Raw genomic sequence first — 57,671 nt, 5'->3', positions numbered from 1 at the left:
GGTGGCCGGTGGCAACAACCGCATGGCCGAATTTCCGACCATTCAGCTGCGTGTTGCCGAAGCGGCGGCAAGCGTGGATGCGGCCTGCGAAATCCTGCTGCGCGATGTGGCGCGCGCACAGGTGCTGGCGCAGGCCCGGATCGAAGGCCGGGCGGAATTCAGCGTAGATGACCGCCTTTTGAGCCGTCGTGGCCAGGCCTTTGCGGTGTCGCTGGCGCTGCGCGCCGTGCAGGCGCTGAACGATTCCACTGGCGGCGTCGGGCTCGATCTTGCCAATCCTGTGCAGCGGGCCTGGCGCGATGCCAATGCAGTTGGCCGCCACATCAGCATGAACTGGGATGCCGTGGGCACCATGATCGGCCAGAGCATGCTCGGGCTGGAACCCAAGGGCCAGTATTGACCGCGCATCAAGCGGCACGTGAACAGCAATTTCGGAGGAAACAACATGCAAGGCAAGGTCGCTCTCGAGGAGCATTTCGCAATCCCGGAAACACTTCAGGATTCGGCCGGTTTCGTACCCGGCGACTACTGGAAGGAGCTGCAGCACCGCTTGCTCGACATTCAGGATACGCGCCTGAAGCTGATGGATGCGCATGGCATCGAAACCATGATCCTGTCGCTGAATGCGCCGGCGGTGCAGGCTATTCCGGACAAGAACAAGGCGATCGAGATTGCGCGGCGCGCCAATGATGTGCTTGCCGAAGAATGCGCCAAGCGGCCGGATCGTTTCCTTGGCTTCGCCGCCCTGCCTTTGCAGGACCCGGATGCGGCGACGGAGGAACTTCAGCGCTGCGTCAACGATCTCGGTTTCGTCGGTGCGCTCGTCAACGGTTTCAGCCAGGAGGGCGACGGCCAGACGCCGCTTTATTACGACCTGCCGCAATATCGCCCCTTCTGGGGAGCGGTCGAAAAGCTCGACGTGCCGTTTTACCTGCATCCGCGCAATCCGCTGCCGCAGGATTCGCGCATCTATGACGGCCATCCCTGGCTGCTTGGTCCGACGTGGGCCTTTGCGCAGGAAACGGCTGTTCATGCGCTGCGTCTCATGGCGTCGGGCCTGTTTGACGAACATCCGCGCCTCAACATCATTCTTGGCCATATGGGTGAAGGGCTGCCCTACATGATGTGGCGCATCGACCACCGCAATGCCTGGGTGAAGCTGCCACCGCGTTATCCGGCCAAGCGCCGTCTCGTGGATTATTTCAACGAGAATTTCCACATCACGACGTCGGGCAATTTCCGCACCCAGACGCTGATCGACGCCATTCTGGAAATCGGTGCCGACCGCATCCTGTTTTCCACCGACTGGCCGTTCGAGAATATCGACCATGCCTCCGACTGGTTCAACGCGACGAGTATTGCGGAAGCCGATCGGGTGAAGATCGGCCGCACCAATGCCCGCCGCCTGTTCAAGCTCGACGGGGCCTGAGCCATGCAGCCCTTCGTCTACATGGCAGCTCCTGCCCGCATCGTCTTCGGAGCGGGCAGCTCGACAGGGGTGGCGGAGGAAATCCGCCGCCTTGGCCTGTCGCGGGCGCTGGTGCTTTCCACGCCACAGCAGAAGGGCGATGCGGAAGCGCTGGCCGACCGGCTTGGCCGTCTTGCTGTTGGTACCTTCTCCGAGGCTGCCATGCACACGCCGGTTGAGGTGACGAAGAGGGCGGTCGAAGACTACCGCGCCGCCAATGCGGATTGTGTTGTGGCGCTCGGCGGCGGCTCGACCACCGGTCTCGGCAAGGCGATTGCGCTGCGCACCGATGCGGCGCAGATCGTCATTCCCACCACCTATGCCGGTTCCGAGGTGACGCCCATTCTTGGCCAGACGGAAAACGGGGTGAAGACCACCATGCGCGGGCCGGAAATTCTGCCTGAGGTCGTGATCTACGATGCGGAGCTGACACTCGGTTTGCCTGTGGTCATCAGCATGACAAGCGGACTGAACGCCATGGCCCATGCGGCTGAGGCGCTCTATGCTCGGGATCGCAATCCCATCGCCAGCCTGATGGCGGTGGAGGGATTGCGGGCAATGGTCGAGGCGCTTGCCCGTGTGAAGGCCGAGCCGCAGGATATTACGGCGCGCGAGACGGCACTTTATGGCGCTTGGCTGTGCGGCACGGTGCTAGGCGCCGTCGGCATGTCGTTGCATCACAAGCTTTGCCACACGCTGGGCGGCAGTCTCGATCTGCCACATGCCGAAACCCATGCGGTGCTTTTGCCGCACACCGTTGCCTATGTGGAGCAGGCGGTGCCTGATCTGCTCGCGCCGCTTGCCGCACTGGTTGGCGGCCGGGCTGGGGCTGGGCTTTTCGACTTTGCCGCCCGGCTCGGTGCGCCAGTGAGCCTTGCAGCGCTTGGTGTGCAGCAGGGTGATCTCGATCCAATGGCCGAGCTTGCGACGGCCAATCCCTATTGGTGCCCGCGGCCAATCGAAAAAACCGCGATCCGCGACCTGTTGCAGCGCGCCTTTGATGGCGCGCGGCCGGAGTGATGGGAGGAAGACATGACGGATACGAAGATGACCAGCGATGATGGCTATTTCATCGAGGAGCGTTCGGCGGAGACGGTGATTGCCCGCATGCGCGACTGTGACGATCCGCGCCTGAAGGAGATCATGGCGGTCGTTACCCGCAAGCTGCATGAGGCGGTGAAGGAAATCGAACCGACCGAGGAGGAGTGGATGAAAGCTATCCATTTTCTCACCGAGGTCGGCCAGATCTGCAATGAATGGCGGCAGGAGTGGATCCTGTTTTCCGATATTCTTGGCGTTTCTATGCTGGTTGACGCCATCAACCACCGCAAACCGAGCGGCGCGTCGGAATCCACCGTTCTCGGGCCTTTCCATGTGGCTGATGCGCCGGAAATGCCGATGGGCGCTAATATCTGCCTCGATGGCAAGGGCGAGGATATGGTGGTGACTGGCCGCATTCTCGATACCGAAGGCGCACCGGTTGCCGGCGCGCGCATCGATGTCTGGCAGGCCAATGATGAAGGTTTCTACGACGTGCAGCAGAAGGGCATTCAGCCGGACTTCAATCTGCGCGGTGTGTTCGTTACCGGCGAGGACGGGCGCTACTGGTTTCGGGCGACGAAGCCGAAATATTATCCGATCCCGGATGACGGCCCGGTCGGGCGATTGCTGCGGGCCATGGGGCGTCATCCCTACCGGCCGGCGCATCTGCATTATATCGTTTCGGCAGAAGGCTTTACCACGCTTGTCACGCATATTTTCGATCCGGATGATCCCTATATCCGTTCGGATGCGGTGTTCGGTGTGAAGGAGAGCCTGCTGGCCGACTTCCAGCGGGTGGAGGATGCGGAAAAGGCCCGGCAACTGGATTTCATCGGCGAGTGGTTCTGGTCGGTGAACCATGATTTCGTGCTTGCCCGATGAGCACGGGCAACCGGACAGGTCTCTATGTTCGCTTTGCCGAAAGCGACCCCGCCGCCCTGGAGCAGCGGACGGCGCAGATGGAGGCGCACAAGGCCTATTTGCGCAGTGAGGAGACCGCGCCCGTGGGGTTCAGAATTCTGGCATCCGGCCCCATGCAGGCGGAAAGCGGCGGGTCATCTGCCGCACTCGTCATTGCCGAAGCCCATTGCATTGAAGATATGATTGCCTTTAGCGCTGCCGATCCGTTTGTCGTTCACGGCGTCTATAGGAGCGTTCGTATTCTGCACTGGACGCCAACACTATCGAGGTTTTCCGGGCTGAAGCCTGACTGACATTTCTGTCGGGTCCTGGGGCCTGACAATCATAAACATTGCATTTGCAATTTTTGCAAATGCAATGTTTAATCGGAGACGGGTGATATCGGCGATATGTGTCTTGACAGGAGCGGGACACATATCAGGGTGGACCAGGCCGGGCACTCGCGGAGCTATCGCCGGGAACGGGAGACGCAATCCATTCCGGATAGCGCGTTCAGGCGTGAAAGGGAGGAAGATGTCCACGAATTATATGAGCGCCGCCTCGGTGCGGACGAAAAACCCGGCTGGCGTCATCGCGACATGTGGTCTGATGATCATGTTCGACGGATACGATCTGGTCGTTTACGGCGCGGTTGCGCCGGCGCTGCTGAAAGAGGGCGCTTGGGCGCTCAACCCTGCCATGGTCGGTCGCGCTGCGGCGCTGACGCTGGTGGGCATGCTGCTCGGCGCGCTGTTTGCCGGCACCATGGCGGACCGTATCGGCCGCCGCAAGGTCGTGCTCATCAGCCTTGCCGGGTTTTCATCGATGATGATTGCTTCGGCCATGACGCCGAACTTTCTGGCTTTTGAAATCACGCGCTTCCTTGCCGGTCTCGGCCTGGGGGCGCTTTTGCCGACAGTGACCGCGCTGGTGCTCGAATTCTCGCCGCCGCACCGCAGGGCGCAGGCCAATTCCCTGTCTTTCCTCGGCTATCTCATCGGCGGCATCATTTCCGGTCTGATGGGTATTCTCCTGCTGGAGAGCTATGGCTGGCGACCTTTGATGCTGATCGGTGGTCTGCCACTTATTCTTCTGCCGATATTCATGCGGTTCCTGCCGGAATCGCCGGAATGGCTGGCAAGCAAAGGCCGACAGGCGGAGGCAGACGGCATTTGCGACAGCTACGGTCTGCAACGCATCGTGCCGCATGCGAAAATTCAAAAGGGTGGCGTCGGTGCGCTGTTTTCGGAAGGCCGGTTGCTTTCGACGTTGAATGCCTGGGGCATTCACTTCTGCTCGCTGCTTCTGACTTTCGGCATGGTCAACTGGCTGCCGACCATCATGAACAAGATGGGTTATGATATCAGCTCGGCGCTCAGTTTCTCGATCATGCTCAATGTCGGGGCCGCGATCGGCATCCTCATTGGCGGGCGGTTTGCCGATAAGGGCAACGTCAAGGTGGTCGTCGCGGTGCTATTTGCCATCGGTGCCACCTCTATCTGGGCTTTGACGGTGAACAAGGGGCCGCTGCTCTATGTCTTCGTCGCGCTTGCCGGTGCCGGAACGATCGGAACCCAGATCCTTGCCAATGTTCTGGTCGGCCGGCTTTATCCTGTTCATATTCGCGGCACGGGTCTCGGCTTTTCGCTGGCGGTGGGGAGGCTGGGCGGCATTGCCGGGCCAATGATCGGCGGCCTCGTTTTGCAACGCGGTCTCGCGCCGGAATGGAATTTCTACATTTTCGGCTCGGTCGCGTTGACCGGCTTGTTGCTGACCGTGTTGACCCTGCTTTACCGCACATCGGGTGATGAGCGGGTTTGATGGTAGAAACGGCGAGCCGCGGGACTGAAATCCGCGGCTCGCGCACTATGCCTTACGGGAAACCGGTGCGATGCTTTCCATTTGCTGCAATGTCCGCTCATTCGTGCGCTTGGCGCGGGCCAGCGCATCGTCGCGATCTTCGGGCAGCGTATAGGTCATATAGGACAACGAGGTTTCGAGGTCGTTGTTGTTGTGCCCCAGAATGGCGGCGAAATAGCTGTTCTTGGTGACGTGGGGCGGTGCGAAATTGTGATACGCCACCTCGGCATAGAGGTGCCGTAGGCCATAGGGCTTGGGAAGCTCTTCCTTCGGCCAGAAATCCTCGAACAGGTTAAAAACCGTGTCCCGGAGCAGCAGACGGGTTTCTGACGAAAAATCGTCGATCGACATGCCGTGCCACAGTTTTCCCTGGCCGCTTGCGCGCAGGCGTTCATAGGCGGAGAGAATGGTGGCGGAGCGGGCAAGAACCGGGATTTCGTAGGTGATGCCGAATTTCGTTCCTTCGCCCTGTTTGGTCTTGGCCTGGCCGTTGAACAGGATGCTCCATTTGGAAACGCCCTTGCCATAGGGGGCGGGGGAAAACTCGGCCTGGGTAAAGACCTCGTAAGGACGCCGTCCCGTCATGCCGATCAGGCCTATGCCGATCATCAGCGGATCGGCTGACTGCAGGCAATCGGCGCAGATCTTCAGAACCTGCCGGTAGTTTTCGAATGTGATCAGCGCGCCATGCTTGTTGGCGATCTTTTCCATCTTGACCTTGCGGGCGTCGTCATACATCGCGGCATCGCCGGTCGCGATCTTCAGCATCGGGTGATCATCACCGAAGGCTTCGCGGATCGCATTGCGGTATTTGGTGATGTAGGAGATGATCGTCGTCTGCGCCCTGTCCTTCATGATGCTGAGTTCAGCATTCCAGAGTGCCTGCATTTCCTCTTTTTTGGCCACGCCGTTCATTGCTGCAATGAAGTCCGCGATGCGCAGAAGAACCGTGGGCTTGCGGCCGGCAGTGTTGAATTCCGCCCGCTCGATTTTTTCGACGATGGATGTCGCCACGCCGGTTTTCGGATAGTCGGCCCGCTCGATATAGGTATTCAGCCGTTCACGCAGTTTTTTCATGTTGCAGATGGCAAGCGGTGTGCTCTTTGGGCCGAACTCGGCCTTCAGCGCATACCGATATTTCATGATATAGAGTTCGAGCGTCTTTTCAGTGCGGCCATTGTCGAAGTGGTAGCGGACTTCAGCATCCCACAGATCGCGGATTTTCTTGTTCCGCACAGCGTCGCTGCTTTTCATCGCTTCTCTGACGCCGGCGACGAACTGGTCGATGCGTTCCACGAGGACGGGTGTTTTTGTCTTGCGCTTTAAGGCGGGCATGCGGCGGCTCCCTGAACCGGTCCGAAAATATAAAATCCATGGTTGGCAATCAACAGAAGCATGGTTGAGGAAACGCCATGAACATTCGCCGCCGGCCGGGTTCTTTTGAATAATAATTTAATCGATTCCGCAAGCGTGGGTGGCGATCGAAGACGGGTTTCGAACTGCCGCCGGTCATTCAACCGGGGCTGAAGGCTGCGGGAGATGATGTTTCCGGGGAGGGAGCCTGCAAATTCATGTTCGGAGCTTCGGAAATTCTCCCGAAGCCCCTCAGGTCAAAATACTCTATTTGGGCAGCCGCGTCTTCAGCGATGTCACAATCCGCTTTGCGAGTGCCTCATAGTCTTCGTCGAAATGGTGGCCGCCTTCAATGGCGATGGTTTCCACACCCTTCGCCTTCAGGCCGGGGCAGGGGTCTTCATCCTCCTCCTCCGTGCCATATACGCACTGTACCAGCTTCGGATCGATCTTGGCGATGTCATCCACCGTCTTGCCACCCTTGCCTTCGCCAGCCACGCCAAGCCAGCCCTGAACGGAGATTTCGAAATCCACTTCCGTCGACAGGCCCAGCAGCGAGAGCTGCACGACGTGGGATTTCGCGCGTTCCGGCAGAAGATTGTAGGTTGCAGGAATGATGTCGGCACCGAAGGAATAGCCGATCAGCACGACGTTGCGAACCTTCCATTGCTTGCGATAGGTGTCGATGATGCGGCCAAGGTCGCTTGCCACTTCCTGTGGCTGCTTTTCTTTCCAGAAATACCGCAGGGCGTCGACGCCGATCACGGGAATGCCCTGTTTTTGCAGCGCACCGCCCACTTCCTCGTCGAGATCGCGCCAGCCGCCGTCGCCGGAATAGATCACCGCCATGGTGTCCATGACAGGGCTTGTTTCGAGAACCTTGATCGGCAGGCCGAGCGGGCTGTCGGTGTCGCCGGCGGCGTCGATCTGGTCGGACAGGGTCTGTGTCAGGATTTCGTCCGCCTTGTCATCCACGTCAGTCACGTCGATATCGGGATGCAGCTTGACGAGTGCGTTGACGTGGTCGCGGCCCTTCTGGTCCGCAGCGGGCGTAAACAGCACGCTGACGGGCGCCGGCAGCGGACCGTCGGTCAGGCCATAGACCGTTTCGCCATCCACCTTGTCCTTGGTGGCGGGCGTGCAGAGTATCTTCTCGAGCGGCAGGCCCGCTTTGGGGTCGACGGCGATGGCGTCGCGGACGGTGGAGACCGGGCTTTGCGCGATCATCGCCAGCGCCAGCGTTCCGCCCTTGCCGATGCCGGTGAGAATGGGCTGGCGATAGCTGCTGGTGCCGGCGGTGCGCTGGATCTGCTGCGACAGCGACTCGACGTCAGAGATCATGTAAATGCACTCGTCGTCATCGGCTTCGAGCGCCTTCAGATATTCCTTGAAGTCGATGCCAACCACGGCGGCACCCTTTGCAACCAGCGCCTTGGCGCGCTCTTCGTCGGCATTGGTCCAGCCGTCCGCGTCGGAAATCAGGAAGACGCTGGCGAGAATATCGCCGTCCGGTACCATGATGTGCTCGGCCGGGATCATGCCGGTCTCATAGGCTGGCTTGTCCTGCGCAAAAACGGAGGTAGAGGCGAACAGGGCGGAAGCGGCGATGACCGCCTTCATCATGGTGGATTTTCTCATTTTCCGATCACTCCTCTGACGCCGCCGCTGATCAGAACCGTTGCGTCCATCAGCGCCAGCGCGGCGTCTGCGCCGTTCTGAACGGCAAGGTAACGCGGTTCCCATTTCGGGTGGAACTTCGTCTTGAATGCACGAAGGCCCTTGAAGTTGTAGAAACGTTCGCCGTGTTCGAACAGCGTGCTGCCAATGCGATCCCAGACGGGTGCCGCATCGCGCTTCGACATGCCGGACATGGGCGCCATGCCGAGATTGAAGCTCTCATAACCCGCCTCACGCAGATATTGCATGATACTGACGAAGAGGAAATCCATCGCGCCGCGCGGCGCATCCGCCGAAAAGCGCATGAGATCGACGGTGGCTTCCTTTTTCGTTTCCGTCACCATCAGATTGGCGAAGGCGGTGATCTTTCCATCTTTGCGAAGAATGGCAACGGGCTGGGACAGGATGTAGTCCGGTTCGAAAGCACCGAGCGAGAAGCGTTTTTCCCGCGTATTGTGATGCGCAAGCCAGCCATCGGAGACCTGTTTCAATTCATCGAGAATATCCGGCACCTGCGATTGTTCGACAACCTCGAAGGTCAGCCCGTCGCGTGCGCCGCGGCTCAGCGACTGGCGAAGGGTGGCGAGCTTGCCGCCCTTCAGTTCGAATGTGGTGAGGTCGACCAGTGCCAGTTCGCCGAGCTTGAAGGCGCGCAGGCCGGCATCGGCGCAATGGGAGAGCAGGAAAGGCGAAATCTGATAAAAGGCGGCGCGTGCGCCCGCCGAACGGGCGGCTTCCACAAATTGCCAGACGAGATCGGGAAAATCCTCCTCGTCGCCAACCGGATCGGCAAAAGCGATCCAGGAACGGCCCTGAATGCCGTACATGATGAAGGCGTTGCCGCTCTCGGAGAACATCACGTGTTTGTCGCCCATGCGCACAAGGTTTGCGTCGGCGGCGTCCTGTTTCATGACGATGCCGGTTGCGTTTACCACGTCTTCGGGCTCGATCGCATCCGGCCTGTAGGCCACCGGCCGCATGAGGCTGAAGATGGCGATGGTGGATGAGGCGAGCACGAGACCGAGAAGGGCGCGCAAACCGCGTGGCGCTTCTTCGGAGAATTCGAACTGCCACCACAGGGTCTGACTGTAATCCGTATCGCGATAGACAAAGAGCAGGATGGTTGCCGCGCCGGCGACGATGACGGCCATGGCGGCGAGCCAGCTTGGCCCCAGCGCCTGCTTCACCAATGAGGCATGGCGGTTGAAGCTGCGCATATTGGCGGCGAGTGCGATGATGAAGACGCCGAGGATAGCGGCTTCAAAGACGGCGATGGCCTTGAGGATGGAGAGAACCAGCGCCAGCGAGGCGGCGACCAGCGCAATCCACCAGGCTCCATCAAGCCGCTGGCCGAGGCCACGTGAGGCGACGACGAGCACAAGGCCGAGAATGCTGGTGAGAAAATGCGCGGCTTCGATGATCGGCAGCGGCACGAAATTGGAAAGGAAATCCAGATTGCTGTCGGGCGTCGGCGTCACGCTCGAGAAGATCAGCATGGTACCGAGGATCATCGCGAAGGTGGATAGCAGCGGCGGTGCGAGCCGCACGGCAAGCTGGCTGATATCGGAGACGACAGGCTTTGCGGCGAACTGCTTCATCTCCGAGACCAGCATCACCAGAATGGCGACCACCAGCGGCAGGACGTGATAGATCACGCGGTATAGAACAAGGCTGCCGAGCAGCTGGTCGACGCTGATGGCGTTGCCAAGCCCTGCGACCATCACGGTTTCAAAGACGCCAAGACCGGCCGGCACATGGCTGAGGACGCCAAGGCCGACGGCAGTGGCGTAGATGGCGAAAAATGTCGGCCAGCCGAGATGCGTGTCGGGCAGCAGCACGTAAAGCACGGAAGCGGAGGCGGCGATATCGAAAGCCGAGACGAGGAACTGACGCGACGATGTGCGGCTGTCGGGAAGGCGAAGACGCCATGCGCCGAGACGGATCGTGCGGCCGTTGCGCCCGATATAGGCGGCCACCACGAGAACGGCGATGACGGCGAGCGCCGCCCCTCTGAGGATCAGCGCATCAACGCCGATGATGGCGGCGATGCGTGGTGCGACGATGAAGGTGGAGATGGCGCTGACCGAAAGCAGGCCAAGCCCGAAGGACAGCGTGACAAAGGCGATGACGCGGGCGATTTCACCGGGCGACAGCCCAAGCCGCGAATAGGCGCGAAAGCGGATGGCGCCACCGCTCAAGGGGCCGAAACCGGCAGTATTGCCGATCGCATAAGCGGCAAAAGCTGTCGCCGCCATGGGCGGCAGCGGCAATTTGCGGCCGATATATTCGATCGCATTGGCGTCGTAGAGTATCAGCGCCAGAAAGCTGAGCGCAGTGAAGAAAATGGCAAGCAGAACCGCCGAAGCCGAGGTCTGCGTCAGCGCGTCGATGACGTCGTCATAACGCACTTCGGAGGTCAGGTGATAGATGGCGAAGGTCATCATCACGAAGACGAGCGTGATGGCGATCGCGGTCAGATAGGGGCGGTTTCGGGCAATGAAGCTTTCAACCGCGGATTCCGCGACATCTGTTTGTGTGATTTCGCTCTTGTCTGCCATTTGCTTTATCCAGCGCCCATTCCCAGCTTGGCGAACCACAGGAATGTGTCGCTAATTCGTTTCGGTTGAGGAAATGTGATTAGCAGAAAAGCATGAAGTGTCGATGTAGAGTTTGGCCCGCTCGTCGGTGGATTTTCGCCAATCCTAAAGGCAGAAATGCAACTATGAAATGCATGATTTGCCGGATTGTTCCGAAAAATATCAAATTAAGCGCTGCGGTTGCTTGGTGGTGGCGTTTGATGCCATTACACGCTCCTTTTGATTGAAGGAGATGCAGATGAACACGCCCACAAGAATAGCGCTTTCGCTCGTCGTCGCCCTCGTGGCGGGCGGCGGATACATGGCAGTGGACAAGATGCGCGGTGCCGAATGGGTCGTTTCGCCGCAGCAGATTGCGGAGGCCAAGGCAAAAGGGCAGATGGGTTATGAGTCCCGCCCGGGCACAGTGACCGTGTTGCCGATCCGTAGTGAAACGGCGGATGTATTGCCGATGAAATGGGCGATGATCGGTGTGGTTGCCGGGCTTCTGGCCTTCCGGGCGAGCGGCAAGAAAAAAGCGGCAAAGGCTTAAGGGCCTGCCGCTTCATATCTCCGGCGTTCCGCGCCGGAGATGGATTTTACGCTGAGCCTTATGCGCCCCAGGTTTTTTCCAGCACGCGGACCCAGTTGCGGTGGCAGATCTTGGCAAGCGCCTCGTTGTCGTAGCCGCCGTTGCGCAGGGCTTCGACCAGCAATTGCAGATCGCCCGCATCCTTCATGGCGGCGGGAATGGTGGTGCCGTCGAAATCCGAACCGAGGGCCACGTGATCGATGCCGATGCGGTTGACGATATAGTCGACATGGCGGACAAGTTCGCCAAGATCGGTATCCGGGTTCTTCACGCCGTCCTGGCGCAGGAACAAAACGCCGAAATTGATGCCGGCAAGACCACCCGTGTCGCGGATGGCATCCAGCTGGCGATCCGTCAGGTTGCGGCTGTGGTTACACAGCGCATAGGCGTTGGAATGCGAGGCGACGAGCGGTGCGTCTGAAATCCTGGCGATGTCCCAGAAACCCTGCTCGTTCATGTGCGACAGGTCGACCATGATCTTCAGTTCGTTGCAGGTCTTCACCAGCCGCTTGCCGGCATCGGTGAGGCCGGGGCCGATATCCGGCGTCGAGGGGAACCGGAAGGGAACGCCATAGGCGAAAATGTTCGGGCGGCTCCAGACTGGTCCGAGCGTGCGAAGGCCCGCTTCGTAGAGCACGTGCAGCGCATCCAGATCAGCGCCGATCGCTTCCGCGCCCTCGATATGGAAGACCGAGGCAAAAGCGCCCGATGCCATGGCGCTGCGGATATCGGCGGCGGTGCGGCAAACCTTCAGTGCGCCGGCGGATTGTTTCTCGGCGCGGAACAGCAGGCCGGCCATGGCGAGCGTCGCCTTCAGCGCGTCGGCTTCTGCCGGTGTCGAAAAATCGCCGTTGGTGTCCTTCTCCATGCTTGGCGACGGCACGTAGATGGCGCAGAGGCCGCCGGCCAGCCCACCCTTCCTGGCGCGTGGCAGGTCGATGTGGCCAACCGTGTCACCCTCGATGAGCAGGGTCTCGGGAGAGGCATTGCCCGACCGCCATAACCGCAGAAGCACATCGTTGTGGCCGTCGAAGACGGGTACGGTTTTTTCATCGGTCATGGTCATTCACCTTCGGATAGGGGGAGGGCGCGGATGCGCGCCTATTCAGACTTTTGAGAATTGGTAGAGGAAAGGTCAAGGCGGGAGCAAATGCAATCCGTGCATAGGCTCTGCCAAATTTGGAATTGGTCGGGCCTCGTTTGCTCGTGTTAATCGCGGGAAAACATAAAAAAAATGACTGGATTGGGGCAAACCCACCGTTTTCCGAAAAATAAGGTCCGAAAGGGGATTTTCGATGATTTCAAGACGCAACCTGTTGATTGCCGGCGCCGCCGTTCCGTTCCTGTCCTATGCGCGCATTCCGGCATTTGCCGCGACACCGAAGGACATTCTTGTCGTCGCGCAGCAGCTGGACAATATGACGAGCCTTGACCCGCATGAAGGTTTCGAAGCCGTCGGCGGTGAAATCATCTCCAACATGTATCAGAAGCTGGTGCGCGCCAACCGTGAGGATTCCACCAAGGTTGATCCGGTTATCGCGAAATCCTGGGAAGCCGATGCGGACAGCAAGGTCTTCACCTTCGTGATCGGTGACGAAGCGACATTCGCGAGCGGTGAGAAAGTGACCGCGGAAGATGTTGCGTTCTCGCTGCAGCGCGCCATCAAGATGAACAAGAGCCCGGCCTTCATCATCAGCCAGTTCGGCTTCACGCCTGAGAATGCCGAGACGACCATCGTTGCCGCCGACGACAAGACGGTGAAGCTGACGACGGCAAAGCCGACCGCCATCTCCTTCCTGCTTTATTGCCTCTCCGCCAATATCGGTGCGATCGTCGAAAAGAAGGCGGTTCTTGCCAATGCGTCGGGCGAAGACCTCGGCAATGGCTGGCTGCAGAAGAACAGCGCCGGTTCCGGCGATTTCATGCTGCAGGCCTGGAAGCCGAGCGAAAGCGTCGCACTCACCGTCAACCCGAACGGTCCTTACAAGGGCAATATCAAGCGTATCGTGCTGCGCCATGTCACCGATCCGTCTTCGCAGCTGCTGATGCTGCAGAAGGGCGATATCGACATTGCACGCGACCTGACGTCGGAGCAGCTGCGTACCGTCAAGGACGACGCCAATATCGAGCTGGAGCGCAAGTCCATCGCCTCGCTGGTGCTGATCTCGCTCAACCAGGGCAATGAGAACCTTGCCAAGCCGCAGGTCTGGCAGGCGATCAAGTGGGCGCTGGACTATAAGGGCATGCAGGAAAACCTGGTGTCGCTGACCCACAAGGTTCACCAGAGCTTCGAGCCGGAAGGTTTCCCGGGTGCGGTCAACGACACGCCCTACCAGCGCGATGTCGAAAAGGCCAAGGCTTTGATGGCCGAAGCCGGCCTTGCCGACGGTTTCGAGATCAGCATGGATCACTATTCCGCCCAGCCTTACCCGGATCTGGCGCAGGCCATTCAGGCCAACCTTGCCGATATCGGCATCAAGGTGCGTCTGCAATCGGCTGAAAACCGTCAGGTTCTGACCAAGATGCGCGCCCGCGAACACCAGATGGCGCTTTCCGCATGGGGCACGGATTATTTCGATCCGCATTCCAATGCCGATGTCTTCAACATCAACAAGGACAATGGCGACGACGCCAAGTCGAAGCCCTTCCTGTGGCGTTCGCGTTTCAAGAACGACGACTTCGCCGCCAAGGCGGAAGCCGCCCGTGACGAGAAGGACCCGGCAAAGCGCGTGGAGCTTTATGAAGCCCTGCAGCGCGAGCACATGGAAAACAGCCCCTTCGTGTTCATGTTCCAGACCACGAAGACGGCAGCCTTCCGCAAGGGTGTTTCCGGCTTCGAACTCGGCGTTCTCTCCGAGGGCAATTCCTACCACGATGCGAAGAAAGCGTGACATTGAACAAGCGCGTTAAAAGCATATCGTCGATACTGAGCAGCGTCCTCCTGACGCTGTTCGGTTTGATGGTCATCACCTTCATGATCGGGCGCGTCATGCCCGTCGATCCCGTCATCGCGGCGGTCGGCGATAACGCGCCCGAAGACGTCATCGTGCGGGTGCGGGCCGAAATGGGCCTCGACCAGCCGCTGGTCGTGCAGTTCTTCCACTATGTCACGCAGGTCCTGCATGGCGATTTCGGCAACTCGATCCTGACCCGCAATCCGGTCTGGATCGATATCAAGCGCGTTTTCCCCGCCACGTTCGAACTTGCCACCGCAGCGCTTATTCTGGCCGCGCTGATCGGCATTCCGCTCGGCGTCTGGGCCGCCGTGAAACAGGGCAAGCTGACGGATCAGGTGATCCGCGTCGTCTGCCTTGCCGGTCACTCCGTGCCTGTTTTCATGCTGGCGCTGATTTCGTTGCTGGTGTTCTATGCCACGCTCGGCGTCGCACCGGGACCGGGCCGTCAGGACATCATCTATGACGGCATGATCACGCAGGTCACTGGCCTGATGACGGTCGACACGCTGCTTGCCGGTGACTGGGACGCCTTTTACGACGCCATCGCCCATATGGTGCAGCCCGTCTGCATCCTCGCCTATTTCAGCATGGCCTATATCACCCGCATGACGCGCGCCTTCATGATCGATGCACTGAAGGGTGAATATGTCATCACCGCCCGCGCCAAGGGGCTTTCGGCCATGACCGTGATCTGGGGCCACGCCTTCCCGACGGTCGCCGTGCAGCTCGTCACGGTTCTGGCGCTCACCTATGCCGGCCTTCTCGAAGGTGCGGTGGTGACGGAAACCGTCTTCAGCTGGCCGGGCCTTGGTCAATACCTCACCGTCTCGCTCATGAACGCGGACATGAACCCGGTCGTCGGAGCAACCCTGTTGATCGGCTTCATCTATGTCGCCCTCAACCTGCTCGCAGACGTGCTTTACAGAGTTATGGATCCTCGCGTTCGATGATGTTAGCTAATTTCAGAAACTGGGCTCTGGATGAGACGCCGCATTCCCGCACACAGGCTGCCTGGGGAAACCGGTATCGCATCTGGCTCAACCTCAAGTCCAATCCGCTGGCGGTGATCGGTCTGACCATCATCGTCCTGTTCATCGCCCTGTCGCTTCTGGCGCCGCTGCTCGCGCCCTATGATCCGGCAACGCAGAATCTCGGCAACCGCCTGGCATTCCCCAGCGCCGGACACTGGTTCGGCACGGATGAGCTGGGTCGCGACATTCTCTCGCGTATTCTTTACGGCGGCCGCGTCACGCTCGGCATGGTCATTGCCGTCGTCGTTCTCGTGGCACCCATCGGCCTCGCCATCGGCTGCATCGCCGGTTATTTCGGCGGCATTGTCGATACGGTGCTGATGCGGGTGACGGATGTGTTCCTGGCCTTTCCGCGCCTCATCCTCGCGCTCGCCTTTGTCGCGGCACTGAAGCCCGGCGTTGAAAGTGCCATTCTCGCCATCGCGCTCACCGCATGGCCGCCCTATGCGCGCCTTGCCCGCGCCGAAACCATGACGGTGCGCGGCAGCGACTTCGTCGCGGCTTATAGGCTGACCGGCGCTTCCGCCTGGCGCATCATTGCGCGTCACATTGCGCCGCTCTGCGTGCCGAGCCTTATCGTGCGCATCACGCTCGACATGAGCTCGATCATCATCACCGCCGCCAGCCTCGGCTTCCTCGGCATGGGTGCGCAGCCGCCTTCGCCGGAATGGGGTGCGATGATTGCGACGGCCAAGCGCTTCATCTTCGAACAATGGTGGGTCGCCACCATTCCCGGCATCGCCATCTTCCTCGTTTCGCTCGCCTTCAACTTCCTTGGCGATGGTTTGCGCGACGTTCTCGACCCGAAGGGACATTGAGCCATGCTGGTCGAAATCGAAAATCTGAAGATCGCTTTCCAGACCCGCACCAGCCGTTTCGAGGCGGTGCGCGGTGTCTCCATGAAGCTCGGCACTGAAAAGCTCGGCATTGTCGGCGAATCCGGTTCGGGCAAGAGCCTGACGGCGCGGGCGCTGATGAAGCTTCTGCCCTCCAATGCGGATATCCGCGCTGACAAGCTCGCCTTCGACGGCATCGACGTACTGTCTGCCAGCGAGAGGCAGATGCGCCAGATCCGCGGCAAGCGGGCGGGTTTCATTCTGCAGGACCCGAAATATTCGCTGAACCCGGTGAAGACCATGGGTGCGCAGATCGCGGAAGCCTGGCGTGCCCATAAGGGCGGCAGCAAGCGGGCCGCCATGGAAGCGGCCATCGGCCTGCTTGATCAGGTGAAGATCCGCAATCCGCGTCAGGTCGCCTCGTCCTATGCGCATGAGGTTTCCGGCGGCATGGGCCAGCGTGTGATGATCGCCATGATGCTGGCGCCCGATCCGGAACTGCTGATCGCCGACGAACCGACCAGCGCTCTCGACGCCACGGTGCAGGCGGAAATCCTGCGGCTTATCGAGGAGCTTGTGTCGGAACGCGGCATGGGCCTCATCCTCATCAGCCACGACCTGCCGCTCGTTTCGCATTTCTGCGACCGCGTGGCCGTGATGTATTCCGGCCGGGTGATGGAGGAGCTGAAGGCGTCCGAACTCCTGAAAGCCGAACATCCCTATACAAAGGGACTTTTGAACTGCATTCCCTCGCTGACGCATCCGCGCGAGCGTCTTCCCGTTCTCAACCGTGATGCAGCGTGGTCCAGCCAATGATCGACGTCGATAATCTCCGTATCAAGTTCGGCGACCGCGAAGTGGTGAAGGGCGTGTCCTTTTCGGTGAAAAAGGGCGGCAGCTTTGGCATCGTCGGCGAAAGCGGCTCGGGCAAGTCCACCATCCTGCGTGCCATGGCCGGCCTCAACGAGAGCTGGGAAGGCCGCATCGCCTTTGCCGGCAAGGATGCACCGCTGAAGCGGACGCCGGAGTTCTTCCGGCAGGTGCAGATGGTGTTTCAGGATCCCTATGGCTCGCTGCATCCGCGCCAGACCATCGACCGTATTCTCAGCGAATTGCCGCTGGTGCACGGCATGGACAATATCGAAAAACGCATCCAGCAGGCCCTGTCCGATGTGGCGCTGCCGCAGGCGGTGCGGTTCCGTTTTCCGCACCAGCTCTCGGGCGGCCAGCGCCAGCGCGTGGCGATTGCCCGTGCGCTGATCGCCGATCCGCAGGTGCTGCTGCTCGATGAGCCGACTTCGGCGCTCGATGTCTCGGTGCAGGCGGAAATCCTGAACCTGTTGCAGGACCTGCGCGCGGCGCGCAACCTCACCTATATTCTCGTCAGCCACAATCTTGCGGTCATTGCGCATCTGTGCCCGCAGGTTGGCGTGATGCTGAATGGCGACATGGTGGAGCAGCTGAGTGCCGGCGATCTGCGAGATGGCCGGACCAAACATCCGCATACGGAAGAGTTACGTAGCCTGAGTATCCGGCTGGAAGAACCGGCCTGAGGGCTGGTCACACGGCCTATATTACACATGGATCGAGCGGGTGCCGCCCGCTTCTTCTCCCCGAGGGGGAGAAGTCCGCGGCAGCGGGATGAGGGGGCAAGCTTCCCGTAAATCTCTACCGTTGCCCCCTCATCCGACCCTTCGGGCCACCTTCTCCCCGGCGGGGAGAAGAAACAAGCGGCGATGCCGGTGACAAAACTGTTGTCCTCGCACGCTGCAATAGAGACACGAGATCGAACAATGTCGCAGCAATTCGACTGGAACGCCGCTTCAACCCTTTCGCAGAGCTTCGTCTCACAATGGGCGGACAATGAGCCGGGCGGGGCGGTCATCGGTTTTGATCTCGATGGCATCCGTTTCGCCCATGCTGGCGGTGTCGAGAGCCTCTCGACCTTCGCGCCCTTTACGCCGCAGAGCGTGGTGCGGTATGCCTCGGTCACCAAACATGCCTTCTGTGCCATGGTGCTTGCGCATTCCGATCTGATCGGCCTTGACGATCCACTCGGCAAACATCTGCCGGAGTTGCAGCCGCCGCTCCGCGACGTCACGGTGGGACAGGCGCTGGATATGAGCGGTGGCCTGCCGGATACGCGTGAATGCCTCTCGCTGCTTGGTCTTTCCGTCTATACCGAAACGAAGGCCGAACCGCTTCTCGACTATCTGTCGCGGCTCGCCCGGCTGAATTTTCCTGCCGGCAGCGAGGTGTCCTATTCCAATACGGGTTACCGGCTGGTGGAAGCGGCGCTGGAGCGTCGCGGTTTCCGTTTCGATGATTTCGTGCAGGAACAGATTGCCGATCCCTTTGGCGTGTTTCTGAAGGCGCCGGATGTCTGGAACGATCCAGTCGACGGGCTGGTGCCGGGTTACTGGAAAGCTGAAGACAACTGGCAGCTTTCGGCCGCCGGCCTGCATATCTCCGCTTCAGGTAGCCTTGCGGGCAGCGCCGAAGCACTTACCCGTTGGTTGCAGGGTCTGATGCGGGGCGAGGGAGGCTTCGCGGGTGTTCTTGACGCGCTTTCGGCTGAACGACCGCTCGCCGATGGGCGGATGAGCGAATATGGCCTCGGCCTGCGCTGGTCGCATCTCGGTGACAGGCGTTTCGTCGGTCACGGCGGTTCGCATCCGGGTTACAAGACTTACTTTCTGCTTGATCCGGAAAACGGCACTGGCTTCGTCGTGGTGTCGAACCGCGAGGATACCAATGGCTTCAAGATCGCGCTGGAAGGCATGGCGGCTTTGACCGGCCTGCCTTTGCCCAAACCCGCCGCCAGTCTGCCGGAAGGCCTCTATGTCACCGAAAGCGGGCCGTGGTGGCTGGAGATCAAGGGCAGCACATCCACCTTCATCGATGGTGACGACACGCTTTATGAAGATGCCGATGGCTGGGTCTCCTCCCGTTCCGCATCCTCTCCGATGCGTCTCAGGCTGGATGGTGCCGCCATTGTCGGCGAGGCCGGCCACGCCGCCCGCCGCTTTCTGCCGGTCGGCCAGCATGTCGTGCCGGACGATTTTTCGGGTTTGTGGCGCTCGGATGAGGGAGCGGAATTTTCGATCAGCAGTTCGTCACTGACGATGGGCATCGGCCCCACGCGCCGCAGCATGCCCTTGAAGGCGCTCGGCAATGGCCGTTTCCTTTTCACGCTCATCGATGGGCCTTGGACGAAGCGCGTCTGCCTCAACCGGCTGGGTGACGACCGGATCGAGCTGGTGTCCAGCCGGGCGCGGATGATCGAATATTCGCGAAGCTTTTAGCCGCTGTTAAATTGTGACCATGGCGGTCCTGCGACCTTTCTTGCCGTCCGTTTAGCACCTATAGTTCCTGTATGGTAAAAGGTGTTCTGAGGTTCTTTTTTGACTATGGCGCAGGTGGTTGCCTCTGGGCAGGCGACAGCGAAACATGCGCGAGATTGGATGTTGGACCCGTCGATGCGGCTTTCTTTGGCCTCGACGGTCAGATGCCTTCCAAGCCAAAGCTGGTTCTCTCCGAGACGGCGCAGCAACTGCGTGATCGTCTTGATTTTGAGCATTCCGGATATCTTAATCCCTTGTATCCACTCGATCCGAGCCTATGGACGCAGGGTGTTTGTGACCGCTTCAACACAGATGTAGATAAGCTCCTCGTACTTTTGCGTCAGGAGTTGGAAGCCGACTACAGCATCGTCGATGAGCAATACCGCTATGAGGAAGACCCAAGGCTTGACGAGTATCTAACTGAAAATCCCAGCCTTGCTCGTATCGATGAAGTGAAGGTGTCGACTGTGGGTTGGGTCCGAGGGGAGACCTAAAATATGCTAAGGTGTCATTTTTCTCCCAATCAGAACCCCGCTATCAAGAGGGTTTCAATCGGCTTCCATTGCTCCTAATAAAGACCCGTGTTCCCGGCAGGCCGGGACAACATCTTTGTGGGAGAACAGGCCCTTGGAAGTCAAATGGCTCGAGGATTTCCTGGCGCTGGCCGGAACGCTCAATTTCTCGAAGGCGGCGGATGAGCGACATGTGACGCAATCCGCCTTCAGCCGGCGCATCAAACAGCTGGAAGCCTGGGTGGGGGCGACGCTGGTCGACCGCGCTTCCTATCCGTCGCGGCTGACCGAGGCGGGAGTGAAGTTCGTGCCGGTGGCGCAGGAGACGCTGAAACAGCTTTATCATGCACGGCGCACCCTGCTGCAGGAAGAGGGAGCCGATGCCAGAACCGTTCGGCTGACGGCGCTGCATACCCTGTCCTTCACCTTCTTTCCCGACTGGCTGAAACGGGTGAACGAGACGGCCGGACCGCTGTTTTCGGTTCTGCGGCCGGATTCCGGCAGCATGGAAGAAAACCTCAATTCGCTGGTGGACGGGCAGAGTGATTTCCTTCTGACCTATGCCCATCCCGAAGTGCCGATGCTGCTCGATGCGCAGACCTTCGAGTTCCGCGTGCTGGGTGCGGAAAACATCATTCCGGTTTCCGCGCCGGCGAAAGATGGTTCACCGCTGCATGCGCTGGTGGAAAATGCGCGAAAACCCTTTGCCTATCTGGATTATGAAAAGGCCTCGTTCTTCGGGCCGCTGCTGCGCGATCTCCTGAGCGCGCGCCTGCCGCAATTCGAGCGGGTGCATGAGGGCAGCATGTCGGTGGGGCTGAAAGCCATGGCGATGGCCGGCTGGGGTGTCGCCTGGGTGCCGGAAAGCCTGATGCGGCACGAGCTGGATAGCGGCGCTCTGGTGCGCGCCGCTGATTCAAGTTTCGATATTGCCGTCGATATCAGGCTTTATCGTTCGAAGGAGAACCGCCGGCCCGTGGTTGAGCGCATCTGGGCGGTTCTCGAAAGTTAGAGCATTTCCGGGAAAAGTGGCCCCCGGTTTTCCATCCGGAAATGCGACAAACACAACGCTTTCGATCAGATGGCCGTGCGGCGGGCGTTTTCGAGGTAGAGCGCGCGCAGGCGGCTCACCATCGGGCCGGGCTTGCCGTTGCCCACCGGCTTGCTATCGATCTTCGTCACCGAAACCACGAAGTTGGAGGCGCTGGTCAGGCAGGCCTCGTCGGCATTCAGCGCCTCTTCCAGCGTGAAAGGGCGTTCTTCCAGCGTGAAGCCGGCTTCCTTGGCCAGTTGCAGGGCGGCAAGACGGGTGCAGCCGGGCAGGGTCTTGTTGCTGTTGCCGCGGGTGATGATCTTTTTGTCGGCGGTGACGATATAGGCGGTCGAGGACGCGCCTTCGGTAACGAAACCATCCTCGATCATCCACGCCTCGTCGCAGCCTTCGGCCTTGGCGATGCGTTTGGCCATGACCTGCGGCAGAAGGCAGACGGTCTTGATATCGCGACGTTCCCAGCGCTGGTCGGGAACGGATTTGACGGCGATGCCGGCTTCTTCGACCGGGGTGCCGATCAGCTTCTTGGCCTGGGTGAACATGACCAGCGTCGGCTTCAGATCGGCGGAGAACAGGAAATTGCGGTCTTCGGCACCACGCGTCAGCTGCAGGTAGATCATGCCTTCGACGAGGTTGTTGTCGGCAATCAGGCGGCGCTCTGCCTCGACGATCTCTTTCGTGGTGACCGGCAGCGGCACGTCGATTTCGCGGGCGCTGCGCTCCAGCCGGGCCATGTGCAGGTCGCTGTCGATCAGCTTGCCTTCCAGAACGGAGGTAACTTCGTAGATGCCGTCGCCAAACAGGAAACCGCGGTCGAAGATGGAGAGGCGGGCGTCCGCTTCGGGCAGGAATTCGCCGTTGACGTAAACGATGCGACCGGATGGGCTAGTCATGAAAACTCCGTCTGGAAAAGTCAGGCTGAAAGAAGGGTTTTAAGGGCGTCGATGGAAATGGCCTCGACCGTGGAGGCCTTGCCGGTGCCGGCATTGAAGCCCGTGGTCGTGGTTGCCGCGCAGAGCGAGTTCAGAATCGCTTCCTCCGTCGCCTCAATCGCTGCTTCGAAGAGCGGCGAAATCGCATCATTGGAAAGTTCCGGATAGTCTGCGACGGCCTTGCGGCGCGCGGGCGTGCGGCGCAGCCGCTCATCGGTGGAAAAGGCCAGCGCATAGTCACCGGAGCCATTGCTGAGCGCTGCACCCGTGCGCGCCAGCCCGCCGAAGCTTCTGGCCGCCAGACGCTTCAGGTTGCGGGAGGAGAGCGGCGCGTCGGTGGCGACAATGATGACGATCGAGCCGTCCTTGTCCTTATGGTCAGGGCTGGCATAAGGCTTGCCGCAGACCAGCAGATGGCCGCCGTAATTGGACTGGACAAGAATGCCGATCGTATAGGTCGTTCCGGCGATGGTGACGATGCGGGATGCGGTGCCGATGCCGCCTTTCATGCCGAAGGCCACCGTACCGGTTCCGGCACCAACGCCGCCCTCGGCCACGGAGCCTGTGGCCGCGTTTTTGAGCGCGGCCGAGATTTCCTCGACCATCGGGCGGCCGGCGCGGATGTCGTTCAGGCGGGAATCGTTGGTTTCGCCGACGACGGCGTTGATTGAGACGACTTTCTCATTGCCCGGCTGCGCCAGCGTATGGTGGTTGATTGCCTCGATGGCCCGACCGGTTGCCAGCGTGTTGGTGAGGATGATTGGTGTTTCGAGTTCGCCGAGTTCCTCGATCTGCGTCGAGCCGGCGAATTTGCCGAAGCCGTTATAGACGGCGAAGGCGGCGGGCACCTTGTCCTGAAAGAGATTGCCGCCATGCGGCAGGATCGCGGTTGCGCCGGTGCGGATCGTGTCGCCTTCGATGACGGTCGAATGGCCGATGGTCACGCCTTCGACATCGGTGATAGCGTTGAGCGGGCCGGTCTCGAAATGGCCGGGCCGGAAACCGATATCGCGCAGTCTCGGGCGGGTCGTCTGATGCATCGGGCGATCACTTTTGCGGAATGCAGGCTCAAGGTGGAACAGGCGCGGCTTCATGAAAAGCTTTGCTCTGACTTGACGTTAGACTACTTCGCCGGGAAACGGCATCGCAAAAATGGAATAGTTTTATGCGGGCAATGGATGCGCTCAGGAGGCGCGCAGCGCGGCTTCGCCTTCACGCTCCAGCCATTGCCGCATCGCGTCTTCCGTCTCTTCGCGCGTCGGTGCGCCGATGCGGCCGCCGAAGACGGTGCATTTCAGTGCGGCGGCAACGGAGGAGAGCCGGATGGCCGCGCGGCTTTGCATGCCTTCAGCCATCGCCAGCGCAAATGTGCCGTGGAAGATATCGCCCGCCGCCAGCGTATCCACTGCCTCAACCTGCATGGTCGTCTGGAAATGCACTGTGGGATCGCCGGCCTCCGTCCACCAGCAGCCTTGCGGACCGGCGGTGACGGCGATGAAGGTCTGCGGGTAGCGGGAATGCAGCACCGGCAGCATGTCCTTCACCGTTTCAAGTCCGGTCAGCCGGGCGGCGGCGGGTTCGGAAAAGACGATATGGGTTGCGGCGGGCGCAAGCTTCTCCAGCGTTTCCACCGGCGCCACATCGCCATCCAGAATGGCCGGTTTGCCAAGTGCGCGCGCCACAGTCAGCACATCAAGCGCCAGTTCCGGCCAGCGCACATCAACCAGAACGGCATCGAACGGGGCAATATCTTCCGGTGTGCAGGAGCGTTTTTTCTCGTGCAGGCGATGGTCGTAAAAAGGCACGATCAGCCGTTCTCCCCGGTCATCGATGATGATCGTCGACAGGGCCGAGCGCGCGCCGGAAGCGATGGTCATGCCCGCAACATCGATGCCGCTTTCGGCGAGATCGCGCAGGATGCGGGTGCCGGTTTCGTCATCGCCCACCGCACCCCAGAGGCTGGCGCGGCCGCCCATGCGATGCACGGCATAAGCAGCGCTCGACGCCATGCCTTCGGCGATCTGCAGCATCTCATAGGGCAGGACCTTGCCTTCGCCCTTCGGCATGTCATGCACACGAAACAGGGTGTCCAGCACGGTGGCGCCCACGCAGAGCACATGCTTGCCGCCCGCTTCCTTTACCATTCTCTTCGCTCCTGCCGTGTTCAGATGCGCTTGCCGCTGTCCTTGTCGAACAGATGCACCGTTGCCGGATCGATGGCAATGTGGATCGTATCGCCGAAGCGGACATTGAGGCGCTCGCGGAACAGGCAGGCGATCTCGTCGCCCTTGCAATTGAGCTTGGCGTAGATTTCCGAGCCGGTTCCTTCGACCAGTTCGACCCGGCCTTCAATGCCGGTCTCGGCGGCTCGGATGTGTTCCGGCCGCACCCCGTAGACGAGGTCGCGGCCGCCCAGTTTGCCGATCTCGGCATTGGCGGGCAGCGGCAGGCTGAGACCCTTTGCGGTGCGGAAGACGCCTTCCTCCACCCGGCCGCGAATGAAGTTCATGGCCGGCGAGCCGATAAAACCGGCAACGAAGAGATTGGCGGGATTGTCGTAAAGCTCGAGCGGCGCGCCGATCTGCTCGATGACGCCATCGTGCAGCACCACGATCTTGTCGGCCATGGTCATGGCTTCCACCTGGTCGTGGGTGACATAGATGGTGGTGGTGCCAATGCGCTGGTGCATGGCCTTGATCTCGCCGCGCATCTGCACGCGCAGCTTGGCATCGAGGTTGGAAAGCGGCTCGTCGAACAGGAAAACCTGCGGATCGCGCACCAGCGCGCGACCCATGGCGACACGCTGGCGCTGGCCGCCGGAAAGCTGGCGCGGATAACGGTCCAGCAGCTTTTCCAGTCCCAGAATGGCGGCGGCCCTGTCGACCTTGGCCCTGGTTTCCTCGGCGCTGACCTTCTTCAGCTTCAGCGCGAAGCCCATATTGTCCTTGACCGTCATATGCGGATAAAGCGCGTAGTTCTGGAAGACCATGGCGATGTCGCGGTCACGGGCGGGCAGGTGGCTCACCTCCCGCGCGCCGATGTGGATTTCGCCGTCGCTCAGTTCCTCTAGCCCAGCGATCATGCGTAGCAGGGTGGACTTGCCGCAGCCGGAAGGGCCGACGAGGACGACGAATTCTCCGTCCTTGATGTCGATATCGATACCGTGGATGACGTTGACCGAGCCGAAGCGCTTCTGGACATTTTGAATATTGACCGGTGCCATGTTTTTGGTTCCCGTTATAATTTGAATTCAGCCGCCCTTGACGGCGCCGGCGGTGAGACCCGCCACGATCTGTTTCTGTGCGAACATGGTGAGCAGCAGCACCGGCAGCGTGACGATGAGCGCGGCTGCGGCCAGCGGCCCCCAGCTGACCTGTTCGAAGGACAGCATGTTGTAGACCGCGACCGGCAGGGTGCGCGTTTCACGGCTGGCCAGCACGATGCCGAAGACGAAGTTGTTCCACGAGAAGATGACCGCGAGGATGAAGGAGACAACGATGCCGGGCTTGGCGATCGGCAGCGCCACCAGCCGGAACACCTGCCAGGAGGATGCGCCATCGATGCTTGCCGCCTCTTCCAGTTCCTTCGGCGTGGTCTCGAAATAACCGATCATGATCCAGACGACGATCGGCACCGTCACCACAAGATGGATGATGATCTGCGGCCAGAGCGTGCCCAAGAGGTTCAGCCATTGGAACAGCAGGAACAGCGGAATGAGGAATGAGAGGCCCGGCGTCATGCGGGCGATCATGATGACGACGGCGGATTTTTCCGCCTTCAGTCGGGCGATGCCGTAACCGGCGGGTACGCCGATGACGAGCGCCAGAATGGTCGCCGCACCGGTGACGAGCACCGAGTTCCAGAAATAGAGGAAGAAATTATTCTCCTCGAACACCTTCACATAGTTCGACCAGGCGAAACGTTCGGGAATGAGGATCGGCGGATAGGCGCCGTTGTCGATCTCATATTTCAGCGATAGCGAGATCATCCAGATGAAGAACAGGATGACCGGCGAGATCATCACCAGTGCCACGAAGAAAAGGCCGATGCGGTCGAGATTTTTGCGTTTCAGGATTTTTCCAGACATCAGCGATCCTCCATCTCGTTCCACTGCGAGCGCTGGCGCACCATCAAAAGCACGAAGGACAGCGCCACGATGATGATGAAAAAGACGACGGCCATGGCCGAGCCGTAACCGATGTCGTAATAGGAAAACGCCGTATTATAGAGATAGATGTTGATGGTTTCAGACGCCGTGCCGGGCCCGCCTTGAGTCATCGCATAGATGATGTCGAAGCTTTTGACGGCATCGATGGAGCGGATGATGACGGCGATCATCAGAAACGGCGCAATCATCGGCATGGTCAGGTAACGGAATTTCTGCCAGGCGTTGGCACCGTCGATTTCAGCACTTTCATAGGGTTCGCGCGGCACTGCAGCCAGCCCGCCGAGCACGATCAGCATGACCAGAGGCGTCCACTGCCAGGTTTCCACCAGCACCAGCGAGGGAATGACGGTCGACTGGTTGTAGATCCATTCCAGCGGCCCGATGCCGATGAGCGACAGCAGATAGTTCAGGACGCCGAGCTGCGGGTGGAACATCATGGTCCAGACCAGCGCGATGGCGACCGGGGTCGCCATCATCGGCATGACGAAAACGCCGCGCAGAAAACCGCGCAGCGGAAACTGCGCATCGAAAACCAGCGCCGCCAATGTTCCGAGAAACAGCGGGGCGACAACCGACAGCACGGTATAAATGAGCGTGTGCCAGAGCGATTCCCAGAACCTGATATCGCCGGCGAGCCGGATATAGTTCTCGAAACCGATAAAGCTCTGCTCCTGTCCGAGCGTCCAGCGGTGCACGCTCATCCACAGGGTAAAGACCCATGGAAAAACGATGACAGCCAGAATGACGATAAGTGCCGGTATGACGAAGGGCCAGTAGTTGGGAGCAAGCCTTGCCGGCCTGCTCCCTTCTCTACGACTGACGCCTGTCTTGGTGTTTTCGATGCTCACGGAGGCCATTATCCCTCGCTACGTGCCAGAACGGGTGCGAACTGTTCCGTCGCCTTTTTCAGTTCAGCTGCGGGGTCCGCGCCGCCGATCATGTTGGTGAGGCCGACGCCGTAGATGTCGCGGAACTCCGTCACCGGAATGATGACGGGAAGCGCAAGCTGCGAGACCTTGCCGGAACCGACAACGGCGTCCAGCCAGGCGGCCGGCATCTTCACGCCTTCGCGGACTTTCTGGTCTTCGAGGATGGACTGGCGGAATGGAACGCCCGCACCGGCCTGCAACAGACGCGCGCCCATTTCATGCGAGATCGCCCATTGGCAGAAGAGGTAAGCGGCTTCCTTCTTGCTGCTGGCTTCGACGACGCCGAGACCATCGCCAAACGTGCCGGCGGCCTGAACTGCCGGGCCTTTCGGCATGACGCCGTAACCGACCTTGCCGACGACGCGGGATTTTTCCGGGTTCTCGATCGGCGGTGCGAAACCGACGCCATCGAACCACATGCCGATCTTGCCCTGCAGGAAGGCCGATTGCGCTTCCGCCCAGTTGAAGCCGGAGACGCCGGGAGGGGCTGCCTTGGTCATCAGGCGTTGGTAAAGCGCTGCCGCTTCCACCGCTTCCTTGGATTCGGTGTCGATCTTTCCGTCCGCACCGATCGGCTTTGCGCCATAACCCAGCATCAGCGAGGTCCATACCGGGGTATTGGCGTTCTTCAGGCCACGGGCGACGAAACCATAGGTGTTGGTGGCGGGATCGGTGATCTTTTCCGCCGCCGTTACCAGTTCCTCGAAGGTTTCAGGGTATTTCAGGCCCTTGGCCTCGAAGAGTTCCTTGTTCCAGTAAACGATCCAGTAATCCACCGAGAAGGGCAGCGAGCGCAGCACGCCGTCGCTATCCTTGGCAAACAACATGCCGGCCTCGGCAAAGTCTTTTTCGACGAGCGACGGATCGGTGAGCGACGGGTCCTTCAGGAAGCCGCTGATATCGGCCAGCCACTTGCCCTTTTCAAATTGACGCTTCTGGACGTGGTAGCTCAGATGCACGACGTCGAAGCTCGGCTTGCCAGAGGAAAGCTCGATGACGACCTTCTGGCGCTGCTGCTGTTCCGGGGTTGCCTCGGCATTGACCTTGATGCCGGTCAGTTCTTCGAATTCGCTGAGATATTTGATCAGCGTTTCGCTGCGCGGGCTTTTGACAAGATTGACCTCAAGCGTGGTGCCGGCGTGTTTTTTCCAGTTCACCGCCGCCGATGCCGGGCGAATGCCGAGCATCGCGCTGCCGCCAATCGCGGCCGTGCCTGCCAGAAAGGCGCGACGCGTGGGGTTGAGCAATGAATGCGTCATGTCAGTTCTCCTCCAGATTAGCCGGAAATTCTCCTCACCCCGGCTTGTTGCTTATTTTCCTGCAATCCCGGCGCAGGACCGTTTTTTACCCTGCCGGAATTGCCTTACACCGCCAGCGCCCTGTCCCTTGCGTTGCGGATATGGGCGGTCAGCCGTTCCACGGCGTCTTCCACGGATCGTTTCTCGATGGCTTCGAGAATGGCTAGATGTTCCTTCATCACCGACTTCACATGGCCGGCGATGCGAAAGCGCTCCTGGTTGATGAGGCGCATCTTGATGGAATTGACGCGGTAGGCATTCGAGATGATCGAATTGCCGAGACTATCGATGAAGGCATCGTGCATGCCCCAGTCCACCTGCTGGGCATGCTGATCGAGCTCCGGCGATTCCCCGCTATTTTCAGCCGCTTCGGCAATATCGCGATGCTGTTTCAACAGTTTCGCGATGGCCTCGTCGGAAGCCGAGCGGGTAAACAGCGCCACGGCTTCCTTTTCGAGGAAGATGCGGAACTGGAATGCTTCACGGATAAGGTTGATGTCGATATGGGCGACCTGCAAGCCCCGCTGCGGCACGGTCTTGATCAGCCCTTCCGCCTCCAGCCGCGGAATTGCCTCCCGGATCGCCCCCAGCGGCAGACCCGTCAATTCCACGAGGCGGCGTTGCGAGATGAATTGCCCCGGGCGAACATCACGCGAGAGGAGGTGATGCGTAAAGCTTTCATACGCCCGTTCCCGCAATGTCTGTTCGCTGGTATCGTCCATGCTCAACCTTTCAAGGTCTGTTCAAGCGGCCTGTTTGCGAAACAGCGCGTCGAAAGCGCCTTCGATCTGCCGCCGATCCTCAGGTGAAATGGCGACGAGCGGCGCGCGCACATCCGCCCAGATATTTTCGCCTGTCGTGTGTGATACCAGCACCTTGACGGCAGGCGTAACCGGAAATTTCAGAAGTTCCACAACAAGATCGACGATGCGCTTGTCGTCCTTGCCGTCAACGGCCATGGCGCGGACTTCCTGCGTCAGGAAATTGGCGACACCGGAGATGGCGCCCTGACCGCCGAGGCGGACGCCTCTGGCGAGATCACGCTCATCGCCGATCAGGATGGCGAGATCGCCATGTTCTTTCAGCAGGCGCTCGGTATGGCTCCAGTTGCCTGAGGAATCCTTGACGCCGGTAACGATGCCCGGAAACGTCGCCTTCAGCCGTCCTACCAGTTCGACGGACAATGTCACCCTGGTCACGGAGGGGATGTTGTAGACGAGAATGTCGCGTGCATCCTTGCCGATCTTTGCGAAAACCGCCGAGAACCAGGCAAAAAGCCCGTCATCGCTGACATTCTTGAAATAGGACGGCGGAGCGAGAAGAATATTGCGGGCGCCCGCTTTCAGGGCCTCGGCTGACTGGTCCGCCGCATCCTCGATGGAGTCCACCAGAACGCCGGTGACGATGCGCGATGGCGCAATACCGGCCTCGACGAAGCGGGACAGGATGACCTGTCGTTCACGGCTGCCGACGGAGCATCCTTCACCGGTGGTGCCGAACAGCGTCACGCTATCGCAGCCGTTTGACAGGCAGCGGCGGGCATGCGCGATCATCGCATCGATATCGACGGTTCCATCCGTTTTGAACGGTGTCGTCAGGGCTGCCGAAAGGCCGAATTTCTGGGTCAATTAAGATGCTCCTCCAAGGTGATCGCGGATTGATGGCATACTGACATGTTAGTTGTAAAGCAGTAATTGCAGGGTGAGTGTTTGAGACCTGCAGGACGGGGCAGGAATTCGGTTTTCGACGCGGCGAGTGCCTTGTCTGTGCGGGGTCGGGGATGGGCGATTATGGATGATCGGCGCGGATGCCGTTTGCCGCCCGTTTTGCCCCCATGTTTTCTCTGCCGGTGGTCACGAAAAAATGCGAAAATAAAATTTGACTGTTGGAGTAAAGATTTTTATCAGGCAGTCTGAATATAGGGATAAAGGGACCTTCACCATGACCATTGCGGAGCAGACAGCGCCTGTGGCAGAGATCGAACAGAGCCGCGTCAAGCGCCTGAAAGCGGCGACGCGTGGCGCCCATGGCGACCTCGATACTTTCATCATGGCCGCAAAGCCATTCGAGAGCCGCGAAAACTTCGGCAAATTCGTCGAGACGCAATATCTTTTCCATCGCGACCTCGACGTTTTCTTTTCCAACGCCACGCTTGATGGCCTGCTTCCCGATCTCAAAGGCCGTCGCCGTCTCGCCATGATCGAGCAGGACCTTGCCGATCTCGGTCTTGCTATTCCGGAAGCCAAGGCTGCGCGTTTCACCGGCGAAACGCCCTTCGATCTGCCGGAGGCGATGGGCTGGCTTTATGTGGTCGAAGGTTCCAATCTCGGTGCGGCTTTCCTGCTGAAAGATGCAGCCAAGCTCGGTCTTGGCGAAGAATTCGGCGCGCGCCATCTGGCCGGCGCACCGGAAGGGCGCGGCCTGCATTGGCGCACGTTCACCGCAGCGCTGGATGAAATTGCGCTGACGGTTGAAGAGGAAGAGCGGGTTGTCGCAGGCGCCGAGGCTGCGTTCCGGGCCGTCCATGCCTATGCGCAGCAGCGGCTGGGTTGAGGTTTTGGCATAGCTGCGCGATTGTTGTCCTCATCGCGCAGAAGTGCCCCGTCGCGCGTGCGTGTTTGATTGAGTCTCAGCACCTTAGCGCCGTTACCCCGGACTTGATCCGGGGTCCAGCGCGATCAAGTCCTTGATCGCGAAAGACTCTATTCACGGCGCAGACGCGCCGTGGCTGGATGCCGGATCGCGTCCGGCATGACGGAGGAGCGCCTTCGAATTTCTTACATCGGTCTGTGAGTGTGGTGAGGGCCGCTCACCTTTGACGTATCGCTCTCAATATTTGCCAAATAAACAGGCAAATATTTTGACCAAATGATAAATTTTTTGTCTTTTGGTCAAAGCTCCGCCCGCCCCCAAAATTTTATCCATTTGATAAAATTATTTTATTTGGTCTGGCACGGAACCTGCTACTCTTTTGTCAAGTCAGGAGACACCTGACGTAAAAAGGGAACAGCAAAATGGAAGTTGGTGTTTTTATCCCGATAGGGAACAATGGGTGGCTTCTTTCTGAAAACGCGCCGCAATACAAGCCGAGCTTCGACTTGAACAAGGCGATCACGCTGAAGGCGGAGCAATATGGCTTCGACTTTGCGCTGTCGATGATCAAGCTGCGCGGCTTTGGCGGCAAGACAGAGTTCTGGGATTACAATCTGGAATCCTTCACGCTGATGGCAGGCCTTGCCGCCGTCACCTCCAAGATCAAGCTTTTCGGCACGGCCGCCACGCTGGTCATGCCGCCGGCCATTGTCGCGCGTATGGCAACGACGATCGATTCCATTTCCGGCGGCCGTTTCGGCATCAACCTGATTACCGGCTGGCAGCGTCCGGAATACAGCCAGATGGGGCTTTGGCCGGGCGACGATTATTTCGGTGATCGCTACGAATATCTCGGCGAATACACCACCGTTCTGAAAGAGTTGCTGACGGACGGGCAATCGGATTTCAACGGCAAGTTCTTCAAGATGGAGGATTGCCGCATGAAGCCGGTGCCGCAGGGTGATGTGAAGCTCATCTGCGCTGGATCCTCCAATTCCGGCATGGCGTTTTCTGCCAAGTTTGCCGATTACAGCTTCTGCTTCGGTGTTGGCGTCAATACACCGAAGGCCTTCGCGCCCACCAATGAACGGCTTTTGGCCGCAACGGAAAAGTCCGGCCGCGAGGTCAAGTCCGTTGTGCTGACGATGGTGCTTGCCGAGGAAAAATCCGAAGACGCCTGGGCGAAGTGGGAGCATTACAAGGCGGGTGCGGATGAGGATGCGATCAAGTGGCTCGGCCTGCAAAGTGCCGTCGACACCAAATCCGGCTCCGACACCAATGTGCGGCACATGTCCAATCCCGTCTCGGCGGTCAACATCAATATGGGAACGCTGATCGGCTCCTATGAGGAAGTGGCGGCGATGCTGGACGAGATGAGCGAAGTGCCGGGAACGGGCGGCGTGATGCTGACTTTCGACGACTTCCTCGAGGGCGTCGAAAAATTCGGCAAATATGTGCAGCCGCTGATGAAGAGCCGGGCGCATGTTCAGGCCGGACTGGAGGCTGCGGAATGAGTGAAGCCGTCGTGGCGGGTTACAAGGGGCCGGAAAGCCGTTCGGAAAGTGTCACTCTTCCCGCAAGGCCGGAGCCTATCACCCTGAAACCCAGCGAGACCGCCGTTGTCGTGGTCGACATGCAGAATGCCTATTCGACGGAGGGCGGTTATGTCGATCTGGCCGGGTTCGATATATCCGGGGCCAAGGGCACCATCGCCAATATCAAGAAGACGCTGGATGCGGCACGCGCGGCGGGCGTGCAGGTCATCTATTTCCAGAATGGCTGGGACAAGGACTATGTCGAGGCAGGCGGGCCGGGGTCGCCCAACTGGCATAAATCCAACGCGCTGAAGACCATGCGCAAACGCCCGGAATTGCAGGGTCAGCTCCTGGCCAAAGGCACATGGGATTATGCCATCGTCGACGAGTTGCAGCCGCAGCCCGGCGATATTCTGGTGCCGAAGACGCGTTACAGCGGTTTCTTCAACACCAATATGGACAGCGTTTTGCGCGCCCGCGGCATCCGTAATCTGGTGTTCGTCGGCATTGCCACCAATGTCTGCGTCGAAAGCTCGCTGCGCGATGCCTTCCATCTCGAATATTTCGGGGTGATGCTGGAGGATGCCACCCATCATCTGGGCCCGGACTTTATCCAGCAGGCGACGGTCTACAATGTCGAGAAGTTTTTCGGCTGGGTCGCCACCGTCAATGATTTCTGCGGTGTCATCTCGCAGGCCGCACCCGTCAGCGCTTGATATTCAACACAAGAGGAGAACGAAATGCCGAAAAAGATTGTCGTGCCTGCCGGTACCAGCAAACCCATCGCTCCCTTTTCGCCGGGAACCCTTGCCGATGGCGTGGTTTATGTTTCGGGCACGCTGCCCTTCGACAAGGACAATAATGTCGTGCATGTGGGCGATGCCAGCGCACAGACCCGCCATGTTCTGGAAACCATCAAGTCCGTCATCGAAACCGCCGGCGGCACGATGGAAGACGTGACGATGAACCACATCTTCATCACCGACTGGGCGAACTACCAGGCCGTCAACACGGTCTATGCCGAATATTTTCCCGGCGACAAGCCGGCGCGATATTGCATCCAGTGCGGTCTGGTAAAACCCGACGCGCTGGTGGAAATCGCCACCGTCGCCCATATCGGCAAATAGGACGAAACGGCAGATGATGCATTTCGAGGTTCATGGCCGGACTGATCCTGAGGCGGCAACCATATTGCTGTCTTCGGGGCTGGGTGGATCGGGCACTTACTGGACGCCGCAGATCGATGCCCTTTCCGATCATTTCCGCATCGTCACCTATGACCATCGCGGAACCGGCAGGACTGGCGGCGAGGTGCCGGCAGAGGGCGGCATATCGGCGATGGCGGATGACGTGCTGGAGATTGCCTCGGCGCTGAACCTCGAAACATTCCACTTCATGGGCCATGCGCTCGGCGGCCTGATCGGTCTCGATATCGCGCTGCGCAAGCCTGATCTGATCGACCGGCTTGTGCTCATCAATGCCTGGAGCAAGGCCGATCCGCATTCCGGACGCTGCTTTGACGTACGGATCGAGCTTCTGGAAAAATCCGGCGTCGCGGCATTTGTCAAAGCCCAGCCGCTGTTTCTTTATCCGGCGGCATGGATGTCGGAACATCAGGAGCGTCTGGCGCGGGATGATGCCCATGGCGTTTCGCATTTCCAGGGCAAGGCAAATGTGCTGCGGCGTATTGCGGCGCTCCGGGCTTTCGATGTCGATAGCCGGCTTGGCGAGATCGATAATCCGGTGCTGGTGGTGGCGACGAAGGACGATCTTCTGGTGCCCTATACACGTTCGCAGCGGCTTGCCGATGGCTTGCAGCAAAGCGAGCTTTGTCTTCTCGATTTCGGCGCGCATGCGGTCAATATCACCGAGCCCGAGTTTTTCAACACAAGGCTTCTGCAGTTTCTGCTGCCGAGCACCCAGACATTCTGACAGGATTTTAGAGTAACATGACGAAAGCACTTGATGACACCGCTCCTCTGGACAGCAAGGCACTGGCAACGCTTTTTACCGAGGCGCGCACCCATAATGGCTGGACGGACAAGCCGGTCAGTGACGAGACGCTGAAGGCGCTTTACGACCTGACGAAGATGGGGCCGACCTCGGCCAATTGCTCGCCCGGCCGTTTCGTGTTCGTGCGCAGCCCGGAAGCCAAGGAAAAGCTCCGGCCCGCGCTGTCTTCCGGCAATCTCGAAAAGACCATGGCGGCCCCGGTCACGGTCATCGCCGCAATCGACAGCGAATTTTACGAGAAGCTGCCGGTGCTGTTTCCCCACGCCGATGCCCGTTCGTGGTTCACCTCCAGCGCGGCCATGGCCGAGGAGACGGCCTTCCGCAATGGCACGCTGCAGGCGGGTTATCTCATTCTCGCGGCCCGGGCTTTGGGGCTGGATACCGGGGCCATGTCCGGTTTCGACAAGGGCAAGGTGGATGCGGCATTTTTTGCCGGCACGACGTGGAAATCCAATTTCCTGATCAATCTCGGCCATGGTGATCCGTCGAAGCTCTTCGGCCGCCTGCCGCGGCTTGGCTTTGAAGACGCCTGCGTGCTGGCTTGATGGCCTGTTAAGGAAGGATGGGTTAGATGCAGATGATGTCTCTTGAAAAGGAAGCGGAAATGGAGACGAAGACTGCAGAGCAACGCAGCCTCGATTATAGAAACGCCATGGCGCGGCTCGGTGCGGCGGTCAACATCGTCACGACCAATGGTGCAGCTGGTCGTGCGGGCTTTGCAGCAACCGCCGTCTGCAGCGTTTCCGACAATCCACCCACGCTTCTTGTCTGCCTCAACCGCAATGCTTCAGCCTATAAGGTGGTGAAGGCAAACGGTGTCATCTGCGTCAACACGCTCGCCGCACATCACGAGGTGCTGAGCACGCTTTTTGGTGGCAAGACGCCGGCCGATGAGCGTTTTGCTGCCGGCAGCTGGGGTGTGCTTGAAACCGGCGCGCCGGTTCTGGAAGACGCGCTCGTCTCTTTCGACTGCCGCATCCGCGAGGCCCATGACGGCGGCACGCATGATATTCTGATCTGCAATGTCGTTGATATGAAGATCAATGGGGGCGATGAGGCGCTGATGTATTTCAACCGGCGTTATCGGATGCTTTGAAGGTCACTGTTTGGCTGAGCACCAGTTCGAACCTGACCGTCGTCATCCTCGGGCTTGACCCGAGGATCCACAACCTGACGCGCGATGGATCCTCGGGTCAAGCCCGAGGATGACGTTGAGGTGGAATAGCGTCTCAGAAATTCGAAGGGCGTTTCCGGTTTCCCGGAAACGCCCTTTTCGTTACTTGATCAGCGGCAGAAGATCGTTGATCGACTTCTTCGCATCACCGTAGAACATCCGCGTATTGTCCTTGTAGAACAGCGGGTTCTCGATGCCGGAGTAGCCTGTGCCCTGGCCTCGCTTGGAGACGATGACGAGCTTCGACTTCCACACTTCCAGCACCGGCATGCCGGCGATTGGCGAGTTCGGGTCGTCCTGCGCCGCCGGGTTGACGATGTCGTTGGAGCCGATGACGATGACGACGTCGGTATTGGGGAAATCGTCGTTGATTTCGTCCATTTCCAGCACGATGTCGTAAGGCACCTTGGCTTCTGCCAAGAGCACGTTCATGTGGCCGGGAAGACGGCCAGCGACGGGGTGGATGGCGAAGCGCACGGTCTTGCCGTCGGCGCGCAGCTTGCGGGTCAGTTCCGAAACCGCGCTTTGTGCTTGCGCTACCGCCATGCCGTAACCGGGCACGATGATGATGCTGTCGGCATCGTTCAATGCTGCTGCGACACCTTCGGCGTCGATCGCAACCTGCTCGCCCTCGATTTCCATCGCCGGACCCGTCGTGCCGCCGAAGCCGCCGAGGATGACCGAGACGAAGGAGCGGTTCATGGCCTTGCACATGATGTAGGACAGGATCGCACCCGAAGAGCCGACCAGCGCGCCGGTGACGATCAGCAGATCGTTGCCGAGCGTGAAGCCGATGGCAGCCGCCGCCCAGCCGGAATAGCTGTTCAGCATCGAGACGACGACCGGCATGTCGGCGCCGCCGATGCCCATGATCAGGTGGTAACCGATGAAGAAGGCCAGCAGCGTCATCAGCACCAGCGACCATGCGCCCGCGCCGTTGCAATACATGATGAGCAGCACGAGCGACAGGATCGCGGCGCCGGCATTAAGGACATGTCCACCCGGCAGTTTCTTCGCCTTGCCGTCCACCTTGCCGGCAAGCTTGCCGAAGGCGACGACGGAGCCGGTGAAGGTGACCGCGCCGATGAAGACGCCGAGGAAGACCTCAACCTTCATGATCGCCAGTTCGACAGGCGTCTTGTGGGCGAGGATGGCGGAAAAGCCTGTCAGCAGCGAGCGTGCCGTCTCATCGAGCGAGGCGACATGCGCTTCTTCGATATGGGCGTTGAAGCCGATGAAGACCGCGGCGAGGCCAACGAAGGAGTGAAGGGCTGCCACAAGCTGCGGCATTTCGGTCATCTGTACGCGGTTTGCGACGTAATAACCGAGGACGGAGCCACCCGCGATCATCAACAGGACGATGAAGCCTATGCCGACATCAGGTCCGAAGACCGTGGCGGCGGCGGCAAGGCCCATGCCCGTTATGCCGTACCAGACGGCGCGTTTGGCGCTTTCCTGGCCGGAAAGGCCGCCAAGCGAAAGGATGAAAAGAACGGCTGCGGCAACATAGGCCGCGGAAACGATACCAATGGTCATTTATAAGATCCCCGCTTGGCTTACGACTTCTGGAACATGGCGAGCATGCGCCGTGTCACGAGGAAACCGCCGACGATGTTGATCGTCGCGATCAGGACGGAAAGCGAGGCAAGGATCACCACCAGCCAGTTGCCGGAGCCGATCTGCAGCAGCGCGCCCAGAATGACGATGCCGGAAATGGCATTCGTCACCGCCATCAGCGGTGTGTGCAGCGAGTGGCTGACATTCCAGATGACCTGGAAACCGATGAAGCAGGCGAGCACGAAGACGATGAAGTGGCTCATGAAGCTTGCCGGTGCAAACAGACCGACGAGAAGCAGCAGTGCCGTGCCGATAACGAGCAGCCCGACCTGGTTTTTCGTCTGTGCCTTGAACTCGGCCCGTTCCTTCGCGTGCTTTTCTTCGGGTGAAAGCTCTTTGGCTCTTTCCTTCGGTTTCTGTGCGGCAATCGCCTGGATTTTCGGCGGCGGCGGCGGGAATGTTATCTCGCCCTGATAGGTGACGGTGGCGCCACGGATGACATCGTCTTCCATGTTGTGAACCGGCTTGCCGTCTTTTCCGGGCGTCAGATCGGTCATCATGTGACGGATGTTGGTGGCGTAGAGCGTCGAGGCCTGCGCCGCCATGCGGCTCGGGAAATCCGTGTATCCAATGACGATGACGCCATTGTCCGACACCACGCGCTGGTCGGGAACCGTCAGATCGCAATTGCCGCCGCGCTCGGCCGCAAGGTCGATGATGACAGAACCGGGCTTCATCATCGCCACCATGTCGGCCAGCCACAGCTTCGGGGCATCGCGACCCGGAATGAGCGCCGTGGTGATGACGATATCGATCTGCGGTGCGAGCTCGCGGAACTTCTCCAGCTGCTTCTCGCGGAATTCCGGCGAGGAGGGTGCGGCATAACCGCCGGTGGCGGCGCCATCCTGCTGCTGATCGGCGAAATCGAGATAGACGAACTGCGCGCCCATGCTTTCGATCTGTTCGGCCACCTCAGGGCGAACGTCGAAGGCATAGGTGATGGCGCCGAGCGAGGTGGCCGTGCCGATCGCGGCAAGACCGGCGACACCCGCGCCGATCACCAGCACCTTGGCGGGCGGCACCTTGCCGGCGGCGGTGACCTGACCGGTGAAGAAGCGGCCGAAATTATTACCGGCCTCGATCACGGCGCGATAACCGGCGATATTGGCCATGGAGGACAGCGCGTCCATCTTCTGGGCGCGGGAAATACGCGGCACCATGTCCATGGCGATGACGTTTGCGCCCTTTTCCTTGGCCTGCTCCAGAAGGTCCTTGTTCTGGGCGGGATAGAAGAACGAGATCAGCGTCTTGTCCGAAGACAGGCGATCAATCTCCGACGTTTCCGGCGGACGAACCTTGGCGATGATGTCGGATCCGGCGTAAAGCGCATCCGCGCCATCGACGACGGTAACCCCGGCTGCGCGATAGGCGTCGTCGGAGAATCCCGCCGCCTTGCCCGCACCGGCCTCAACGATGCAATCATATCCGAGTTTCTGCAATGCCTGGGCGCTGTCGGGCGTCATACCGACGCGCGCCTCGCCTTCATATAATTCCCTGGGCGTCCCGATCTTCAAAATGGCTCTCCCTGTGCCTGATAATATAGGGGGGTCATAACCTATTCAGGGGGGCTTTGTCTTCATATTGATTTTGTCTTGCCTGCGACGGAATGACAGCCCGCTGCGACAGGCTCTTTCGATATGCCGGCTTGCCACGCAATAAAAAAACCCGGTGCCTGCGCACCGGGTTCCGAAAGTGTCGATCAGGATGGTGATCAATCCATTGTGTGGATGTCGCGATCCTTGGTTTCCGGCAGGAACAGCAGGCCGATGACCAGCGTGATGCCTGCAAAGACGATCGGGTACCAGAGACCGTAATAGATGTCGCCCTTCGCCGCACTCATCGCAAAGGCGGTGGCGGGCAGAAGACCACCGAACCAGCCGTTGCCGATGTGATAGGGCAGCGACATGCCGGAGTAGCGGATGCGGGTCGGGAACAGTTCGACCAGAAGCGCCGCGATCGGGCCATAGACCATCGTCACATAGATGACGAGAACGGTAAGGACCGCAATGATGACGACCCAGTTCACGGCTGCCGGATCGGCCACCATGGTGAAGGCGCCGCCGCCGGCAATGGTGTAGACGGCCATTTCCGCCGCACCACCGGTCTCGGCCGGCGTCAGCAGCTTGTCCGCCACCAGCTTGTCGGTTGCCACCATCTTCTTGTCGGTGGCGCGAACGGCTTCAGCATTGAGGCTGAGTTCCGGGTTTGCGGCGATGAAGGCGTCCAGTTTTGCGTCCGGAACCTGCGCTGCGCCGCGCACCAGCGGATAACCGCTGTCATGCAGTGCGATGTTGACCTGCTTCTGGAAGGCCTTGTCCTTGGCCGCCGCATCCGCACCGGCTGCGATCGCGTCGTAGCTGGCGATGGTGGCGTCGCCGAGCTTGACGCTCGCCGGCTGGCCGGCCGTTCCGGCAACCACATCATAGGGAACGGAGTTGCGGGTCAGGAACGAGGTGGCGATATCGCAGGATGTGGTGAATTTCGCCGTGCCTGTCGGGTTGAACTGGAATTTGCAGTCGCCGGGGGCGGCGGTCACGGTGGCGCGAACGGTGGACTGTGCTTGCGCAAGTGCCGGATTGCCCGCCCAGGTGAGCGCTTTGAACAGCGGGAAGTAGGTCAGCATCGCAAGAACGAGGCCGGCCATGATGATCGGCTTGCGGCCGATCTTGTCGGAAAGCCAGCCAAAGAGCACGAAGAAGCCGGTGCCGAGGATGAGGGCTGCCGCAACCATGATATTGGCTGACTGGCCGTCCACCTTCAGAATGCTCTGCAGGAAGAACAGCGCGTAGAACTGGCCGGTGTACCAGACGACGGCCTGACCGATGACGGCGCCGACGAGGGCAAGCAGGGCGATCTTGGCGTTTTTCCACTGGCCGAAGGCTTCGCTGAGCGGTGCCTTGGAGGTCTTGCCCTCTTCCTTCATCTTCTTGAAGGCGGGGGATTCATTCATCTTCAGACGAATCCAGACCGATACGCCGAGCAGCAGAACCGAAACGAGGAAGGGAATGCGCCAGCCCCAGGCGGCGAAGGCTTCTTTGCCGAGTGCGAACTGCACGCCGAGAATGACCACCAGCGACAGGAACAGGCCGAGCGTCGCCGTCGTCTGAATCCACGAGGTGTAATAGCCTCTGCGGCCGTTCGGGGCGTGTTCGGCCACGTAAGTTGCGGCACCGCCATATTCACCGCCGAGCGCCAGACCCTGCAGCATGCGCAGGATGATCAGGATGATCGGAGCGGCGATACCGATCTGCGATGCACTGGGCAGGACACCGACGAGGAAGGTGGAAACACCCATGATGAGAATGGTGATGAGGAAGGTGTATTTACGGCCGACGATATCGCCGAGACGTCCAAACACCAGCGCGCCGAACGGGCGCACGAGGAAGCCGGCGGCAAAGGCCAGAAGCGCGAAGATGTTGCGCGTCGTTTCCGGATATTGGCTGAAGAAGTTCGCGCCGATATAGATCGCGAGCGAGCCGTATAGATAGAAATCGTACCATTCGAAAACCGTTCCGAGAGAAGAGGCGAAAATCACCTTCTTCTCCTCGCCCGTCATTGGACGGGCGGGGCTGCTCACGGCTGCAACATTTGCCATTGTCTGTCCTCCACAGATGTCCCAATCGGCGCAGTGCGGAGCCCGTCTCTCTCCTCCGGGCTCCCCTTTCGGTTGCAATGCGCATGACATCAGAGTGACAGAAAATTAACCCCAATAAGAGCGATGCTTTCGGATTATGACTTTAGTCTAATGTATAACGTGCAAAAATGTCGCAGAGCGGTTTTTGCCTGCCGGGAGCGGACGGACCGAAACATGCCTTTTTTCTTGACACAAACAAGAAACCTTCTAATAGCTTCTCGCGAAGAAGGAGCATCACCTTGCGCAGGCATGTTGCAGACATGATTGTCATGGAAGGACCGGCACAATCCGCCGGCGATGATCCGCGTCTTTCTTATTCCATCCGAATTACGGCCAAAACGACGATTAAAACCGTCTGACGTCTCTGGCCCGCCGCTCTCTCCCCGGTTTGGCTGGGGATCGAGGAAGCCGCGATGCGATGCGGTTTCCCCACCTCACCCAAAAGAGGAGAGACAGAAAGAGAGCTTGATCATGGGTTTCAAAGTTGCAATTGCAGGCGCCACCGGCAACGTCGGTCGCGAAATGCTCAATATCCTCGCCGAACGCGGTTTTCCGGCCGATGAGATCGTGCCGCTCGCTTCCGCCCGTTCGCAGGGCACGGAAGTCTCCTATGGCGATCGCACGCTGAAGGTTTCCAACCTCGAGAACTACGATTTTTCCGACACGGATATTTGCCTGATGTCCGCTGGCGGCGATGTGTCCAAGAAGTGGTCGCCGAAGATCGGCCAGCAGGGTTGCGTCGTCATCGATAACTCGTCTGCATGGCGCTACGATCAGGACGTTCCGTTGATCGTTCCGGAAGTCAATGCCGACGCGGTCGAGGGTTTTTCCCGCAAGAACATCATCGCCAACCCGAATTGCTCCACGGCCCAGCTCGTCGTCGCGCTGAAGCCGCTGCATGACTTCGCAAAGATCAAGCGCGTCGTCGTTTCCACCTACCAGTCGGTTTCCGGTGCCGGCAAGGAAGGCATGGACGAACTGTTCCAGCAGACCCGCGCCGTCTTCGTCGCCGATCCGGTTGAAACCAAGAAGTTCACCAAGCGCATCGCCTTCAACGTCATTCCGCATATCGACGTCTTCATGGAAGACGGTTACACCAAGGAAGAGTGGAAGGTTCTGGCCGAAACCAAGAAGATGCTCGACCCGAAGATCAAGGTAACCTGCACGGCCGTGCGCGTTCCTGTCTTCATCGGCCATTCGGAATCGGTCAATATCGAGTTCGAAAACGAGATCACCGCCGATCAGGCGCGTGACATCCTGCGCGAAGCGCCGGGTTGCCTCGTCATCGACAAGCATGAAAATGGCGGCTACATCACGCCGGTTGAATCCGCCGGTGAAGATGCGACCTATATTTCGCGTATCCGTGAAGATGCAACGGTTGAAAACGGCCTCAACATCTGGGTCGTCTCGGACAATCTGCGCAAGGGTGCTGCCCTTAACGCCATCCAGATCGCCGAACTCCTGGTCAATCGTGGTCTCATCAAGCCCCGCAAGGCGGCTGCGTGATACGATTTTTTAAGGTTCGTTAAGTATAACCCGTCTGTTCTGTGTGGGGCAGACGGGTTTTCCATTGGTGACGATCACGGCCAGTTTATTTGCAGGCCTTGCTGCCGAAAGGCAATTTAAGCCGCCAAAAGACAATTTGGCACCCGAACCCCTGCAACGGCGACGTGTTGGTTCTCGGGATGAATTCCCCAAAGGATATCGAAGGCAGATTTTGATGCGGGCAATGAAGGCAATTCTGGCTGGTGTGGCCATGGTCTCGGTTTTGGCAGCGACGCCGGTTATGGCTGCGCAATGCGGCAACACTTCGGCAGGCTTCGATGCCTGGGTCGGCGCCTTCAAGCAGGAAGCGGCGGGCCGCGGCGTCAGCGCTTCGGTGCTCGACCGTGCCTTCTCCGGCGTCTCCTACAATCAGGCGACCATCCGCGCCGATCGCGGCCAGCACAGCTTCAAGCTGTCCTTCGAACAGTTCATGCAAAAGCGCGGCGGTCAGACGATCATTTCGCGCGGCAAGACCATGAAGAAGAACAACGCCTCTCTCTTTGCTTCGATCGAGAGAGCTTACGGCGTTCCGGCCGGCCCGCTTCTCGCCATCTGGGGCATGGAAACCGGCTTTGGCGGCTTCATGGGCAACCAGCACACGCTTTCCGCCGTTGCAACGCTTTCCTTCGACTGCCGCCGTTCGGATTATTTCACCGAGCAGCTTTATGCGGCGCTGAAGCTCGTCGGCAGCGGCTCGCTCAACGTCAACGCCAAGGGTGCCGCCCATGGTGAAATCGGCCAGACGCAGTTCCTGCCATTGAATGTCGTGCGCTACGGTGTGGATTTCGACCGCGACGGACGGGTCGATCTCGTCGGTTCGCGTGCCGATGCGCTGGCCTCTACGGCAAACTTCCTCGTCGGCCATGGCTGGCAGCGTGGTGCGGGTTACCAGCAGGGACAGGCGAATTATGCCGCCATCCAGGGCTGGAACGCCGCAAGCGTCTATCAGCAGGCCATCGCCTTCATCGGCAAGGCGATCGACGGCCAATAAGGTCGCTTTCCAAGGACTAAAGGCCCACTTTCGTCATGCCGGACTAGATCCGGCATCCAGCCCCGGCGCGTCTGCGCCGTGAAAGATCCTTACGCGATCAAAGACTTGATCGCACTGGACCCCGGACCAAGTCCGGGGTGACGAAGTTGAATATTATTGGCGGCGACTACGCATCTAAATCACAGATCCGGGCGGCGAAAGTCGCCGGTTTTGCCGTCCATAACCCATAATTCGCCGGTCGAGATATCGAACCACGCGCCGTGCAGCTTCACCTTGCCGGCGGTCTCCTGCGTCTTGACGAAGGGGAAACCACGCAGATTGGCGATGGAGTTGCGGATGGAGACGCGTTCCAGCGCGGTCTGGCGCTCGGAGGCGGTCATGACGTCATTGCTCTGGATCTGCTCCGCCGCAGATTTGACCATGTTCATCCATTTGCCGATGAAATCACCGGGCGACAGCGGCTCGAGATTGGGGTCGAGGGCCGCCTGAATGCCGCCACAGCGGCCGTGGCCCATGACGACGATATCTTTCACCTTCAGAACCTGCACGGCATATTCGATGGCCGCCGAGGTGGCGTGGTATTGCCCGTCCGGCTCGAAAGGCGGCACCATGTTGGCAACGTTGCGGACGACGAAAAGCTCTCCCGGTCCGCAATCGAAAATGGTTTCCGGCGCTGAACGGGAGTCACAACAGGCAATGAACAGGGTCTGCGGTTTCTGTCCGGTATCGGCCAGAACGCGATATCTTTCGCGCTCATCGACATAGCGGCCGCTCATGAAGTTCTTGTAGCCGTTCAGAAGAGTTTCCGGAAAATCTTTCATCTATCGCAGTACCGTTATGCTTGGACCAAGATCACGGGGCGAACCTGGCGCGTTGAAGACCAATCCTTTAGAGCATTTTCGCTTTTCTTCGAACCGCGAAACCGCTCCAACTTCCTGTTGCCGCATTTCCGGATGGAAAGCCGAGGGCCGCTTTTCCTGGAAATGCTCTAGCCGCTATTTGCGCTTGCTGCGTGAAGGATGCAAGAGATGACGCATCTGCACCATGGCCATGGGTGTGGAAAGACTTGAAGAATCGGTCTCCAGCGTCAGCTCGTTCATTTCGCGTTTTTTCGTTCGCGCCAGGATTTCGAACACGCTGGCGGTGGCCAGTTGCAGCGCCTTTTCATCATCCAGGCCTTCCAGCAGGCGGGCGAGGAACAGCGCCGACATCAGGTCGCCAAGCCCGTTCGGCGCATTCTCGATGGCGCGGTGTTCGGCCAGAAGGGCGTGCCGGCCGCTGAGGTAAAGATTGCCGGTACCGCCCGCCATCATCGGCACGGCCGAGGTGACCAGCATTTTCGGCGGGCCGAGTGCGAGCGCCGCATCCATGATGGCGTTGTTGGTTTCAAGCTCGGCGCCGCTCATCCACGCCAGTTCGTAGCGGTTCGGCGTCGCGACGGTCGCAAGCGGAATGAGGTGGTCGCGGATGGCTTCGGCGGTCTCAAGGGGAATGTAAAGCCCGCCCAGATCGCCCATCACCGGGTCGCAGGCATAAATAAGCCCCGGGTTCTTTTCCTTCAGATTGCGGATCAGCCTTGCGACGGAGCGCACCTGTGACGCGCTTCCGAAATAACCGGTTAGAACAGCCTTGACCTCGCCGACCCATTTGGCGTTCTCAAGGTCGGTCATGGCCTTGTCGAAGTCATCGTCCTGAAAGCGCATCCGCGTGGACGGGCCATGGCCGGGATGCCAGGGCATGACGATGGTGGGCACTGCCCATACCGGATAACCAAGGGTTTCCAGCGCGAAGACCGCGGCGCGATTGCCGACCGATCCACGCATGACGTGGCTGGAAATGACGATGACGGCGCCCTGTGTATTTTCCTGCATCACGGCCTTCTTGCTTTCAAATGTCGCAGAAGCGCGCAAGTGCCCCTGCCTAGAGATCAAGATGCGCTCTCATGACATATCGCAAGGCCGGTTTCCACCGTTAATCCCGCAAGGGTCTGTCCCGCAAAAGGAAGGGCGGGACCGGGCTTTCCTGCGCTGCCGGGTTGCCTTCCCGTCATTGCGGGATGGGCGAGGTGCTTTTTATTGGCGTATCGGGTCCTCCGAAAAGCGCGCTACACTTTTGGGTCTGATGCCCTATAGTTGTAATATGCTCGATCTCGTCATTGCCTATTGGCCTCATATCCTTGCCGTCCTTTCCATTTTGATGGGAACCGTGGCGGCCGTGCATGCCACGATGACGAAGGAGGAGGTCCGTTCCGCACTGGGCTGGGTTGGCGTCATCGTGCTGTCGCCCATCGTCGGCGCGGTCATCTATGCCATTGCCGGCATCAACCGCATTCGCCGGTCGAACATCACACAGCAGCGGTCCTTCATGCAGGACGAGATCATGGATCGCGTGGCGCGTTTCGATGCGGACGCGGAACTGGTTGCCACGCGGTTTGGCCGCCGTTTTGAAGCGATGAAGACGCTGGGTGACCGGGTGACACGCCACGCGCTGACGACCGGCAACACCATCGAACCGCTGGTGACGGGTGACGTCGCCTATGCCGCCATGCTGGAGGCGATCGGGGAGGCGAAGCGGTCGATCATTCTCGAAACATATATTTTCGACAATGACAGGATCGGCGCCCGCTTCGTTTCGGCGCTCGAGCAGGCAAAACTGCGTGGCGTGGAAGTGAGGGTGCTCATCGATGCGGTGGGGGCGCGATATTCCGTACCCAGCATCCTGCCGACGCTCCGGGACAGGGGCATCATCGCCGATGTCTTCAATGGCAATGTCATCATGGGGCTGCGGTTGCCCTATGCCAATCTGCGCACCCACCGCAAGATACTGGTGGTGGACGGGCGCATCGCCTTTAGCGGCGGCATGAATATCCGTGAGGGTTTCACGCTGGAATTCGGTGGCGAGAAGCAGTCGCACGATACCCATTTCAAGATTACCGGGCCGGTGGTTTCGGATTTTTTCTCCATTGCGGCGGAGGACTGGCGTTTCACCACGAAAGAGCGTCTGGACACCCCGGTCTGGGATATCGCCATTCCCGACGGTGTGCCGGGTTCGCAGATCGTCGCCCGGGTTTCCTCCTCGGGGCCGGATAAGAGCATCGAGACCAGTCACAAGATGCTGATGGGTGCGTTTTCCGTCGCCCGTTCCTCCATTCTTATCATGTCGCCCTATTTTCTCCCCGATCGGGAGCTTATTTCGGCACTCATAACCGCAGCAAGGCGGGGAGTGGTGGTCGATATCATCGTGCCCAAAAGCAACAATCTGGTGCTTGTGGACAGGGCGATGACGGCGCAGTTCGACCAGATGCTGAAGAATTATTGCCGGATCTGGCGGGCGACTGGGGCTTTCAATCATTCCAAGCTTCTGGTGATCGACGAGCGCTGGACCTATATCGGCTCCTCCAATCTCGATCCACGCTCGCTGCGACTGAACTTCGAGATCGATCTCGAAGTTATGGATGAGGCGTTTGCCGGGGTGATCGGGGAGCGCATCCGGGATGCGCGAGCGACCGCCTTGCCGGTGCGGCTCAGCGAACTGAATGCGCGCCCATTCGTTGTTCGTTTCGTGGAGCGTGTCCTGTGGCTCGCTTCGCCCTATCTTTAGAGCCTTGGATGTGCGGAGACATTGACGCGTGAAGAAAAACGGTTTGCTGAACAGCGAAAAAACGGCCCTGGCGGCAAATAGCAGTTTGCCCGCCTTCGTCATGCAGTCGCTGCGCGACCATCGTCAGCGGCAGAAAGCGGTGCAGGCGGCGAAAGATCATTCCTTCCCCGTCATCGCTTCCTACAATGTGCATAAATGTGTCGGCCGCGATCGCAAGTTCGACCCTGATCGCACCAGCCGCGTCATTCAGGAAATCGGCGCTGATATCATCGCGCTCCAGGAGGCGGACAGCCGTTTTGGCGAGCGCACCGGCCTGCTCGATCTTGCCCGGCTGGAGCGGGAAAGCGGCCTCATTCCCGTGCCGGTGCAGGCAGGGGTGAAGGCGCATGGCTGGCATGGCAATGTCGTGCTGTTCAGGGAAGGTGCCGTCAGGGACGTGCATACGCTGAAACTGCCGGGGCTGGAGCCGCGCGGTGCGCTTGTCGTGGAGCTGGATCTGAAAAGCGGTGGCACGCTGCGGGTCATCGCCGCCCATTTCGGCCTGCTGCGGCATTCCCGCGCCCAGCAGGCGAAGGCGCTGATCGGGCTGCTGGAAGCGCGCAACGAATGCGCGACCGTCCTCATGGGAGACCTCAACGAATGGCGCCTCGGCAACGGCTCGTCGCTCAACACGTTCCGGGACGCTTTCGGCGCGCTGCCTCCGGCGGTGCCGAGTTTTCCCTCCAACCTGCCGGTGCTGGCGCTCGACAGGATCATCGCCAATCGGGAAGGTCTGGTCGAGCAGGTGGAGGCGCATGACAGCGCGCTGGCGCGTGTCGCTTCCGATCACCTGCCGCTGAAAGCCGCGGTCCGGACCGATCTGCTTCAGGCCTGATTCCGCCACGACATGGCACGTCGCTGGCCGAGGTCCAGGCCGGGCCGGGTTAAAGCCGCTGCGCCGCCGCCATGTGGTTGCGCGAGCGCGCCTCCAGCAATGACCTGCGAATGGCTTCCATCAGTCGCTCTCGATTGTTTCTGGTCTTGCACCGGTCAAGATTTTGCGCGGCAAGCGCGAGATCAAGACCCTCGTGCATCACTATCGAATAGGCAACGGTTGTTGCCCAGTTTTCGTAGTCCTGCTCCATCATGTCGCCCCTGAACTAAATCATTTAGTCCGAATCACCCAGTTCTTGAAAGTTACCACAAAATTCAAAGCATAAAATAGCGTTGTTTCTTTGGTGGTTCGTTACTCGATGAAGCTATATTGATTTTTTGCAGTTCTATTGCGACGCAATATTCCAGTTAAGCATTTGAAACTGATTCAATTTCAGGGGAGCCGCATAGACATTTTCGCCCATAAAAAACGCCGCGCATCCGGGGGATGCGCGGCGGGCTTGCGTCGAAGGTGGCGGTGGATGGGAGGTTAGGTTTCAGCCGGCCTTTTCGAGCTTGTAGTCCGAATTGGCCGGTTCTTCCTGTTTGTGCTGGATGAGCGGGCGGTTGCCCGCCAGCTTGCGCACCAGCACATAGAAAACCGGTGTCATGAAGATGCCGAAGAAAGTCACGCCGATCATGCCGGAGAACACCGCGACACCCATGGCGGCGCGCATTTCAGCGCCCGCACCGGTGGAGATGACCAGCGGCACCACGCCCATGATGAAGGCGAGCGAGGTCATCAGGATCGGGCGAAGGCGAAGCCGGCTTGCCTCGATGGCCGCCTGAAGCGGCGTTCGTCCTTCAAATTCCAGCTCCCGGGCGAATTCCACGATCAGGATCGCGTTCTTCGCCGAAAGACCCACAAGGACGACAAGGCCGATCTGCGTAAAGATGTTGTTGTCCCCTCCTGTCAGCCAGACGCCTGTGAGGGCCGCAAGTACACCGAGCGGGACGATCAGGATGATCGCGATCGGCAAAGTGAGGCTTTCATATTGCGCAGCCAGCACGAGATAGACGAGCAGCAGCGCCAGCGGGAAAACCACGATGCTGGAGTTGCCGGCGAGGATCTGCTGGTAGGTCAGGTCCGTCCACTCATAGTCCACGCCCGCGGGCAGGGTTTCAGCGAGGATTTTCTCCATGGCTGCCTGTGCCTGTCCAGACGAGAAGCCCGGTGCCGGACCGCCGTTGATATCGGCCGCAAGGAAGCCGTTATAACGGTTGGTACGCTCCGGTCCTGTCGTCGCATCCACCTTCAGCAGCGTCGAAAGCGGGATCATCTGGCCGGTTGCGGAGCGAACCTTCAGGCGGCCGATATCTTCCGCATGGGCGCGGAACTGCGAATCTGCCTGCACCCGAACGCTGTATGTCCGTCCGAAGGCATTGAAGTCGTTGACATAAAGCGAGCCGAGATAGATTTGCAGCGTCTGGAAGACGTCGCTGACGGAGACACCCAGCTGCTCGGCCTTGGCGCGGTCGAGATCAGCGAAGAGCTGCGGCACGTTGATCTGGTAGCTGGAGAAGATGCCCGCCAGCTCCGGCGTCTGATAGGCCTTGCCGATCACCGCTTTGGTTGCTTCATCGAGCGTCTGGTAGCCGTAGCCGGCGCGGTCTTCGATCTGCAGCTTGAAGCCGCCCGTTTGGCCGAGACCGTTGACCGGCGGCGGCGGGAACATGGCGATGAAGGCATCCTGAATGCCCGCATATTTCTGGTTCAGCTGCATGGCGATGGCATTGCCTGACAGTTCCGGCGTCTTGCGCTTTTCGAAGTCGTCGAGAACCGCAAAGACGATGCCGGAATTGGAGCCAATGGTGAAGCCGTTGATCGACAGGCCGGGGAAGGCGATGGCATGGCTCACACCCGGGGTTTCCAGGGCGATGTCGCTCATGCGCTTGATGACGTTTTCCGTGCGGTCAAGCGTTGCACCATCGGGAAGCTGGGCAAAACCAATCAGGTACTGCTTGTCCTGCGCCGGCACGAAGCCGCTCGGCACCGTCGTGAACATGCCGTAGGTGGCGGCCACCAGCGCCATATAGACGATCATGACAAGGCTCTTGCGCGTCACCAGCCCGCCGACGGTCTTGCCGTAGCCATTCGATGCAGCACCGAACGCACGGTTGAAGCCGCGGAAGAACCAGCCGAGGATTTTGTCCATGAAGCGGGTCAGCCAGTCTTTCGGCGCGCCGTGTTCCTTTAGCAGCAGGGCCGCAAGGGCGGGCGACAGCGTCAGCGAGTTGATCGCCGAAATGACGGTGGAGATGGCGATCGTCAGCGCGAACTGCCGGTAGAACTGCCCGGACAGGCCGGAGATGAAGGCGAGCGGCACGAAGACGGCGACCAGAACCAGCGCGATGGCGATGATCGGGCCGGACACTTCCCGCATGGCCTTATAGGTGGCGTCACGCGGCGAGAGCCCGTTCTCGATGTTTCGTTCGACATTTTCGACGACCACGATCGCGTCATCCACCACGATGCCGATGGCCAGCACAAGGCCGAACAGGGTCAAGGCGTTGATGGAGAAGCCGAAGGCATACATGACGGCGAAGGTGCCGATGATCGAGACCGGAACGGCGATCAGTGGAATGATCGAAGCGCGCCAGGTCTGCAGGAACAGGATGACGACAAGCACCACGAGGCCAACGGCCTCGAGGAGTGTGTCAACGACCTTCTCGATGGAGGAGCGCACGAATTTCGTCGTATCGTAGACGATCTCGTATTTCACACCGTCAGGCATTGCCAGCTGCAGATTGTCCATCGTGGCGCGGACATTGTCGGCGATTTCGATGGCGTTGGAGCCGGGGGCCTGAAGCACGGCGACAGCCACGGCGGGTTCACCGTCGAGCAGCGATCGCAGCGTGTAATCGGCTGCACCCAGTTCGATGCGGGCGACATCGCGCAGGCGGGTGATTTCACCATTGGCGCCACTCTTGACGATGATGTTGCCGAATTCCTCCGGCGTCGTCAGACGGCCCTGCGCATTGACGTTGAGCTGCAGGTCGACACCATTAGGGCTTGGGGAAGCACCGATGACGCCGGCTGCGGCCTGCACGTTCTGTTGGCGGATGGCGTCGGAGACGTCGCTGGCGGCCAGATCATGCTCTGCCACCTTCTGCGGATCGAGCCAGACGCGCATGGAATAGTCACCGGCGCCGAAGACCTGCACCTGGCCAACACCTTCGATACGGGCAAGGCGATCCTTGACGTTCAGCGTCGCGTAGTTACGCAGATAGGTGATGTCATAGGCGTCGGTCTTCGAGACGAGGTTGACGACCATGATGAAGTCGGGCGAGCTCTTGACTGTCGTGATGCCGAGCGCGCGGACTTCCGCCGGCAGGCGCGGTTCGGCCTGCGACACGCGGTTCTGCACCAGCTGCTGCGCCTTATCGGGATCGGTGCCGAGCTTGAAGGTGACGGTCAGCGTCAGCACGCCGTCAGAGGTTGCCTGGCTGCCCATATAGAGCATGTCCTCGACGCCGTTGATCTGTTCTTCCAGCGGTGTCGCGACGGTTTCGGCGATAACGGTCGGGTTCGCACCGGGATAGGTGGCGCGCACGACGACGGATGGCGGAACGACTTCGGGATATTCCGAAATCGGCAGGGCGCGCATGCCAAGAAGGCCTGCCACCACAATCAGGATCGACAACACGCCGGCGAATACCGGCCGGTCGACAAAAAATCTGGAAATATTCATATCCAGTCCCTCTCCGGGTCTTTGGGAATGCGAAGGCCGTTCCGGCGGCAATCCTGCCGCCGGTGAAGGCCGGTTCTGTCTGAAGGGGCGTCTTGCGGGAGGCGGGACGCTTACTGATCAAAGAGACGGGTTACTGCGAGGCAACCTTGTCTTCCGCCTGCGGTGCGATGGTGGCACCGGGGCGAATGCGCTGCAGGCCATTGACGACGATCGTATCACCGGCGGCAAGGCCGCTTTCGATGATGCGCTGGCCATCAGCCGGTGCACCGGGCTTGATCTGGCGGTAGCTTACCTTGTTTTCGGCATCGACGATGAAGACGAAACGCTTGTCCTGATCCGTGCCGATGGCGCGGTCGCTGATGACGATGCGGTTTTCCGGCTTCGGTTCGCCCATGCGCACCCGCACGAACTGACCGGGAATGAGCCTGCCATCCGGATTTTCGAAGACGGCGCGGACACCGATGGTGCCGCTTGCCGAATCCACCTGGTTGTCGATCAGGTGCAGCGTCCCCTTGATCGGCGTGCCTTCATCCGAAAGCGTGCCGATTTCCACCGGGATCTGTTCGAGAGCCGGCAGGGCGCCATCCGTCTGCGGCAGTTCGGCAAGGGCCTTGGCCACCACGCCTTCGCTGGCATTGAAGCTGGCATAGATCGGGTTGACCGATACCAGTGTCGTCAGCGCCGGCGATGTGGAGCCGGCGGCGACGAGGTTGCCGGCGGTGATTTCAATGCGGCCGACACGACCGGAAACCGGGGCGAGGATTTCGGTGTAACCAAGATCGAGCTGCGCCGTGGTCAGTGCGGCGCGGGCGGCGCGAAGCTGGGCTTCGGCATCCGCAAACGAGCTTTGACGCTGGTCGAGATCGCTCTGGGAGATGGTGCGATTGTCGGAAAGCCGGCGGCCACGGTCGAGTTCCGTTTTCGCAAGGCTGACCTTGGCTTCAGCGGAAGCGACCTGGCCCTCAGCGCCGGCAACGGCAGCCTGATAGGGGGCGGGATCGATGGTGAAGAGGGGGTCGCCTTCCTTCACCAGTGCGCCTTCGCGGAAATGCACGGCCTTGATCTGGCCAGCGACACGGGAGCGGATCTGCACCCGGTCAACGGCTTCGAGACGGCCGGAAAACTCTTCCCAGCGCATGACGTCGCGGCTCTCCACCTTGGCGACGGTGACCGGGATAGCCGGCGTCTCGGCGGGCGTGGAAGCTGCCGTGGCATCGCGGCTGGTGGGCAGGTCGAAAAACAGCGCTGCGGCTGCAACGGACATAGCTAGCCCGATGCCGGCGCCCGTCAGGGCCCGGCGCTTTGTGTTCAGCGTCATGGGGTTCTCCTTGGCTCGGTTCAGGAGCCGTCAGTGTCTTAAAATATGCAGTATCAGTGTCTCAACTGGTCAACGAAGGTCTTGAACTCCGAACAGACGGATGAGACCCATCCGCCGCCCTCTCCTTGATAAAGCCCCGTCCAGCCGACGCCGGAGGGGAAAACATGCTGTCGGACGCTGACTCCGGAGGCGATGAGCCTGTCGGCATAACCGACCGTTTCGTCGCGCAGAGGGTCGTCCTCGGCGGTAAAGATCAGCGCCGGCGCCACCCGGTTCAGCCGCGTACACTGGCAGGGCGCGGCATAGGGGTGGAAGAACCCACAGGCCTTGGCAAGATAATGGCTCCAGCCATCCGCCCAGCGCTCACGCATGCCGATCCTGTCCGCGTCGCGAAAGGATTCCGTCGTCATCATCGGGTCGATCATGGGCGACAGAAGAATTTGCCCGGCGAGCTTGCCCGGCATGCGGTCACGGGCTTTAAGCGCAAGTCCCGCCGCCACATTGCCGCCTGCCTCTTCGCCGGCCACGAACAGCAGCGATTTCGCGCTGCCATAATGTTTGCGGTCCCGGCTCAGATGGTCGAGCGCTTCGAAAGCGCAATCGATCACCATCGGAAACTCGTTGCCGGATGGCTTGCTATAATCAGCCTCGACAACGATGGCACCGCTCTCCGCCAGGGCGCGCGCCACCGGAAGTTCCGGGCAGTTGCCGCCCTTTTCCAGAAACGAACCACCCCGCAGATAAAGGATCACAGGCGGATGGCTGCACAGGCCGGCGCTCTCATATCGGCGCACGGAAAGCTGGGATGCAGGGGCCCCACAGCATTCGATGTTTTCCCAGTGCGCCTTCATTTGATCCGGTCCCGTGTACCGCCATCGGCAGTTCACCATATTTGCAAAATCTGAAATTCATATTATTGTTCGAGAGAAAACGATCAAGTACGTCAAAATGAAAACACTATTCCAAAAAAACGGATAATAGCTTCGATGGATCAGCTTTCCGCCATGCGGGTCTTCACGCGCGTCGTCGAGACCGGCAATTTCAGCCGCGCCGCCACCGCGCTGAACATGCCCAAAACGACCGTTACCAATATGGTGCAGGCGCTGGAGGCGCATCTGCAGACCACGCTTCTCAACCGCACCACGCGGCGGGTGATGCTGACGACTGATGGCGCTCTCTATTATGAGCGAGCCTCACAAATTTTGTCGGAAATCGAAGAACTGGACGGTAGCATGTCCAGCGCGCAGGTGCAGCCATCCGGCCGGTTGCGTGTGGAAATGGCGGGTGTCTTTGCGGACCTCGTGGTTATCCCACATCTTTGCGAATTTTACCAGCGTTATCCGCAAATCCGTCTCGATCTCGGCGTCGGCGACCGGCTGGTCGACTATATTGCCGAAAATGTCGACTGCGCGCTCCGGGTTGGCGTGCTGCGCGATCAGTCGCTGATTGCCCGTAAAGTGGGCGAACTCAGGTTCGAGACATTCGCTTCGCCATCCTACATCGAAAATTTCGGCATGCCGCGCGAACCCGAAGATCTGGAGAAGGATCATTATTCGGTGGGTTATCTCAATGCCACCACCGGCCAGATCATGCCGGCCTCTTTCGACAATGGTGTGCGCAGCGTCGAGCTGACCCCGAATTATGTGGTCTCCGTCAATGACAGCCGCACCTATCTCAATGCCGCGCTGGCGGGCATGGGCATCGTGCAATTGCCGATCTTCATGGTGAAAGATCACCTGGCGCGCGGCGAACTGGTGCCGGTCCTTTCGGAATGGCAGCGCGAAGCCATGCCGATCTATGTCGTTTATCCGCAGACCCGGCACGTTACCAACAAGGTGCGGGTTTTTGTCGACTGGCTCGCCAAGCTGGTGCACGGTCTGGTCTGAGGCGGCCAGTCATCGCCCGACCCTTGCTGCGACAAAATCGATGAAGGCGCGAACGCGGGCAGCCAGGTGTTCGTGACCGGCATAAACCGCGTGGATCACCTCCATCTCCTCGGCATTATAGTCTTCCAGCACCGGCACGAGCAGGCCCGCCTCGATATCCGGCTCGATATGAAATTCGCCGACCCTTCCCAGCCCCAGGCCCGTCAGGCAGAGCCTTCGCATGGCCATGCCGCTGTTGACCGAGACATTGCCCGTTACGGGCAAGCGGTAGACTTCCGTAGAGCCGGGGTTGCGAAATGGCCATTCGTTGAGGCTGCGGCTGAAATTGAAGCTGAAGCAATTGTGCCGCGCCAGATCCTGCGGTTTTTCCGGCATGCCGTGTCGTTCGATATAGGCGGGGGAGGCGACGATGACGCGGCGCACCTCTTTAAGCTTTCTCGCCTTCAGGGATGAATCTCCCATCGCGCCCGAGCGGATGGCGATATCGGTGCGTTCCTCGATCAGGCTGATGACGCCGTCGGTCAGCGAGATATCCAACTCGATTTCCGGATAAAGCGACAAAAATTCCGGCGCAAGCGGCAGGAGATAACGTTCGCCGAAGCCCAGCGTGGCGTTGACGCGCAAAAGGCCGCGCGGCACCACCTTGCCGCCGCTCGCCACGATCTGCTCGGTCTCGGCTATGTCGGCGAGAATGCGCCTTGCCCGCGCAAGATAGACTTCGCCCTCCGGTGTGAGCGTGACAAGCCGGGTGGAGCGGGCAAGCAGCCGGGTACCGAGGCGGTCTTCGATACGGGTGACAAGCTTGCTCACGGCCGAGGGTGAAAGCTTCAGCCTGCGCCCGGCGGCGGAAAAGCTGCCAAGTTCCGCCGCCGCCACGAAGACTTCCATTTCTCCGGCCCGATTGTCCATCGCCGCACCACCTGTGAAATCAATTCAAAAGTATTTATCCGACCTTACCGATTATCATGCAAGTCCCCTTCGCCCATATTGCGTCCATAGATTTGATCCAACCGGACGGCGTCGCTGTCCAGAACGCCCGCGATCCCGCTCCGGGCGAAGAGGTATTCGTCATGCCATTGGCCATATTTGCCCTGACGATCGCGGCCTATGCGATCGGCACCACGGAGTTCGTCATCGTCGGCCTTCTGCCGACGGTTGCCAACGATCTTCACATTACCCTGCCGCTTGCCGGCCTCATCGTCAGCGTTTATGCGCTGGGCGTCACCTTCGGTGCGCCGATCCTGACGGCGCTGACCGGAAAGATTGAAAGGAAGCCGTTGCTGCTTGGCCTGATGGCCCTGTTCATCATCGGCAACAGCGCTGCGGCGCTTTCTCCCAGCTACGAGATGTTGCTCGTTGCCCGCGTCATCGCAGCCTTTGCCCATGGCGTGTTTTTCTCGGTCGGCGCAACGATTGCCGCGGATCTCGTGCCGGAAAACCGTCGTGGTTCGGCGATTGCCATGATGTTCATGGGTCTGACGGTCGCCATCGTCACCGGCGTTCCGCTCGGTACCTATATCGGCCAGGTGTTCGGCTGGCGCGCGACCTTCTGGGCCGTTGCCGGGCTTGGCGTCATCGCCTTCTTCGGCATTGCCGCCCTTCTGCCGAACACGCTCAAGAAGGCGCCGCCTGCCAGCCTGCTCGATCAGGTCCGCGTTCTCGGTTCCGGCCGTCTGCTCATCGTTTTTGCCATGACCGCACTCGGTTACGGCGGCACCTTCGTCGCCTTCACCTTCCTTGCGCCGATCCTGCAGGACGTAACCGGTTTTTCGGAAAAGAGCGTCAGCCTGATCCTTGTGCTTTACGGCATCGCTATTGCCGCCGGCAATATCGGCGGCGGCAAGATCGCCAACCATAACCCGGTCAAGGCGCTGGTCGGCCTCTTCCTGGCGCAGTCCATCGTGTTGCTCGTCTTTTCCTTCACGGCTGTCTCGCCGGTGCTGACGCTCATCACACTTGCCGCGCTCGGTTTCCTGTCCTTCGCCAATGTTCCCGGCCTGCAGCTTTATGTGGTGCAACTGGCCAAGGAGCACCGCCCCGGCGCGGTCGATGTTGCCTCGGCGCTCAACATCGCCGCCTTCAATCTCGGCATCGCCATCGGCGCATGGCTCGGTGGTCTGGTGGTGGAATCGCCGATGGGTCTTGCCGCAACCCCATGGGTCGGCGCCATCCTCGTCGCCGTCGCCCTGCTGCTGACCCTCTGGAGCAGCGCTCTTGATCGCCGCGCCGCGCTGACGCTGAAAACCGCCTGAACTTTTTATAAAATTCCCGGCCGCTCCCAAGTCGGCCGGGCCACTTCAAAGGAGAAAATATATGTTTGACGTTACCGCCAATGGCGCTTCCATTCCGGCGCTCGGCTTTGGCACCTTCCGCATTCCCGGCCCGGATGTCCTGCGCATCGTTCCGCACGCGCTGAAAGCCGGTTTTCGCCATATCGACACGGCCCAGATTTACGGCAACGAGGCCGAAGTGGGTGAGGCCATCGCCGGCTCCGGCGTGGCACGGGGTGATATCTTCCTCACCACCAAGGTCTGGGTCGAGAATTACCGGCACGATGCCTTCCTCGCCTCGGTTGATGAAAGCCTGAAAAAGCTGAAGACCGATTATGTCGATCTGCTGCTTTTGCACTGGCCGAAC

The 57,671-nt window shown here is 59.9% G+C and carries 52 protein-coding genes (2 of these 52 only partly in view); 29 read left to right on the top strand and 23 right to left on the bottom strand.

Features of this window, described 5'->3' with window-relative positions; translation table 11 throughout:
- The 6 genes from graA to QSV77_RS10805 form a co-directional block, all read left to right on the top strand.
- Positions 1–400: the final stretch of an FADH(2)-dependent resorcinol hydroxylase oxygenase component gene (gene graA / locus QSV77_RS10830; RefSeq protein WP_302733441.1), read on the top strand. Its footprint begins 830 nt before the window's first position; 400 of the gene's 1,230 nt are visible here — the last part of the coding sequence; its start codon lies off the left edge, out of view; its stop codon occupies positions 398–400.
- 45 nt (positions 401–445) lie between these two features.
- Entirely contained in the window at positions 446–1,429 is a 984-nt protein-coding gene (tsdA, locus tag QSV77_RS10825) for a gamma-resorcylate decarboxylase (RefSeq protein ID WP_302733440.1), read from the top strand.
- A 3-nt stretch (positions 1,430–1,432) separates the two neighbouring features.
- Positions 1,433–2,488: a maleylacetate reductase gene (locus tag QSV77_RS10820; protein ID WP_302733439.1), complete on the top strand. Its 1,056-nt coding sequence runs from the start codon at positions 1,433–1,435 to the stop codon at positions 2,486–2,488.
- A gap of 12 nt (positions 2,489–2,500) precedes the next feature.
- Complete coding sequence (graB, locus tag QSV77_RS10815; RefSeq protein WP_302733438.1) at positions 2,501–3,391, top strand: hydroxyquinol 1,2-dioxygenase; 891 nt, start codon at positions 2,501–2,503, stop codon at positions 3,389–3,391.
- Entirely contained in the window at positions 3,388–3,723 is a 336-nt protein-coding gene (locus QSV77_RS10810) for a YciI family protein (protein ID WP_302733437.1), read from the top strand. The genes graB and QSV77_RS10810 overlap by 4 nt, the downstream gene beginning before the upstream one ends.
- 220 nt (positions 3,724–3,943) lie before the next feature.
- On the top strand, positions 3,944–5,230 hold the full coding sequence (locus tag QSV77_RS10805; protein WP_302733436.1) for an aromatic acid/H+ symport family MFS transporter: 1,287 nt from the start codon (positions 3,944–3,946) through the stop codon (positions 5,228–5,230).
- 45 nt (positions 5,231–5,275) lie between these two features.
- Here the strand turns inward: QSV77_RS10805 and QSV77_RS10800 are convergent, their stop codons facing one another.
- From QSV77_RS10800 to mprF, 3 genes are all read right to left on the bottom strand, one after another.
- Positions 5,276–6,604 carry a telomere resolvase gene (locus tag QSV77_RS10800; protein ID WP_269703379.1) on the bottom strand — a complete coding sequence of 443 codons (1,329 nt, stop codon included), beginning with the start codon at positions 6,602–6,604 and terminating at the stop codon, positions 5,276–5,278.
- A 285-nt stretch (positions 6,605–6,889) separates the two neighbouring features.
- Complete coding sequence (locus QSV77_RS10795; protein ID WP_302733435.1) at positions 6,890–8,260, bottom strand: virulence factor; 1,371 nt, start codon at positions 8,258–8,260, stop codon at positions 6,890–6,892.
- Positions 8,257–10,857, bottom strand: a complete 2,601-nt coding sequence (mprF, locus tag QSV77_RS10790; RefSeq protein ID WP_302733434.1) for a bifunctional lysylphosphatidylglycerol flippase/synthetase MprF — start codon at positions 10,855–10,857, stop codon at positions 8,257–8,259. The genes QSV77_RS10795 and mprF overlap by 4 nt, the downstream gene beginning before the upstream one ends.
- A gap of 277 nt (positions 10,858–11,134) precedes the next feature.
- Between mprF and QSV77_RS10785 the strand changes: the two genes are divergently transcribed.
- Positions 11,135–11,428: a hypothetical protein gene (locus QSV77_RS10785; RefSeq protein WP_142840594.1), complete on the top strand. Its 294-nt coding sequence runs from the start codon at positions 11,135–11,137 to the stop codon at positions 11,426–11,428.
- A gap of 58 nt (positions 11,429–11,486) precedes the next feature.
- Here QSV77_RS10785 and QSV77_RS10780 read toward each other — a convergent pair whose 3' ends face one another.
- On the bottom strand, positions 11,487–12,527 hold the full coding sequence (locus QSV77_RS10780; protein WP_302733433.1) for a dipeptidase: 1,041 nt from the start codon (positions 12,525–12,527) through the stop codon (positions 11,487–11,489).
- Positions 12,528–12,762: 235 nt separating this feature from the next.
- Here QSV77_RS10780 and QSV77_RS10775 point away from each other — a divergent pair, with 235 nt between their 5' ends.
- The 8 genes from QSV77_RS10775 to QSV77_RS10740 all read left to right on the top strand — a co-directional run bounded on the left by QSV77_RS10775 (position 12,763) and on the right by QSV77_RS10740 (position 21,159).
- Entirely contained in the window at positions 12,763–14,358 is a 1,596-nt protein-coding gene (locus QSV77_RS10775) for an ABC transporter substrate-binding protein (RefSeq protein WP_262533898.1), read from the top strand.
- A 2-nt stretch (positions 14,359–14,360) separates the two neighbouring features.
- Complete coding sequence (locus QSV77_RS10770) at positions 14,361–15,374, top strand: ABC transporter permease (RefSeq protein ID WP_065114132.1); 1,014 nt, start codon at positions 14,361–14,363, stop codon at positions 15,372–15,374.
- The gene (nikC, locus tag QSV77_RS10765; RefSeq protein ID WP_302733432.1) at positions 15,371–16,273 is read left to right on the top strand and encodes a nickel transporter permease; all 903 of its coding nucleotides are present in this window, start codon (positions 15,371–15,373) and stop codon (positions 16,271–16,273) included. Before QSV77_RS10770 ends, nikC begins: the two co-directional genes overlap by 4 nt.
- A gap of 3 nt (positions 16,274–16,276) precedes the next feature.
- Positions 16,277–17,107, top strand: a complete 831-nt coding sequence (locus QSV77_RS10760) for an ABC transporter ATP-binding protein (protein WP_004433197.1) — start codon at positions 16,277–16,279, stop codon at positions 17,105–17,107.
- Positions 17,104–17,844 carry an ABC transporter ATP-binding protein gene (locus tag QSV77_RS10755; protein WP_302733431.1) on the top strand — a complete coding sequence of 247 codons (741 nt, stop codon included), beginning with the start codon at positions 17,104–17,106 and terminating at the stop codon, positions 17,842–17,844. The genes QSV77_RS10760 and QSV77_RS10755 overlap by 4 nt, the downstream gene beginning before the upstream one ends.
- Before the next feature lie 240 nt (positions 17,845–18,084).
- A complete protein-coding gene (locus tag QSV77_RS10750) occupies positions 18,085–19,596 on the top strand; it encodes a serine hydrolase (protein WP_302733430.1) in 1,512 nt (503 codons plus the stop codon).
- Positions 19,597–19,667: 71 nt separating this feature from the next.
- On the top strand, positions 19,668–20,129 hold the full coding sequence (locus QSV77_RS10745; RefSeq protein ID WP_302733429.1) for a hypothetical protein: 462 nt from the start codon (positions 19,668–19,670) through the stop codon (positions 20,127–20,129).
- Between the two features lie 133 nt (positions 20,130–20,262).
- Complete coding sequence (locus tag QSV77_RS10740) at positions 20,263–21,159, top strand: LysR substrate-binding domain-containing protein (RefSeq protein ID WP_142840590.1); 897 nt, start codon at positions 20,263–20,265, stop codon at positions 21,157–21,159.
- Positions 21,160–21,224: 65 nt separating this feature from the next.
- On the opposite strand, the gene QSV77_RS10735 is transcribed toward QSV77_RS10740, so the two are convergent.
- From QSV77_RS10735 to QSV77_RS10695, 9 genes are all read right to left on the bottom strand, one after another.
- Positions 21,225–22,091, bottom strand: a complete 867-nt coding sequence (locus QSV77_RS10735) for a D-amino-acid transaminase (RefSeq protein ID WP_302733428.1) — start codon at positions 22,089–22,091, stop codon at positions 21,225–21,227.
- 20 nt (positions 22,092–22,111) lie between these two features.
- Positions 22,112–23,170 (bottom strand): P1 family peptidase, encoded by a 1,059-nt coding sequence (locus QSV77_RS10730; protein ID WP_302733426.1) that lies wholly within the window; start codon positions 23,168–23,170, stop codon positions 22,112–22,114.
- A 144-nt stretch (positions 23,171–23,314) separates the two neighbouring features.
- On the bottom strand, positions 23,315–24,274 hold the full coding sequence (locus QSV77_RS10725; protein ID WP_302733425.1) for a sugar kinase: 960 nt from the start codon (positions 24,272–24,274) through the stop codon (positions 23,315–23,317).
- A gap of 20 nt (positions 24,275–24,294) precedes the next feature.
- Positions 24,295–25,353: an ABC transporter ATP-binding protein gene (locus tag QSV77_RS10720; protein ID WP_142840588.1), complete on the bottom strand. Its 1,059-nt coding sequence runs from the start codon at positions 25,351–25,353 to the stop codon at positions 24,295–24,297.
- Positions 25,354–25,380: 27 nt separating this feature from the next.
- A complete protein-coding gene (locus QSV77_RS10715) occupies positions 25,381–26,202 on the bottom strand; it encodes a carbohydrate ABC transporter permease (RefSeq protein WP_170985890.1) in 822 nt (273 codons plus the stop codon).
- A 14-nt stretch (positions 26,203–26,216) separates the two neighbouring features.
- Positions 26,217–27,155: a carbohydrate ABC transporter permease gene (locus tag QSV77_RS10710; protein WP_065114124.1), complete on the bottom strand. Its 939-nt coding sequence runs from the start codon at positions 27,153–27,155 to the stop codon at positions 26,217–26,219.
- Positions 27,155–28,486: an ABC transporter substrate-binding protein gene (locus QSV77_RS10705; RefSeq protein WP_302733424.1), complete on the bottom strand. Its 1,332-nt coding sequence runs from the start codon at positions 28,484–28,486 to the stop codon at positions 27,155–27,157. Before QSV77_RS10705 ends, QSV77_RS10710 begins: the two co-directional genes overlap by 1 nt.
- 104 nt (positions 28,487–28,590) lie before the next feature.
- Entirely contained in the window at positions 28,591–29,247 is a 657-nt protein-coding gene (locus QSV77_RS10700; RefSeq protein ID WP_302733423.1) for a GntR family transcriptional regulator, read from the bottom strand.
- A 21-nt stretch (positions 29,248–29,268) separates the two neighbouring features.
- On the bottom strand, positions 29,269–30,153 hold the full coding sequence (locus tag QSV77_RS10695) for a dihydrodipicolinate synthase family protein (RefSeq protein ID WP_302733422.1): 885 nt from the start codon (positions 30,151–30,153) through the stop codon (positions 29,269–29,271).
- 313 nt (positions 30,154–30,466) lie between these two features.
- On the opposite strand from QSV77_RS10695, the gene QSV77_RS10690 reads away from it, so the two are divergent.
- The 7 genes from QSV77_RS10690 (at position 30,467) to rutF (ending at position 35,761) form a co-directional block, all read left to right on the top strand.
- Positions 30,467–31,078, top strand: coding sequence for a biliverdin-producing heme oxygenase (locus QSV77_RS10690; RefSeq protein WP_142840585.1), 612 nt, complete (start codon positions 30,467–30,469; stop codon positions 31,076–31,078).
- 461 nt (positions 31,079–31,539) lie between these two features.
- The gene (gene rutA / locus QSV77_RS10685) at positions 31,540–32,631 is read left to right on the top strand and encodes a pyrimidine utilization protein A (protein ID WP_046801552.1); all 1,092 of its coding nucleotides are present in this window, start codon (positions 31,540–31,542) and stop codon (positions 32,629–32,631) included.
- Positions 32,628–33,368 (top strand): pyrimidine utilization protein B, encoded by a 741-nt coding sequence (gene rutB / locus QSV77_RS10680; RefSeq protein ID WP_006312121.1) that lies wholly within the window; start codon positions 32,628–32,630, stop codon positions 33,366–33,368. The genes rutA and rutB overlap by 4 nt, the downstream gene beginning before the upstream one ends.
- Positions 33,369–33,392: 24 nt before the next feature.
- Positions 33,393–33,779, top strand: a complete 387-nt coding sequence (rutC, locus tag QSV77_RS10675; RefSeq protein WP_003492069.1) for a pyrimidine utilization protein C — start codon at positions 33,393–33,395, stop codon at positions 33,777–33,779.
- A gap of 13 nt (positions 33,780–33,792) precedes the next feature.
- Complete coding sequence (rutD, locus tag QSV77_RS10670) at positions 33,793–34,584, top strand: pyrimidine utilization protein D (protein WP_302733421.1); 792 nt, start codon at positions 33,793–33,795, stop codon at positions 34,582–34,584.
- A gap of 17 nt (positions 34,585–34,601) precedes the next feature.
- Positions 34,602–35,210, top strand: coding sequence for a malonic semialdehyde reductase (locus tag QSV77_RS10665; RefSeq protein WP_302733420.1), 609 nt, complete (start codon positions 34,602–34,604; stop codon positions 35,208–35,210).
- Positions 35,211–35,236: 26 nt separating this feature from the next.
- Complete coding sequence (rutF, locus tag QSV77_RS10660) at positions 35,237–35,761, top strand: NADH-dependent FMN reductase RutF (protein ID WP_269703422.1); 525 nt, start codon at positions 35,237–35,239, stop codon at positions 35,759–35,761.
- Between the two features lie 180 nt (positions 35,762–35,941).
- Here the strand turns inward: rutF and QSV77_RS10655 are convergent, their stop codons facing one another.
- The 3 genes from QSV77_RS10655 to QSV77_RS10645 all read right to left on the bottom strand — a co-directional run bounded on the left by QSV77_RS10655 (position 35,942) and on the right by QSV77_RS10645 (position 41,051).
- Complete coding sequence (locus QSV77_RS10655; protein WP_302733419.1) at positions 35,942–37,375, bottom strand: NAD(P)(+) transhydrogenase (Re/Si-specific) subunit beta; 1,434 nt, start codon at positions 37,373–37,375, stop codon at positions 35,942–35,944.
- A 20-nt stretch (positions 37,376–37,395) separates the two neighbouring features.
- On the bottom strand, positions 37,396–38,970 hold the full coding sequence (locus QSV77_RS10650) for a Re/Si-specific NAD(P)(+) transhydrogenase subunit alpha (protein WP_302733418.1): 1,575 nt from the start codon (positions 38,968–38,970) through the stop codon (positions 37,396–37,398).
- Positions 38,971–39,167: 197 nt separating this feature from the next.
- A complete protein-coding gene (locus QSV77_RS10645) occupies positions 39,168–41,051 on the bottom strand; it encodes an MFS transporter (protein ID WP_161991268.1) in 1,884 nt (627 codons plus the stop codon).
- 510 nt (positions 41,052–41,561) lie between these two features.
- Here QSV77_RS10645 and QSV77_RS10640 point away from each other — a divergent pair.
- Positions 41,562–42,596, top strand: a complete 1,035-nt coding sequence (locus QSV77_RS10640; protein ID WP_142840579.1) for an aspartate-semialdehyde dehydrogenase — start codon at positions 41,562–41,564, stop codon at positions 42,594–42,596.
- Positions 42,597–42,810: 214 nt separating this feature from the next.
- Positions 42,811–43,626, top strand: coding sequence for a lytic transglycosylase domain-containing protein (locus tag QSV77_RS10635; protein WP_142840578.1), 816 nt, complete (start codon positions 42,811–42,813; stop codon positions 43,624–43,626).
- A gap of 179 nt (positions 43,627–43,805) precedes the next feature.
- Here QSV77_RS10635 and QSV77_RS10630 read toward each other — a convergent pair whose 3' ends face one another.
- A complete protein-coding gene (locus QSV77_RS10630; RefSeq protein WP_302733417.1) occupies positions 43,806–44,447 on the bottom strand; it encodes a carbonic anhydrase in 642 nt (213 codons plus the stop codon).
- 174 nt (positions 44,448–44,621) lie between these two features.
- The gene (pdxY, locus tag QSV77_RS10625) at positions 44,622–45,497 is read right to left on the bottom strand and encodes a pyridoxal kinase PdxY (protein ID WP_142840577.1); all 876 of its coding nucleotides are present in this window, start codon (positions 45,495–45,497) and stop codon (positions 44,622–44,624) included.
- A gap of 268 nt (positions 45,498–45,765) precedes the next feature.
- Here pdxY and QSV77_RS10620 point away from each other — a divergent pair, with 268 nt between their 5' ends.
- Both QSV77_RS10620 and QSV77_RS10615 read left to right on the top strand, forming a co-directional pair.
- Positions 45,766–47,226: a phosphatidylserine/phosphatidylglycerophosphate/cardiolipin synthase family protein gene (locus QSV77_RS10620; RefSeq protein ID WP_269703431.1), complete on the top strand. Its 1,461-nt coding sequence runs from the start codon at positions 45,766–45,768 to the stop codon at positions 47,224–47,226.
- A 28-nt stretch (positions 47,227–47,254) separates the two neighbouring features.
- Positions 47,255–48,100 carry an endonuclease/exonuclease/phosphatase family protein gene (locus tag QSV77_RS10615; protein WP_046801539.1) on the top strand — a complete coding sequence of 282 codons (846 nt, stop codon included), beginning with the start codon at positions 47,255–47,257 and terminating at the stop codon, positions 48,098–48,100.
- Positions 48,101–48,149: 49 nt separating this feature from the next.
- On the opposite strand, the gene QSV77_RS10610 is transcribed toward QSV77_RS10615, so the two are convergent.
- The 4 genes from QSV77_RS10610 to QSV77_RS10595 form a co-directional block, all read right to left on the bottom strand.
- Positions 48,150–48,353 carry a hypothetical protein gene (locus tag QSV77_RS10610; RefSeq protein ID WP_271362373.1) on the bottom strand — a complete coding sequence of 68 codons (204 nt, stop codon included), beginning with the start codon at positions 48,351–48,353 and terminating at the stop codon, positions 48,150–48,152.
- Positions 48,354–48,635: 282 nt separating this feature from the next.
- Positions 48,636–51,830 carry an efflux RND transporter permease subunit gene (locus QSV77_RS10605; RefSeq protein ID WP_127757677.1) on the bottom strand — a complete coding sequence of 1,065 codons (3,195 nt, stop codon included), beginning with the start codon at positions 51,828–51,830 and terminating at the stop codon, positions 48,636–48,638.
- Between the two features lie 130 nt (positions 51,831–51,960).
- Entirely contained in the window at positions 51,961–53,148 is a 1,188-nt protein-coding gene (locus QSV77_RS10600) for an efflux RND transporter periplasmic adaptor subunit (protein ID WP_269703437.1), read from the bottom strand.
- 53 nt (positions 53,149–53,201) lie between these two features.
- Positions 53,202–53,999 carry an alpha/beta hydrolase fold domain-containing protein gene (locus QSV77_RS10595; RefSeq protein ID WP_271362372.1) on the bottom strand — a complete coding sequence of 266 codons (798 nt, stop codon included), beginning with the start codon at positions 53,997–53,999 and terminating at the stop codon, positions 53,202–53,204.
- A gap of 135 nt (positions 54,000–54,134) precedes the next feature.
- On the opposite strand from QSV77_RS10595, the gene QSV77_RS10590 reads away from it, so the two are divergent.
- Positions 54,135–55,034 (top strand): LysR family transcriptional regulator, encoded by a 900-nt coding sequence (locus tag QSV77_RS10590; protein WP_302733416.1) that lies wholly within the window; start codon positions 54,135–54,137, stop codon positions 55,032–55,034.
- Between the two features lie 9 nt (positions 55,035–55,043).
- Here the strand turns inward: QSV77_RS10590 and QSV77_RS10585 are convergent, their stop codons facing one another.
- Positions 55,044–55,943, bottom strand: coding sequence for a LysR family transcriptional regulator (locus tag QSV77_RS10585; RefSeq protein ID WP_059758867.1), 900 nt, complete (start codon positions 55,941–55,943; stop codon positions 55,044–55,046).
- A 161-nt stretch (positions 55,944–56,104) separates the two neighbouring features.
- Between QSV77_RS10585 and QSV77_RS10580 the strand changes: the two genes are divergently transcribed.
- Positions 56,105–57,286: an MFS transporter gene (locus tag QSV77_RS10580; protein ID WP_302733415.1), complete on the top strand. Its 1,182-nt coding sequence runs from the start codon at positions 56,105–56,107 to the stop codon at positions 57,284–57,286.
- 61 nt (positions 57,287–57,347) lie between these two features.
- On the top strand, positions 57,348–57,671 hold the start of the coding sequence (locus QSV77_RS10575; protein ID WP_302733414.1) for an aldo/keto reductase. It continues 510 nt past the right edge of the window; 324 of the gene's 834 nt are visible here — the first part of the coding sequence; its start codon is at positions 57,348–57,350; its stop codon lies beyond the right edge, outside the window.

Source organism: Agrobacterium sp. V1 (genome assembly GCF_030518355.1).
GTDB classification, from domain to species: Bacteria; Pseudomonadota; Alphaproteobacteria; order Rhizobiales; family Rhizobiaceae; genus Agrobacterium; species Agrobacterium cucumeris.
Note: the sequence above shows the minus strand (reverse complement) of the source record. Positions and strands in the feature narration are given on the sequence as shown.

Bases quoted from the DNA above. Each gene is read 5' to 3' on its own strand.
- QSV77_RS10635 (WP_142840578.1), top strand. From the start codon at position 42,811: ATGCGGGCAATGAAGGCAATTCTGGCTGGTGTGGCCATGGTCTCGGTT.
- QSV77_RS10595 (WP_271362372.1), bottom strand. From the start codon at position 53,999: ATGAAGGCGCACTGGGAAAACATCGAATGCTGTGGGGCCCCTGCATCC.
- QSV77_RS10710 (WP_065114124.1), bottom strand. From the start codon at position 27,155: ATGGCCTCCGTGAGCATCGAAAACACCAAGACAGGCGTCAGTCGTAGA.
- QSV77_RS10775 (WP_262533898.1), top strand. From the start codon at position 12,763: ATGATTTCAAGACGCAACCTGTTGATTGCCGGCGCCGCCGTTCCGTTC.
- QSV77_RS10780 (WP_302733433.1), bottom strand. From the start codon at position 12,527: ATGACCGATGAAAAAACCGTACCCGTCTTCGACGGCCACAACGATGTG.
- tsdA (WP_302733440.1), top strand. From the start codon at position 446: ATGCAAGGCAAGGTCGCTCTCGAGGAGCATTTCGCAATCCCGGAAACA.
- QSV77_RS10820 (WP_302733439.1), top strand. From the start codon at position 1,433: ATGCAGCCCTTCGTCTACATGGCAGCTCCTGCCCGCATCGTCTTCGGA.
- QSV77_RS10705 (WP_302733424.1), bottom strand. From the start codon at position 28,486: ATGACGCATTCATTGCTCAACCCCACGCGTCGCGCCTTTCTGGCAGGC.
- nikC (WP_302733432.1), top strand. From the start codon at position 15,371: ATGATGTTAGCTAATTTCAGAAACTGGGCTCTGGATGAGACGCCGCAT.
- mprF (WP_302733434.1), bottom strand. From the start codon at position 10,857: ATGGCAGACAAGAGCGAAATCACACAAACAGATGTCGCGGAATCCGCG.
- rutF (WP_269703422.1), top strand. From the start codon at position 35,237: ATGCAGATGATGTCTCTTGAAAAGGAAGCGGAAATGGAGACGAAGACT.
- QSV77_RS10810 (WP_302733437.1), top strand. From the start codon at position 3,388: ATGAGCACGGGCAACCGGACAGGTCTCTATGTTCGCTTTGCCGAAAGC.
- QSV77_RS10755 (WP_302733431.1), top strand. From the start codon at position 17,104: ATGATCGACGTCGATAATCTCCGTATCAAGTTCGGCGACCGCGAAGTG.
- rutA (WP_046801552.1), top strand. From the start codon at position 31,540: ATGGAAGTTGGTGTTTTTATCCCGATAGGGAACAATGGGTGGCTTCTT.
- QSV77_RS10720 (WP_142840588.1), bottom strand. From the start codon at position 25,353: ATGGCACCGGTCAATATTCAAAATGTCCAGAAGCGCTTCGGCTCGGTC.
- QSV77_RS10640 (WP_142840579.1), top strand. From the start codon at position 41,562: ATGGGTTTCAAAGTTGCAATTGCAGGCGCCACCGGCAACGTCGGTCGC.
- QSV77_RS10750 (WP_302733430.1), top strand. From the start codon at position 18,085: ATGTCGCAGCAATTCGACTGGAACGCCGCTTCAACCCTTTCGCAGAGC.
- rutD (WP_302733421.1), top strand. From the start codon at position 33,793: ATGATGCATTTCGAGGTTCATGGCCGGACTGATCCTGAGGCGGCAACC.
- QSV77_RS10735 (WP_302733428.1), bottom strand. From the start codon at position 22,091: ATGACTAGCCCATCCGGTCGCATCGTTTACGTCAACGGCGAATTCCTG.
- QSV77_RS10690 (WP_142840585.1), top strand. From the start codon at position 30,467: ATGACCATTGCGGAGCAGACAGCGCCTGTGGCAGAGATCGAACAGAGC.
- QSV77_RS10795 (WP_302733435.1), bottom strand. From the start codon at position 8,260: ATGAGAAAATCCACCATGATGAAGGCGGTCATCGCCGCTTCCGCCCTG.
- QSV77_RS10800 (WP_269703379.1), bottom strand. From the start codon at position 6,604: ATGCCCGCCTTAAAGCGCAAGACAAAAACACCCGTCCTCGTGGAACGC.
- QSV77_RS10805 (WP_302733436.1), top strand. From the start codon at position 3,944: ATGTCCACGAATTATATGAGCGCCGCCTCGGTGCGGACGAAAAACCCG.
- QSV77_RS10665 (WP_302733420.1), top strand. From the start codon at position 34,602: ATGACGAAAGCACTTGATGACACCGCTCCTCTGGACAGCAAGGCACTG.
- pdxY (WP_142840577.1), bottom strand. From the start codon at position 45,497: ATGCAGGAAAATACACAGGGCGCCGTCATCGTCATTTCCAGCCACGTC.
- QSV77_RS10745 (WP_302733429.1), top strand. From the start codon at position 19,668: ATGGTAAAAGGTGTTCTGAGGTTCTTTTTTGACTATGGCGCAGGTGGT.
- QSV77_RS10645 (WP_161991268.1), bottom strand. From the start codon at position 41,051: ATGGCAAATGTTGCAGCCGTGAGCAGCCCCGCCCGTCCAATGACGGGC.
- QSV77_RS10785 (WP_142840594.1), top strand. From the start codon at position 11,135: ATGAACACGCCCACAAGAATAGCGCTTTCGCTCGTCGTCGCCCTCGTG.
- QSV77_RS10600 (WP_269703437.1), bottom strand. From the start codon at position 53,148: ATGACGCTGAACACAAAGCGCCGGGCCCTGACGGGCGCCGGCATCGGG.
- QSV77_RS10700 (WP_302733423.1), bottom strand. From the start codon at position 29,247: ATGGACGATACCAGCGAACAGACATTGCGGGAACGGGCGTATGAAAGC.
- QSV77_RS10655 (WP_302733419.1), bottom strand. From the start codon at position 37,375: ATGACCATTGGTATCGTTTCCGCGGCCTATGTTGCCGCAGCCGTTCTT.
- graB (WP_302733438.1), top strand. From the start codon at position 2,501: ATGACGGATACGAAGATGACCAGCGATGATGGCTATTTCATCGAGGAG.
- QSV77_RS10760 (WP_004433197.1), top strand. From the start codon at position 16,277: ATGCTGGTCGAAATCGAAAATCTGAAGATCGCTTTCCAGACCCGCACC.
- QSV77_RS10725 (WP_302733425.1), bottom strand. From the start codon at position 24,274: ATGGTAAAGGAAGCGGGCGGCAAGCATGTGCTCTGCGTGGGCGCCACC.
- QSV77_RS10630 (WP_302733417.1), bottom strand. From the start codon at position 44,447: ATGAAAGATTTTCCGGAAACTCTTCTGAACGGCTACAAGAACTTCATG.
- QSV77_RS10585 (WP_059758867.1), bottom strand. From the start codon at position 55,943: ATGGACAATCGGGCCGGAGAAATGGAAGTCTTCGTGGCGGCGGCGGAA.
- QSV77_RS10605 (WP_127757677.1), bottom strand. From the start codon at position 51,830: ATGAATATTTCCAGATTTTTTGTCGACCGGCCGGTATTCGCCGGCGTG.
- QSV77_RS10730 (WP_302733426.1), bottom strand. From the start codon at position 23,170: ATGCATCAGACGACCCGCCCGAGACTGCGCGATATCGGTTTCCGGCCC.
- rutB (WP_006312121.1), top strand. From the start codon at position 32,628: ATGAGTGAAGCCGTCGTGGCGGGTTACAAGGGGCCGGAAAGCCGTTCG.
- QSV77_RS10580 (WP_302733415.1), top strand. From the start codon at position 56,105: ATGCCATTGGCCATATTTGCCCTGACGATCGCGGCCTATGCGATCGGC.
- QSV77_RS10610 (WP_271362373.1), bottom strand. From the start codon at position 48,353: ATGATGGAGCAGGACTACGAAAACTGGGCAACAACCGTTGCCTATTCG.
- QSV77_RS10620 (WP_269703431.1), top strand. From the start codon at position 45,766: ATGCTCGATCTCGTCATTGCCTATTGGCCTCATATCCTTGCCGTCCTT.
- QSV77_RS10590 (WP_302733416.1), top strand. From the start codon at position 54,135: ATGGATCAGCTTTCCGCCATGCGGGTCTTCACGCGCGTCGTCGAGACC.
- rutC (WP_003492069.1), top strand. From the start codon at position 33,393: ATGCCGAAAAAGATTGTCGTGCCTGCCGGTACCAGCAAACCCATCGCT.